The sequence below is a fragment of the Spirulina sp. CS-785/01 genome, assembly GCF_028330525.1.
Taxonomy (GTDB): domain Bacteria; phylum Cyanobacteriota; class Cyanobacteriia; order Cyanobacteriales; family Spirulinaceae; genus JAQMSD01.
In genome coordinates, this window is the sequence record NZ_JAQMSD010000053.1 from 1 (window position 1) to 51,928 (window position 51,928).

Consider the following 51,928-nt stretch of genomic DNA (forward strand, 5'->3'; position numbering starts at 1 on the left):
CAAATGGTCTATGCGTAGCCTAAGAGATTGTGAGTCTCAACCGCATCGTTCGCGCAGCGTCTCCGCAGGAGAAGCGGTATCGACTCACCCGCTTTCCTCCCCCACCTGTTCCGAGGTGGGGGAGTCCCGCGGCTCTTTTGCTGAAGTCCCTTCCTGTGCTTTGCCGTTGACAGGGTGTTCTCGCTGGGTTTGTTTTCAAGGAGTTTTCCCCCTGTCTCACGCCGATGAGCTTGTGATGAGCAAGCTAGTCCATTATCAAAGGTGATTTTATGATGCTCCCTATTTTCCCCCTCCTCCTTCTGGTCTTTGCGTTAGGAAACCTGTTCCTATATCAACGGTCTTCTCATGATGTTTATCGGGTTTTAACCGCCGCCATTGCAGTCGTCTGTTTGATCTGGGGGTTTGCCTTAGCCCATTGGTCTATACATTTATTGAGTCTGGTTCTCCTCTTAAAGTTCCGGGATCTTCCCTTAGAACGACTAGAACGACACGCGGATAGTTAGAGTCTGGGATCATGTGCTGTTTTTCATCTATACGGACTGTTTCTAGGGGGTTGGGTTGCGCGATCGCGTGATCTACCCCCATTCACAACACCAATCGCTTCAAACGCCCACCCTTGCCCGCTTTACGCCCTATTTCAAAAAAAAATCGCAAGTTGCTTGACACTCAAAAATAGGTGTGATTATAATGGTAACTGCGTCAAAACAAGGGACTGTAGTTCAACTGGTTAGAGCACTGCCCTGTCACGGCAGAAGTTGCGGGTTCGAATCCCGTCAGTCCCGTCTCTTGTTCGATGAACAATTCATAATCATCAACTCATAATCGTGGCTGAGTGATTTAAGCATTCAGCTATTTTTGCTTGGTTCGTTGTTGCTTTTTTCGTACTAAGCTCGCTTACGAGCTTCTTTAAATCCCTTAACCCGTTCTTATGGGTTAAAACCCAAGGTAACTCAGCACAAAGCCAAGAGGTATCCTATGAACAGGATACCTCTCTTACTCGTCAATTCACCTGTTAATTAACGTCAATGAATTAACCAATTACCTTAGTAGAGTTCTTCTTCTTGGTGAGTAATGATGGTGCAATCAGAAGTCGGGTAAGCGACACAAGTTAACACATAACCTGCTTCGATTTGATCATCATCTAAGAAGGATTGGTCAGATTGGTCAATGCTGCCAGATTCCAGTTTACCAGCACAGGTAGAGCAAGCCCCTGCCCGGCAGGAATAAGGAAGGTCGATCCCTTGCTCCTCAGCATAGTCAAGAATGTACTCATCATCAGGGACTTCGAGAGTGGTGTTCAGACCTTCAGCATCATTCTTTAACGTAACTTTATAACTAGCCATAAGCGTCTCCTCTTTGTTAAATGCTTTAATCTGCTTTCCAGAACAGTGTTCTGAGCAAGGCACACTTTTGATACTACGGGAAAAAAACGACAAGTCTAGTCCGCATTAGTAATGAAATTATGAATTCTTTTTAACATAAGAAAACTTTATCGAGCCTTTCTGAAAATCAACCCACATTCAGATGCACCTTGTAGTTTCTGTAATACCGTTGTGTACAGAGTTTTTCTGCCTAGCGAAGGACAGCAAACCGTCTAAAATTACTTTATTCTTATAATAAATATATTTTATATAAAGAAATACTATAAATAGGCATCAAGAACAGCCAGTTCAACCATTCCCTCGAAAGACACTCTGAGCTACAATAGAAAGCCCCCATCTCCAGCACGAAAAGTGAGTTTAACCCATGAAATCCTTGCAAGCCCCCGTTAATATTGGCATTGTTGGCACGGGATACGCCGCCCAACGCCGTGCTGAAGCCTTCAGTGAGAATCCCAGAGCGCGAGTGCTGGCGATCGCAGGTCATACCCCCAGCACCACCCAAACCCTCGCCCAACAACACAACGCCCAAGCCGAGGAAAGCTGGGAAAAATTAGTCCGTAACCCCGACCTAGACTTAGTGGTCATTTGTACCATTAACCGAGATCATGGCAAAATTGCCCGAGCCGCCCTAGAAGCCGGAAAGCACGTCCTCTGCGAATATCCCCTCTCCCTCGACTCCGCAGAAGGCAACGCCCTCCTGCAATTTGCCCAAAGCCAACAAAAACTCCTCCACGTCGAACATATAGAAATCCTCGGCAGTCTCCACCAAACCCTCAGAGACTATCTCCCCAAAATCGGCGAAGTCACCTACGCCCGCTACACCACCATCACCCCCCAAACCCCAGTAGCAGGACGCTGGACCTATCACTACGACTATTTTGGCTTTCCTTTTGCGGCAGCCTTATCCCGCATCCATCGCTTTACCCATTTATTCGGCGAAGTGTCCGCCGTCAGCGGCCAAGCCCGCTTTTGGGATAGTCCGGCCCCCCACTACTACACCGCCTGTCTGTGTACCGCCCAACTCCGCTTTTCCCAAGGGTTAGTCGCGGACATCACCTACGGCAAAGGGGAACAATTTACCCACGGAGGGCGCACCTTCGAGGTCTATGGGACAGAAGGAACATTAATTTTTGACACCGAAGGAGGCCGCTTAATTCGTCATAAAGAAGAAACCCCCATTCAACTGGGCAGTCGTCGCGGTTTATTTAATGCCGATAGTCAACAAGTCTTAGACCACCTCCTCGACGGCAAACCCCTCTATATTGAACCCACATCGAGTTTATATGCCCTTTCCGTCGCCCATGCTGTGCAACAGTCTGCCCGTAGTGGGGAAACTATACGGTTATAGGGGGAGTTCACGGATTGACTTCCTGTACCTCCCAGACTTCCTCCCCCGTTAACCTGTAAATGGTGCGGTTTTGGGGATTTCCCCGCAACGTTAAATAATCTACCACCTGGGGATTAAGTAAAACTAAAATAAAAGTATCTAAAGGCATTGTAGGATCAGGAGTAGGTGAAGAAAATGGCTCAGTATCCTCCACTCTCGCTGTTTTGGGAGTCGGCCACGCAAACTGCATTCTGGCCGCATCTGAGATATTTTGCCACGTCTGGAGACGTGCTTTTTGTAAGTCTTCATCGGGATAAGACGCACCCACTAGGGTTAACTCACCCCCCATGCGAAACTGTTCCCTTGTTTTTGAGAAATACCAACAAATCTCACCCCAGTTTTTAGCTTCAATTTGCTCTATTTTCTCACTGCGACTATCAGTAATAATTTTAATTTGGTTACTCTGCTCTAAAAAATCCCGAAAGACCACGGTGCGGTTTTTCGGGTAGCCTTCCGGTGTCACTGTTGCTAACTGAAAATAACGGGATTCCCGTAAATTTCGACTTTTATAAAGAGAGCGAGCAAGAATAGACCGCCACGGTGCTAAATTCATTTACCCATTTAAAAATTCTTGCACAGCCTGATCATAAGTTTCTCGATCTTCTAACATCGGGAAATGGGCCGTATTCGGTATCTCTACATACTGCACAGTCTCCGGATTTAAACTAACAGCACGCTTGGCCAATTTAGTGGGAATAATAATATCCTCTTTTCCCGCAACAAGTAGGGTTGGCACATCTAAACTCGCAAACGCCTCTGGCATTTCTTGCGCCGCTTGTTGACTCACTGCCGTATAAATAGTCCCCACGGCAGCCTCATAATCCGCTTCTAAATAATCCTCTAAAAATTCCCGATTAATCTGATCTTCTAAAGCACGATGCACAAACCGCGCCATAAATAAACGCCCCGCTAAGGGAACTTTTAAAAACCAATTATAGCGGAGTTTAACCACCACCGTCCCCGCTTTATGAAAGGCTGGAAAGGTAATGGGATTATAGGCAAAAACCCCACTACAAGTTAAAATTAATTTCTCCACGCGCTGGGGATAACGACTGGTAAAGAGGGTAGCAATGGAAGCCCCCACGGAATGACCATTGAGATAGACTGTTTCTAAGCCCAATTGGTCTAAAAAGATGGCCAAATCCTCCACATATTCGCCCATTTCGTAGCTTGTCGTGGGTAGGCTATCGGGCAAGCGAGAGCGACCAAACCCCCGTAAATCGTACAATAAACAGTCAAATTGGGGGGCAAATGCTTGGGCGGTGGTTTCCCAATAGCGGGATGATCCCCCCCAGCCGTGGACAAAGACTAAGACGGGTTTATGGGTGTCACCCTCTCCTTGGCGTATCCATCGGTAATAATGATCAACGCCTCGAATATTGACGGTTTGCTGGGTTTTCTGTTCGGTAAACTGCATCTTACGCCGATTCAGGTTTGGGCATGGAGGAGGGATGGAGTAATAACTCAGCCGTGGAGCGTTGTTCCACCATTTCCGGGGTGACAATACAGTGATGAACGTCTTTACGGGAGGGCAATTCGTACATCACTTCCAACATGAGTTCCTCGACAATGCCTCGTAATGCTCTTGCTCCGGTTTTGCGTCGGTAGGCTTCCCGGGCAATGGCTTCCACGGCTTCTGGTTGAAACTCCAGTTGTACGTTATCCATCCGTAACAGCTTCTGATACTGTTTCACCAGTGCATTGCGCGGTTGAGTGAGGATTTCCATTAAGGCTTCCTCGTCTAAGGGGTTTAAGACGGCGGCCACGGGCATCCGGCCAATAAATTCGGGAATTAAGCCAAATTTAACTAAATCTTCCGGTTCTAAACTTTGGAGGACATCGGCGGTTCGTTGTTCTTTCGAGGGGGTTTCCCCGGGCCGAACAAACCCCATGGATTTTTTCCCGGTGCGTTTTTCGACGACTTTATCTAGGCCCACAAATGCCCCGCCGCAGATAAAGAGAATGTTTCCGGTGTCGATTTGAATACAGTCTTGATAGGGGTGTTTGCGTCCGCCTTGGGGGGGAACGTTGGCTACTGTGCCTTCGAGCATTTTCAAGAGGGCTTGTTGTACCCCTTCTCCGGACACATCTCGCGTAATGGAGGGGTTTTCGCTCTTGCGGGCGACTTTATCAATTTCGTCGATGTAGATAATGCCCCGTTGGGCTTCTTCTACGTCTAAGTCCGCCATCTGTAGCAGCCGGAGTAAGATGTTTTCCACATCTTCCCCCACATACCCAGCTTCGGTGAGGGTGGTGGCATCGGCTACCGCAAAGGGAACTTCTAAGATATGGGCGAGGGTTTGTGCTAAGAGGGTTTTCCCCGAACCTGTGGGCCCGATGAGCAGAATGTTGGATTTTTGCAATTCTACGGCATCTGACTCATAGTTTCCCTTACTGTTTTTCGAGTGAGTGACGCTCAACCGCTTATAGTGGTTATAAACGGCAACAGATAAGACTTTTTTCGCTTCGTCTTGGCCGATCACGTGTTCGTCTAAATATTTTTTGATTTCCGTGGGTTTGGGAATCTGACTCAGTTTTAAGGGTTCTGAGGGCGATCGCCGCTTGGCCACGGGTTCTTCTGAACGGGAGACGGGTTGCGGGGCTGGACTTGCCGAGTCGATTAGTTCCTCATCTAAAATCTCGTTACAAAGCTCAACACATTCGTCACAGATGTAAACTCCAGGCCCGGCAATGAGTTTACGGACTTGCTCTTGAGATTTCCCGCAAAAGGAGCATTTTAGATGGGAGTCGTATTTCGGCATATTAACCTCTTTTGTTAATTAGTTAATTAAGTGAGTGCAGTAGCAGGAATTTCTACAAGGGGCATATTGGGTTGGGTTATTACTTTGTCGATCAATCCATAATTCGCTGCCTCTTTGGCCGACATAAAGAAATCTCGCTCGGTATCTTCGGCGATTTTGTCATAGGGTTGCCCGGTGTGATCAGCGAGGATGTTATTAATTTGTTCTTTGATATAAAGAATTTCTTTGGCTTGAATTTCAATGTCCACGGCTTGCCCTTGCGCTCCGCCGAGGGGTTGGTGGATCATAATTCTTGAACTGGGTAAGGCCATGCGCTTTCCAGGTGCGCCGCCAGTCAGTAAAAATGCTCCCATACTGGCTGCAATGCCGTAACAGATGGTGACGACATCGGGGCGAATTTGCTGCATGGTGTCGTAGATGGCCATCCCGGCATAGACTGATCCCCCAGGGGAGTTAATGTAGAGTTGAATGTCTTTTTCCGGGTTTTCGGCTTCGAGAAAGAGGAGTTGCGCTACGACCGTATCAGCCACTTTATCATCGATCGCGCTACCGAGGAAAACAATATTTTCTCGCAACAGACGAGAATAAATATCAAAGGCTCGCTCTCCCATTCCCGACTGTTCCACTACCATGGGGACAACGGCTTGGGAGCGGGTTGGAGATTGGGGGGAAGACCCTTGATAATTCCCCCCCGGATTCCCCATCCTGTCCGGGTTTTGTTGGCTTTCCATAACTTGGCTTTCCATAACTTGGCTTTCCATAACTTGGCTTTCCATAACAGGGTCTCCTCTCTCTGGGTCGAGGGAAGACAAGTTGTAAGGGTTATGACTCCAAGGGGTGGAGTTTTGCGATCGCGATTCTATCATTCGCTTTTTTTTACTTAACCAGTCGTTAGGTTGACTTCTCTTAATCACTATTATGCCCTATGTCCCCGGAACAATGGAGAAGAATCCCAAAAAAAAGATTTAGTTCTTGGGACTCATCAGGAAGGGTGAAGATATTTTATTCTTCTTCAACGACTTCCACCTCTGCTTCCACCGCTTCCCCTTCGGGTTCGGATGCTTCGGCTTCGCCTTCTTCGTCCCCTGCTTCTTGGCTCAATGTGCCTTCGGGAACTAACTCTACAGTAATATTTTCCCGTAACCAGTTGAGGGCGGTTTCTTCTTTTAGTTCATCGTTGACAAATTCGCGCACCCGGTCCATATCAAGCTGGCGATCGCGCATTTGCTCAACAATTTCCCCCACTCGTTTTTCCACGGCCTCCGAGTCCACCTCTAAAGACTCCGTTTCCGCAATTTTTTGCAAGGCCAACGAGGCTTTTAACCGCTTCTCCGCTTCCGGACGCGCATTTTCCTTGAGTTGCGGCATAATCTCGGAGGACATCATCTGCTGAATATCCAAACCATACTGCTGCATCTGCATCGCCGTCTGCTGCACCAAAACATCCGTTTCCCGGTCCACCATCGTATCCGGAAGCTCCACCTGGACAATTTTGAGTAAAGCATCCGTAATGGCCGCCTCAACATTGCCTTTAGTCGCTTCTTCCGCCTGTTCTTGGTACTGCTTCTCTAAATGCTCCCGCAATTCGGCCATGGTTTCAAACTCACTGGCCTCCTCGGCAAACTCATCATCGAGTTCCGGCAATTCCTTCTCTTTCACCTCATGGAGAGTCACAGTAAAAATTGCCTCTACTCCCGCTAAATCCTCTCTGGCGTAGTCTTCCGGGAACTGCACCGGAATCTCCTTCATCTCCTCCGGTTTCATCCCCACAATCCCTTCAATCAAATCTTCAAGGAATTTCCCAGACTCTAACTCTAACTGAAAATCCGTCGCCTCAGCCCCCGAAATGACTTCACCTTTACCACCATTTTCATCTTTAAGCTGTCCCTGATAGTCCACCATCACCACATCTCCCCGTTGGGCCCGACGATCTTCAACCGGGACCAAAGTGGCCATCTGACTCCGTTGACTATCTAAAAATTCATCCACCTGACTGGGATCATATTCTTTCTTCTCCGCCGTCACAGACAATCCCTTATAATCTCCCACTTGCGGTTGGGGTGGCACATCCATCGACGCAGAAAACGTCAGGGGTTCACCCGGTTTAAAGGTTTGGATCAATTCATTGATATCTGAGATTAACTGATAATTGCCCAGAACATTAATCTTTTCTTGTTCCACAGCCTGTTCTAAGCCATCTTGAATCAGTTTTTCTAGGGCTTCCGCTTTCACCCGATCAGGCCCAATCCGTTGCAGTAAGATATGACGGGGGACTTTGCCTTGGCGAAACCCAGGCAACCGAACCGAACGAGAAAGCTCCTTAATCACTTTCTCATACACTTGTTTCGACTTGTCGGCAGGGATTTCAATTTCGAGGCCAATTTTGCTGGCGGGTAATGTTTCCTGGGTAACTTTCATGGACGCTTCAATCTTCCAATTTATAGATCAACGTGCAACTGTTGTGCAAATTCTGATTGTACGGGTCGAAGGGGGTTTTTGAAGACCCTCTTTGGGGTATCCCCTTTTCTGTTCTCTGCTCTCAATACACGCTAACCGCCAATCATCTCGAATGACGGGAGAGAGAGTCAACCCTTTCTCACCCGTTTTCAACGGAACAGGACAGACTCTAGCCACAACTGGACTGAGGATGACAAGCATCCAGGCTGGAGTCGTGAGAGCAATCCCCCCAACTATCCTATCAACTCTGCTCTGATTCGAGGGATTCTCGTTAAACTTAATTGAGAGCATCGGTTCTCAACTATCCACCATCAACTCCTCCATCTCCCGACTAGGGAACTCCGGAACTGAGAACAGGGCAGTGGTTCAACTATCCACTATCAACTCCCCCATCTCCTCCATCTTCCTAGAGAGGGAGGTTTGTGCTATATTGCTCAATCAATGGAATAGAGTTAATATAAATTAACAGTCAGCGAAATCAAGACTTGATCGTGACATTCTTTAGCAATTTTGCTATAAACTATAAATATTAAAATTTATTAATGAATAATCTCTATTCTTAATTAATTTTTAAAGACTAGATGTTAAAGATTAAAATACTTAACGTTGAACTCAATTCAGTTCCAGTCAACCAAGCCCACACAAAATTCTCGCAAAATTCTCTCAATCTCCCATTAAAGGGAGGGTTATTAATCCTGAGTATGATATAATTGATCAATTGTTAGCAAGTAAAATAAAAAACGCAAAATTAGATAAACCATCAAGACTCGCTATCTAGATTAAAAACTTAAAAAGTAAAAATCTAGAACTTAACTTAATAGAGAAGAACAGATAATCTCAAATTGAAAAGCAATGTAAGCAAATACAATAGATTTAAGGTAAAATAGAATCAGGAAAAGCGCGTTAGCTTTTTTGGATATTGATAACATTTTCATTCGTTTAATTATTTCCGTCAACTAGAATCGGAATTACTGTTGAAACCATTATTTTATTAGATAACGTTTATTTAAACCCGTTTAATCAAACAACCCTATGATTGATAAAAATTATTTATAGAACAGATCAAACCCCAAAGCCAGTAAATTTCAAGTGATCAAGTCCAGTGATAAAGTCAAGTAATAAAACCTAAACTTTAAACTTAAACTCGTAAAACCTCAAAACCCTTAATCCAACTCTAATCTGAAATAGAGTTAATGTCGCAAATTGTCACCATTCAACTTGGAGGAAAACAGCTTGTCTAAACCCACTCGTGTCGCCATTTTAGGAGTAACCGGAGCAGTCGGAAGCGAACTTCTACAACTGTTAGAGGAGCGTAACTTTCCCCTTTCTTCCTTAAAATTGCTTGCCTCTCCTCGTTCTGCGGGGCGAACCTTAGACTTTAAAGGAGAAAGCCTCACCGTAGAAGCAGTTAATGAAAACGCCTTTCAAGACGTTGATCTCGTCTTAGCCTCTGCGGGGGGAGCAACCTCAAAAACTTGGGCCAAAAAAGCCGTGGACGCTGGAGCAGTCGTCGTTGATAATTCCAGTGCCTTTCGGATGGATAAAAATGTTCCCTTAGTTGTTCCAGAAATTAACCCAGAAGCAGCCGCCAAGCATCAGGGAATCATTGCCAACCCGAACTGTACCACGATTTTAATGGGGGTAGCCATTTATCCCCTGCATAAAATCCAAACCATTGAGCGCATTATCGTCGCCACCTATCAGTCGGCCAGTGGTGCAGGGGCCAGAGCCATGGAAGAATTGCGCGTCCAGTCTCAAGCCATTTTAAACGGAGAAACGCCCCAAGCAGAAATCTTACCCTATCCCATTGCCTTTAACTTATTTCCTCATAACTCGCCATTAAGTGAACAGGGGTATTGTGAGGAAGAACTGAAAATGCTCAAAGAAACCCGTAAAATATTTAGTGAACCGGACTTGCGGGTAAGTGCCACTTGTGTGCGTGTTCCGGTGTTACGCGCTCACTCGGAAACCATTAACTTAGAATTTGCCCAACCGCTTACCATTGAACAGGCCAAAGAAGCCATTTCACAAGCCCCAGGAGTGAAACTCGTCGAAGACTGGCAGAAAAACTATTTCCCCATGCCCATGGAAGCGAGTGGCCAAGATGATGTCCTCGTAGGCCGCATTCGTCAGGACTTATCCCACCCCAACTGTTTAGAACTCTGGCTGAGTGGGGATCAAATTCGCAAAGGGGCCGCCTTAAATGCGGTACAAATTGCAGAATTATTAGTCGAGAAAAACTGGTTAACCCCGCAACAACAGCGAGTTTCTGTGTAAGCGAGGCGAACATTTTTAAGGCCATCGTGAGGTTTTGCCAGTGCTAATTCGCCAAGAATATTGCGCCCAAGGCGAACCCCATCATTCAAGTCGAGAATGGTATGACGACCCATCCAACAACAAATATCCACCAACAACAAGGAGTGAACAATTAGTGTGAGTGACTTTGGTAACGTTATAACCGCAATGATCACGCCGTTTACGGCAGATGGTCAAGTCAACTATCCCGTTGTAGAAAAACTGGCCGCCCATTTAGTGGCCAACGGCTCAGACACCGTGTTAGTCTGTGGTACAACCGGAGAATCCCCCACCCTCACTTGGGAAGAAGAACACGACCTCTTTCAAGTCGTCCAAAAGGCCGTGGGGTCCAAGGGGAAAGTTATTGCCGGGACTGGATCAAACTCCACCGCAGAAGCGATTGAGGCCACCGAAAAAGCCGCTAAACTGGGATTAGATGGCACATTACAAGTCGTTCCCTACTACAACAAACCTCCCCAAGAGGGCTTATATCAGCATTTTAGTGCCATTGCCAAAGCCGCCCCAGACTGTCCTGTGATGCTCTATAACATCCCTGGGCGGACGGGGACTCGCCTCAGCCCTGAAACCGTTGCTAAACTCGCGGAAATTGACAATATTGTTGCTCTCAAGGAAGCCAGTGGCAGCGTTGATATTACCAGTCAAATGCGCCTTGTCACTCCTCCCGACTTTAGTATTTACTCTGGGGATGACTCTCTCACTCTGCCTATGTTATCCGTCGGGGGTAAAGGGGTTGTCAGCGTCGCCAGTCACTTTGTCGGAAATAGTCTGCGGGAAATGATCCAAGCCTACCAAAACGGCGACCCCCAAACCGCGCAAAAACGGCATATTCAACTATTTCCCCTCTTTAAAGCTCTATTCTGCACCACTAACCCTATTCCGACTAAAACGGGTTTAAAACTGCAAGGGTGGCAAGTGGGGCCCCTGCGTCTGCCTCTGTGTGATCCCACCCCAGAACAAGAACAGCACATTAAAGAAGTTTTACAGAAACTTAATTTGCTCTAACTCTGCATGACTCAAGAATTTGCGGTGTGTTCAGCTTAAAAATTGCTCTCAACCCTTGTTCTCTAAGACATGAACAAGGAATGAACCTCCTTGCCCTGTTAACAAATGTCAAAACCTGTGAACCAAGTGAACGTGACTTCTAAACCCACGAAAAAACCAATCAAAAAAAACAGCCAAAATAACATGAGTAATAACGGTAGTAAAAACGGTAAACAGCCCACCCTGAGAATTATTCCTTTGGGAGGACTCCACGAAATCGGGAAAAATACCTGTATTTTCGAGTATGGGGATGAGATGGTTCTCTTAGATGCGGGAATTGGTTTCCCGACGGACGGAATGCACGGCATTAATGTGGTCATTCCTGATATGAGTTATGTCCTCGAAAACCGTCATAAAATTAAAGGGATGATTGTCACCCACGGTCACGAAGACCATATTGGGGGTATTGTCTATCATCTCAAACAATTTGATATTCCGGCGATTTATGGTCCTCATTTAGCGTTAAATTTACTCAAAGATAAGTTAGCTGAAGCGGGACTGGAGCAACGCACGGAACTGCATAAAGTGAAACCCCGTGATGTGGTGCGGATTAGTCCGTCTTTTGTGGTGGAATATATCCGAAATACCCACTCTATCGCTGATAGTTGTACGGTGGCGATTAATACTCCTTTGGGGGTGGTGATTCATACCGGAGATTTCAAAGTTGATCATACTCCTGTGGATGGGGAACATTTTGATCTGCAACGGTTAGCGGAACACGGGGATCAAGGGGTGCTGTGTTTGTTGAGTGACTCCACTAATGCGGAAGTGCCGGGTCATACTCCGTCGGAATATTCGGTTTATCCTAATTTGGACCGGGTGTTTTATCAAACCCCTGGACGGTTATTTGTGACTACCTTTGCGTCCTCGGTGCATCGGGTGAATATTATTTTGCAATTGGCTGAGAAGCACAATCGGAAAGTGTTTGTGGTGGGTCGGTCGATGTTGAATGTGATTGCCCATGCGCGGGAGTTGGGGTATATCAAATGTCGGGATGATTTGTTTGAACCGTTGAAAGGGTTGCGGAGTATTCCCGATGAGAAAGCGTTAATTTTGACTACGGGGTCCCAGGGGGAAACCTTGGCGGCCATGACGCGCATTGCGAAGGGGGAACACCGTCATATTGATATTAAGAAAGGGGATACGGTGGTGTTTTCGGCGAATCCTATTCCGGGGAATACGTTGGCGGTGTGTGATACCATTGACCGCTTGATGATGAAAGGGGCCGAGGTGATTTATGGCCGTCATCATGGGATTCACGTTTCGGGCCACGGGTCTCAAGAGGATCATAAGTTGATGTTAGGGTTGACGAAACCTAAGTTTTTTGTCCCGGTTCATGGTCAGTATCGGATGTTGGTGAAACACGCTCGTATGGCTCATAAGATGGGGATTCCCGAAGAGAATACGGTGATTATTGATAATGGGGATATTGTGGAGTTAACGCGCGATCGCATCCAAATCGCAGGCCAAGTTCCGTCGGGGATTCAATTTGTGGATAATGCCGGGGTGATCCATGATGGGGTCATGGAAGAACGGCAACAACTGGCGGAGGATGGTGCTGTGACGGTGGCCGTTGCGGTGGACGGTCATTTACAGATGTTGGCTAATCCGGAAGTGCATTTGCGCGGGGTGGCGAGTATGATGGAGCGATCGCTGTTTCAACAACTGGTGGTTCGCACCGTTGAACGCATTTTAAGCGAACAGGGACAAAATTTTGTCAACCATCCTAAAGGTAAAACCGTTCAAGTGGACTGGGATGGCTTAAAAGACGAACTGCAAAGCAGTATCGAACGCTTGGCCCGACGCGAATTGCGGTGTCGTCCTCTGGTGGTTTTCCTGTTACAAACCCCAGAAGATCAAGCACAGGATACTTCCCCTGTAAAACCGACTTCTCCCAAGTCTAAACCCAAGAAAACGGCAGCTAAAGCGGAGAGTACCCCAACTAAAGCGGGAAGTACCACAACGGTTAGCACTCCCCGACGACGGAGACGTTCTGCGGCTTCTGCTGCTTCATAATTAATTGGGTTGTTGGTTGTTGGTTCTTTGTGACAAAGGAAACAGGGAGTTATCAACCAATGACCAATGACTAATTACTAATTACCAATGACTCTAAATTAAAACCGCCTGAATGCGGGCTTTTGTGAGTTCTCTGACTAGGCGTTGGCCTTGGTGTTCATAAAAGGGAGAGGGCCAAGTAGCGGGTAACTGTGTCATAAAATTTCGGGCTTCTCCGAGGGGACATCCTGACACCCTCGCCAAAATATTTGCCCCTTCAAAGGCCGCCGTTGTGGAGTTGACTTTCTTAATTTGAACGTGCCACCGTTTAAGGAACATACTGCCAATTTCGACCCGGCGTAACCCTTCTATGGTGGCTAAAACTACCAAGCGATCGCCGATTTCCACCCGGACATCATCCCAAGGCATAAAACGGGGTGAGGCCGGGGGTTTTTGGTGTAACAGAGGCACGACCCCGTAACCATAGGCAATATCTCCCAGTAATAACCCATGTAAGGTGTCAATAGCTTCAATTTGATATTCCGTCACCAAAATAGTTTGTTGATCAAAGCGAAATAAACTGAGAATCTTTTCCCCAAAGGCCGCCCCAGCAAAGGCTTCCGCCATCACAGCATAGGTACATAAAACCTGCGCTTGGGGCAAAATGGTGGAGAGGTGGCGACTCAACCGTTGGCCATAAGTCCGAATCGCTAAACGAGTATTGGGGTTTACCTCATAGGCCATTAAAGCCACCTCTAAATTAACAATTTCATCATCCGTAGCCACGACAACGCTTTTCGCCGTGGCAATATTACTTTGGGGGAGAGCGTGTTGGAGGTTGCCCTTAATTAAGGGAATGTGCGGTAAGAGGTTCAGGTCAAAATGAGTATTGAGGGTAATACCCACCAAGGGCTGTTTAAAGGTTTGCAGTAACCGGGCCACCCGTTGTCCCACTCGGCCTAGGCCAATAATCACTACATGATCTTGACTGGGAATGGGAGGGCGTTTTTTGGTGAATTGAAATTGAGAGGAGAGGAGGGCCTCGGTGAGTAACGCATAGAGGACTCCCACAAAAGCAGTCCCCGCAATGGTTAAACTCAGGGCAAAAAGCTGTAATTGCCAAGGAATATCCGGTTGAGCGAAGTTAGAAAACAGATCGCCATATCCCCCTAATAATAAAATAGCTGTGTAATAAAAGGCAGTCACTAGGGACGTTTCGGGGGTATAGAGATGAAACAAAATTGTGCCAAGGCCGAGTAAACAGAGGATAATGAAGCCGGAAAAGAGGGAAACCCGGCGTAATTGTTGCTGAAAACTGAGTTGCCAAAATTGGCTGAGTTGTTGCTGGACATTGCGCCAAGTGAATTGTTGCCACAGATGTTGCCAGCGTTGGCGTTTCTTGGCTTGACTGGCGAGGACTTCTTTTTCTTGTTGATGGATGAGAAATTGATCGGCGGTTTCAACATAAACGAGGGTATCTGCCGAATGAAGATAGGTGTCGGGATGCCAATTATAAAAGGATGGGTAGGTGGGTTGATAGGCGGGGAAATAGAGGAGGAGGCGACGGTGACGGTGGTTGAGGTCCCCTAGTTGGCGGGTGTTCACCCAGGGATGATGGGAGGGGAGGGTTTGTTTTACCACGCGCAACCATTGGCCATCGAGGTTGAAAAAACCGAGGGTATCTGTTCCTAGGGCAGCAATGGCAAAGGCCGCGGCTGGCAGTTGTGTGGGTTCAAAGGCGGTAAAGTTGCCGAGTTGCTGGCTGAGGAGTTGATTGAGGTTATGTTTCCCGGAGCGAATGACAAGACGGGTGTGGGGGTTGAGTTGACGAATTGCGATCGCAGTTTCAGCGTTCACTCGTTCATTACTGGTGACAATTAAAGCAGCCCGACAGCGTTCAATTTGAGCTTGTTCCAAGATTGTATCTTGGCAACAATCCCCAATAATTAATTGTTTGAGTAACTTGTGACAATTGGGAATTTCCCACTCTTGGGGCAAGGTTTGTTCAATGGCAATTACCGGAACACCAAACTCTTTGAGGGCAACAATACAATGTTGTCCTAAACTGCCTAATCCCAACACAAGAAAGTGATCTAGGGGGTTAGATGAGGGGGGCTGTGTGTCCATACCTTACTGGGTAATGGGTAATAGGTAATAGGTACTAGGTAATAGGTACTAGGTAATGGGTAATAGGTACTAGGTAATAAGTGATAGGTAATAGGTACTAGGGAATAGGGAATAGGGAATAGATAATTGGTGATTAGCATCCGAAGGTCGAAGGTAGTAGGCAGAGGGAAGTCAAGCTAAAAAGAAGGTCAGGAACTAATCACAGCAAAGCTTTTAGCCAACTTTCAGCAATTTTTAGTTTCTGGAAAGTCATTGTTTGGTTTGAACCGACAATCTAGAATCGGCAACCCAATATTAAGCCCTAAAACGAAATATTAAGCCCTAAAACGAACTTTAACGGGAATTTTTCCGTTTCTTAACCTGTTGATAATATAGTACGCTTACCTTGAACGGTGTTTGCCTATGTAAAACGATTAAGCTGCAATTCTACTCTCGGTAGATTGAGTAGAACCCAGTAGAACATAGAACAAAACAAATAAGATTTCAAAAATAAAGATTCTTTATGGGAATGAAACGCCGTAATTTTCTCCTTTTCTTGGGTGCAAGTGCGGGCAGTGTGGCCTTAAACTCACTGGCCTCTCCCCCCCGTCCGGGGACTTCCATGGCTTTTTCCGGAGAGGCCCTAGCTGCAACTCCGAACGGAATGAGCTTTTCTCCGGTTAAATTGCCAATTCCATTAGGGATTGAGAATTTATCCAAAGACCAACAAATTAGTGATTATAGTCGCTTCACCGTCCAAGATGACATGGTATTACCGGACGGTTTTACCTATGATGTCATTGCCGCTTGGGGCGACTCCGTAGGCAATTCTCGCTTTGGGTACAATAACGACTATCTTTCCTTTGTCGAGACGGGGCCCAATGAAGGCTTTTTAACCGTTAATTTCGAGTATATTAGCGGGGCAACCTGGGCGCAAACTTACCCCCAAGTCATTGGCAAAGACCTCCCCTTAGAAGAAATTAAAGGGAAAGGGGAGATTGATGTTTTTGCCCTAGAGGAGGGGGATGAGTTAAAAGAGAAATGTGTTGCGATCGCTAAAGAAATGATGACCGACCTCGGCATTGGGATTATTTCCCTCCGTCGAAACAACAACGGTCAATGGGTTCGCACCAACAGCAACGCAGACCGCCGCATTAACGGCATTTCCGGCTTAGAAGACGGGAATTATGTCTCCGCCACTGGCCCGGCCATTGCCGTCTTCACCAAGGAGAATAAACTGGGTTATGATGACGGCCTTGGGAGTCGTATTATTGGCACATTTGACAACTGTGCCGGAGGGACTTCCCCTTGGGGAACGGTTTTTAGTGCCGAAGAAAACTACCAAAACCACCTCTACGAACCCGTCATGGCCGACGGTTCATCTTATAGTCCCAGTAAAATGCCCTTTAAACTGGCCGATGACAGCGAACATGGGGGAGGGAATGCCCTAGGGTATGCCAGCAACAAATATGGCTGGATGGTTGAAGTTGATCCCGCTAACCCCAACGACTACGGCACTAAACACAGTTGGTTGGGCCGTTATCGTCACGAAGCCGTCGGGTTTAATGTACAAGCCGGGAAACGATTGGCCATTTATTCAGGGTGCGATCGCAGGGGCGGACACCTCTATAAATTCGTCTCCGACAACACCGTCCGCACCCCCCAAGACAAAGCCAACTCCCGTCTTCTAGAAAACGGAATGCTCTACGGGGCGAAATTTTATCCCAACGGCACAGGAAAATGGGTCGCCCTCACCCCCGACACCCCCGTTGATCCCATCCTTCCCTCCCAAGTGGCCGGCGGGATGATCACCCTCCCCAACCCCAACCGGGAAGAAGGCGGCATCATCAAAGTCACCGATGACGCAGAAGCCAAAACCTTCCAACGTCAATTCCGCACCCTCGGTGACATTTACCAAGGCAACAACACCGAAAAACAAGGGGCCATCCTCATTGATGCCCACTTCGCCGCCACCGCAGCCGGAATCACCACCACAGCCCGTCCTGAAGATACCATTATCGGCCCCGATGGCACACTCTTTATCGCCTTCACCTCCGGTTCTCCTGGGGGTGACGGTGGCCCCGATACCGATATCTTTCAAGGGCCAAACGGAGAAACCCCCTATGAATATGGTTGGATTGTCAAATTAATCGAAGACGAAAACGAACCCGCCGCCATGAGCTTCCGGTGGGAAAGCCTCGCATTGGGGGGAGAACCCGCAGAAGGGGGCGCAGGGTTTGCCAACCCCGACAACCTCGAAGTTGATCAAGGGGGGAATGTTTGGATGGTGACAGATATTTCTACCAGTAAACAAAACAACGCCATCCCCTCCCGCATAGAAGGCAGCAACGACAACAAAACCCCAGTGAGTCAGAGTGCCTTACGGGGTTTATTTGGGAATAACTCCATTTGGTTCATTTCCACCTCTGGAGACAATGCAGGAGAGGCGTATCCCTTCGGCATTGGACCGATGGAAACCGAATGCACTGGGCCCTTTTTCACCCAAGATCAACAAACCCTCTTTCTTGCCGTCCAACACCCCGGAGAAGTCCACGGCATTCGGCAAAACGGGGCTAGCGAAAGCCGTAAATTTGCGGTTAAAACCACGGATGGGGAGGAGTTCATGCAAACGCGGACTGTGCCGTTAGGGTCCAATTGGCCCGGAAAAGGACGCAATGATCCCCCAAAACCCGCCGTTGTGGCTATTCGTCGTTTAGATAATCAGTCGATAAGCGTATAGGCTGATGTTTGGTTGTCTGTGAGAGTCATTAACAGGCAACCAAGCTATGATAATTGATGAACCACAAAGACACAAAGGACACAAAGCAGTAAGTCGAATCGCCACAAACAACAAACAACAAACAACAATTACCAAAAAATTTTGGGTCTAAAGCCTCGCCCTTTTAGGGCGACTTTTACCCGTTGAATTCACGCTCTAAGAATTTATGCTATAGTATTTTAATGATTGGTTAGTCGAGCTATGTTAGTCAGAGAAGCCAAGCTCAAAGACGGTACGCCAGAACAGTATCAAGCACTTGATGAAGCCATCCGCACAGGACAATTCATCAGAAATAAGTGCTTGCGCTTGTGGATGGATGCTGAGAAGGTTTCTAGAGCTAAGATGCAAGCTCTCTGCAAAGACTTAGCTCAAGAATTTCCTTTTGCTAAGAGACTGAATAGTATGGCTCGACAAGCTCACGCGGCTCGTGCTTGGACTTCGGTTCAACGCTTCTATGAAAACTGTCGTAACGGCGTAAAGCCTGTAGGTTATCCTAAGTTTAAGAAGCATAGTCGCTCCGTTGAATACAAAACCAGTGGCTGGAAACTATCAAAAGACGGTTTCCATTTAACTTTCACTGATGGATTTAAAGCAGGAACTTTTTCTCTCTATTGCAACAGCAAAGCCAGAGAGGATATTCTCACAAGCAAAATTAATCGGGTGAGGGTCATTCGCCGTGCTGATGGGTATTATGCTCAATTTTGCTTAGATGTAGAAAGAGTTGAAGAGGGAACATATACAGGAGAAGTAGTTGGCATCGATCTAGGTCTAAAGTATTTCATCAAAGACCAAAACGATAACCAAGTCATTTATCCTCAGTTCCTCAGAAAGTCCGAACACAGACTCAAAAAACTCCAACGTCGTCTGAGCAGGAGACATCGACAAGGCAAGAAGCAGTCAGCTAACTACTACAAAGCACGCCAGCAACTCGGAAAACAGCACCTTAAAGTTCAACGCCAACGTAGAGACTGGGCGATTAAGCAAGCTCAGGCGTTAGTGGCATCTAACGATGTCGTGGTGTATGAAGATTTGAAGGTGGCTAACTTAGTTAAGAATCATAATTTAGCCAAATCCATTTCTGATGCAGCATGGAGTCAATTCACAGACTTTCTCGACTACTATGGAAAGGTTTGGGATAAGGCAGTCGTAGCTGTTAACCCTGCTTTCACTAGCCAAGACTGTCATAACTGTAGACACCGAGTTAAGAAGTCTTTAAGCACTCGAACTCATAAGTGTCCTCATTGTGGAATTGAACTCTGTCGGGATACCAACGCTGCGCTCAATATTCTTAGGCGTGGGATGGAAATCCTCGGAATAGAATGGAATCAAGGTACGGGAGGGCATCCCGAAACCTCCGAGAAATCGGGAACGACTGGGGAGACTCCCACCTCTGTTGATTCAGGGAAACTTGAATCAGTAAGTGGTGTCGCTGAACCAGTAATTTCGGAATCTGTGAAGACCGAAGAATCACCGTCCTTCTAGGACGGTGAGTATGTCAACGCATACTTCCTTGGGATAAACACCACAATAACCGAGGACATTGATCGACCAAGACATCTAACTTACGGGGGGAAAGAGTTAAGAGACTACAATCGGTTTTGGCAATAGCGGTAAAGGGAGTGACTTGATTTTCAATAAAGGCTAATCCGCCAAAATCTTGTCCGACTCCTACTTCCACTAAAAGGGGATCATCACTGGGTTTTAATAAGACTGTTCCCCGATAAATGACGTGCAGGAGTTCTAATCCCCGTTTTCCGGAACAAATTATCTCTCCGGCATGGATGTCTTTTTGATTAAAAACTCCGTTAATGACTTCTAACTCATCTAAGGATAAATGTTGAAATAAGGCGGTTGTTTTTAAGAAAAATAATTGGGAAATAAACCAATCTTGCTCTGGGAATTCTTCTTGTTGTCCGGTGGAGAGGGACACCGCCACCCGTTGGACTAAGGGATCAAAATCATTGAGCAGAAATTCTGGGACTGCTTGTTGGCGGTGAGAGAGGACACATAAGGCCGCCAAGCGAATCCAGCGATTTTTGGTTTTGAGGAGGGTTAAGAGTAAATTCTCTTGGGAGATACTGGGGGGGACTTCTGTTGGGGGGTCTCGGTCTGGGTTTTCTAAGAGAGGGAGTAAGGGTAAGACAAACCGCCGATGTTCAAAGGTGGATAAGAGTTCTAAGGCATTGGCCCGTAAACGGCGATCTGGGGATTTTCCCCGCACTCCGGTCTGTAAAATAGGCCGGATTTCTCGGAATGTTCCTTCTTGGTCAATGACAGAGAGAATGTAAAAAATGCGGTGAATGAGGGTTTGGTGGAAGTCGTTGAGAATTAAGCGCACAAACCGCCATTCGGAGGGGTAGGGGGGCAGTTGTTCGAGCCATTGCTGGGTTTGGGGTAAGAGTTGTAAGTCGGGTTTGACGAAGTTGTAGAGGATATCGACGGCCCGTTTTGTGCCGACTTTGGCAATGGCTGCAATGGCCATATCTACGACTTCAAAGCGTCGAGAGGCTAGATAAATTTTGGCGACGGATAGCCCTTGTTCGCCATAGTTGGCTAAGGCACTGGCAGCCCACAGTCGGACGGCTAAGTTACGATGTTCTAATCCGACGGCCACATCGAGTAAGAATTGGGGACTACGGACAGTTCCGACCAGTTTTAGGGCGACGGCCCGCACGAGGGGGTCAAAACTGCTTAATTTGCTGACGGCCATTTGTGCTAAAGGGCTTTCTCCAGGTCGGGCTAATAAGGCTAAGGTGTCTAACCCCTCTCGCATGACTTGTATGGAGGCGTTGGCGACGATTTGTTGTAGGAGGGGAATAAAGCGGCGGTTGCGGGTGGTGCGAATGGCGCGAATGACGGCTAATTCTAGGTCGGGTTCGAGGTCTTCTTCCCAAAAGAGGGTACAGCTTTCTTGGATGTTGGGGTCTTCGCTTTCGACGGCGGTGGCTGCTACACAAGTGAGCGATCGCAGTTGTCGATTAGAGGTATCTAATAAACGCCGCAGTTGCTGATCGGTAAAGGAATATTGAGTCGCAATCAAGACTTCTAAGGCGACGCATTGCCGGGGGGTATCGGGAATTTTTAATTGTTGGAGGAGATAATTTTGTAGGTCGGAATGATGACATTTGCGGAAAAAATGAATGATCCCCTGATGAATTTGGCTATCGGCAGAGATAAATAGGGGATCAAGATAGGGCAAAATGGCTTTGGGGTTGTCTAACCGGGAGGCTAAGGCTAATCCTAAAATTTGCTGATCCCGATCTTGACTGATTAATAAGTCTTGGACATTGCCAGTGTAAGGGGTGGGGAGGTGGCGTAGTCCTTCGCTGACATCTTCCCATTGTACTGAACCTGTCCGTAATAAGGAGAGTAGCGAGGCTAAGTAACTTTTGCTCATGCCATACCGCACTAGCAAAAATAAGCCACTCAAGACTACCCCAACGAGGGCAATTTCTACGGGAGTTAGCCATTGTCGCACAACTCCCAACAAGATTCCGGCTAAGGCTAACCCTAACGCATAAAAAAGACCATTGGCGATCGCGCGAACTTGTCCCACTAACCGATAAGGAACGGCATTAAAATTCAAGTTATGAATGGGCTGATTGGTACTATCATCTAAGCCATCGTTATTTAAATTGGCCAATACCCCCATCACTAAGTTAAACTGCAACGCCAACCCCACAAAACTCAGTAAGGTGGTGAAGGGGTAAACCAAGTTCATCCGCGTTACCCCAAACCGCTTTAAAAGGGGTCTGGTGACGCAGTAGAGGACAAAAAGGGGTAACAGGTTGTTAACCACCCGCATCAGCCCTAAAAAGCGCGTTAAACTGCGATCATCGGTAAAGGCTTCGGCATAGATGCGTAGGTAGAGAAATTCTGACGTAATATAGAGCAGAATAAACAGACTGGTACTCCCGGCTAAAAAGAAAATAACCGGATATTGTTTCAGCAGTTGGGGTAAATTCCGCCAACTGAGTTGGGTTTTCGTCTTTTCCTCACTATAACCTGGTGCAATGGGGGTAATTGTCCGTTCTAGATAACAAAGTTGCAAAAAGGTGATCCCATACAATAGGGGCAATCCCAATAACATTTGTTCATTGGTAAGCGGTTGAGCTAAAATGCTGGCCAGTCCTCCCCCCAAGAGTCCTCCAATGGCCATGGCCATGCGTAACCAGTGGGTGTAGCGTTTCCAGTCGAGGGTGGTGAAATAATCGGTGACAAGACTCGGTAAGAGGACTTCTAGGGTTAAAATCCATTGAATATAAGCCCCAATATGCAGGACAAAGTAAATGGGGAGGGTATCTAGAAATAAGAGTCTTTGCAGGATTAAAACTAACAGGGTGGCCCCAATGAGTAAGTAGCGAAATAAGCGGGGACGACTGGTATTATCAACGATACGAGAAATGCCAGTATAAATGGGAAATGCGGCAACTCCCATCATGAGGTAAGACAAGGGCAAGTATTCTACTCCGGCATGGGAGAGAAAGAGGGATGTGCCGAGGGTGAGGGAAAAGATGCTAAAGGTGGTGGCAGAAACCGCTAATAACAGCAAATTGATCAGTTTGCTGTTTTTTCTTTTTGGGTTAAGTTCCTGCTCTGGCATGGTTTGTTGTTTGTTTTTGATTATTTGTTATTGGTTATTTGTTATTTGTTATTTGTTGCCATTCGACTTACTGCTTTGTGTCCTTTGTGTCTTTGTGGTTTATCAATTATCAACTATCAGACGAGCGCAAATGAAAAAGCGATCGCTGCCTTGATAAAGGCCAAAGCCTTTACTCTGAACGGTGCGATCGCTCCTTTTCTTGATCACCCTTCCTTCTCTATACTCCCTAAACCGGAAGCATAGGAGAAAATCCTCTATTATTGCTCCTCGCTGGGAAGTTCCTCTTCTAACAGTTGGCGAATACTAATCGGTTCGGGTTCGCTGGGAATACTTTCTCCTAACACCCGACTTTCTAGGACATTGAGAGCTTGGCGATATTGGGGGTCTTGTCCAGTCCCGAAGGCACTAGGGTTAGACCGTAATAAGCGTTGTTGTTCGTGGGTTAAGTTTAGTTCAATATCAGGGGCGATCCCTTGTCCATTAATATTAACTCCACTGGGTGGATAGTAGCGAGAAATCGTGACGGCCAAGCCGGACTCGTCGGAAAGGGAGTGAACAGATTGCACTGTGCCTTTCCCATAGGTTCTGGTCCCCACAATGGTGGCCCGACTGTTATCTTTTAATGCTCCGGCCAGAATTTCGCTGGCACTGGCGGAGTTCCCATCTACGAGAACTACTAAGGGGAGGTCGCTGAGGGCGGTGTTATTGGCGGAATATTCTTGGTTTCCTCCCAGGCGGTCCACGGTGCGGACAATTGTGCCTTGGGACATCCACATTCGCGCAATGTCCACGCTGGCAAAGAGAAGGCCGCCGGGGTTGCCTCGCAGGTCCAGGACGAATCCTTGGACATCTTGGGATTGTAACCTTGCGATCGCTTTCTCCATTTGTTCGGCAGCGTGGGAACTAAATTCATCAAGTTTTAAGTACCCTACGCGCACTCCGTCTTCTTCTTTAATGGAGGCATGGAGGACGGGGACTTCGACTTGGGCCCGGGTGAGGGTGACTTCGTAGAGTCCTTGGTTGGGCCGGGTGAGTTGGAGGGTGACTTCTGTTCCTTCTTCTCCTTGTAGTAGTTCGGCGGCCTGTTCGACGGTCATCAGGGAGGTGTGTTGGCCGTTGATTTTTAAAATGCGATCGCCTCGTTCAATTCCGGCACTTTTGGCCGGGGATTCGTCTAAGGCTTCCACGACGGTTAAAACACTGTTGCTTTCATCCACCACCAAACGAAGACCAATGCCGGAGAGTTCTCCGGTGGTTTGACTGGTGAGATCAGCAAATTGTTCGGGGTTGAGAAAGCGGGTATAGGGATCACCGAGATCACGGAGGGCTTCTCGAATGGCACTGTAGGCATCTTTATGGCTGCTATACTCCTCACTGAGGAGTTCTTGCCGTTTCACTTGCCAGTCTTCTTGGTCAAAGTCACGACCGACAAATTCGTTATTCACGATTTGCCAGACTTCATCCACAATGATTTTGGGGCTATCTTCTAGGGCGACTGCTTCGGGGGTGGGAGTCCCCAATAATGCTAGTCCGGTGGCGGCTAGGGTTGCGATCGCGCAGCGTCTCCCTAGGAGAAGCGCACTTTGGCCCAGTAACTTCAAAATCGCTGAATCAAACTGGGGATGTGACTTGGCTGAATGACACTGTATTGGATGGCATGGGATGAAACGTTTAGCAAAAAAGGGTCGGGGTTGAGACGTATTGTTCATGGAACAGTGGGCTAACAAATGATATGAACCAAGGCAATTTGCTTTATATTCTATGGGGTTGGTCTGGATGAAAAAACTAAAGTTTTTCCAAACTCTCTCCGGGTTAGGGATGAGAGGTTCATCTAAACTACCCCCCAAAACGGAATACGGTGAATTGACTAAACTGGTGATACACCCCCTGCGTTTTGAGGTTAACCAACCTACGGAAAGATGACCGATGCTGTCGTGCCAGTTTTACCATTGTCTCCCGTGACTGGATTGTTCACAGGGATTAGGTTTTGTTGCCAGTTTAAATCCTTTTTTTGACGAGAGACTAGACAATGGAGTTTAACCGTGTTATAATGAAAGTTTGCAATTTTTTTTAGTATTTTCCCTTTCATCTCCAACAATTGCTGAAACTGCAATTGTTAGTTATATGTCCCCTGACAGCAAAACCCTTCCCCCTTCGCTAAGGAAAATAGCCAAGGAAACCGGATTTTTTGGACGCTGGACCGAAAGCGCGAGTTGGCCATAAATTAGCATTGCCAATCAACGAGATTACTCTCTATTAAATCTAGCAAAAATTTCCGATGAGCGAAGCCCAACGGTCGAATTTGTCTGGCTTTGTGGGAGTAAAATTCTCCTTTGACGATATCTTCGGGACAGAGCAAGGCCATATCCCATCCTTCATTTAACTGTAACTCATGGAGGGGAACAAGTAACGGAACAGCGAAAACATGACGTAAGGACTGATGTTCCTCATTGGGAAACTCACCCAGTTTAATGGGGGGTTTGCGTATCGTATAGTTAATTTCCTCTTGTAATTCCCGTTGCAGTCCTTCTTCGGGGGTTTCCCCAGGTTCGAGGTGTCCCCCAAAGAACCCCCAACACCCGGCTGCGGGGATGTGGGGGAGGTTATCTCGTAACTGCATTAAAAAACGACCTTTTTGATAGAGAATTGCGATCGCCACCTGTCGTTCATAACTCATACCGTTCACTCTCCAGAATATAAATATCCCGTAACTGCTGACCATCCACCTCAATCATCTCCTCTCGCACCTCTCCTGTCACCTGAACCCTATCCCCCACCCCAGGCAACGTCCTCTCCGTCATCACCCAAACCATTCCCTCCTCATCGGCCAACTGATACCCCCCTCCCTGTCCAAACGGGGCCTGTTTCACCACCTCCCCGCTAATTGTAATCGGTTGGCCCACCTGTTCCGTCACCTGTTCCGTTGTCACCTCACCCAGTCCCCCCGAACACCCCCAGAGACTGCCCAAAAGTAAAAGTAGTATAAGAAGATTCGCGCTGCGCATGATTTTCCTTGTAGAATCCAAAAGCTACGATTTCAATCGGCACGTTTTATGACAACCCTTCTCGATGGTAAAGGTCTTTCCCAAAAGATTCAGCAAGAACTCAAGACTAACATTGAAACCCTAAAATCGGAAAAAGGCAGACCTCCTGGTTTAGCCGTTTTGATGGTCGGCGAAGACCCGGCCAGTTCAGCTTACGTCCGCAATAAAGAACGGGCCTGTACTAGAGTCGGCATTTCCTCCTTTGGTCGCCATTTTCCCACAGAAATCACCCAAGACGAACTCATCAAAGCCATTCACCAACTGAACCACGATGAACGAGTCGATGGAATTCTAGTCCAACTTCCCCTCCCCGAGCATCTAGATGGGGTTGCCCTCCTCCACGAAATTGATCCCAACAAGGATGTTGATGGACTGCATCCCCTCAACTTAGGGCATTTAGTCCGAGAAGAACCCGGACTCCGCAGTTGTACCCCGGCAGGGGTAATGAAGCTCCTCAAACACTATAATATCCCCCTTCTCGGTCAACATTCGGTCATTGTGGGGCGTAGTATTTTAGTGGGTAAACCCCTGTCATTGATGTTTGAGGAACAGAATAGCACGGTGGTTGTCACCCACTCTTATACACGGGACTTAGGCAGTTTAACCAAAGAGGCAGATATTTTAGTGGTCGCTGCGGGACAACCGGATTTAATCACAGCAGACATGGTAAAACCAGAGGCAGTGGTGATTGATGTAGGAATTAACCGTGTCACCAACCCAGAAACCGGAAAAGGTCGTCTGGTGGGTGATGTCGATTTCCCCAACGTTCAGGATAAAACCAGTTATATCACCCCAGTCCCCGGTGGAGTCGGACCGATGACGGTGGCCATGTTGTTAAGGAATACTGTGTTGCGGTATCAAGGGGAGTTTATGGAATAAGTGAGAGATAGATAGACGGGTAGGTTGGGTGAAATGCAGTGTAACCCAACTTCCCCCTGATCCTTGGGTCATAAGTTTTTTAGGGCTTATAATAAATGGATTTAATACCAATCAAGCAGATTGAATATCAATTCATTAGCGGTGTCTATAATAGCGGTTTAACACTGGGAGTAAACTGTACCACTGATCGTCCTTGTCTAAAAAACCCCGTCTGCTGAGGGATTGTAGTGCATTGATTAAATCTGACGTGGCTAAGGAAGAATTTTCTTTTAATGTTGACAAACTGATTGGTTTATCAGTTTGAGATAATAAAGATAGGACTGCTTTTTCACTCTTGGAGATGCGATCGCACTGTTGCTGTACTATATCCTGTAAATCTTCCGGTAAAGGTTGAGTATCATCAATTAATAATTCAATCACACTCTCTCCCAATTCGTGAATGAGATTAGCAATAATCTTCAACCATAATGGACTTCCTCCACAAGAGCAAATCAAATTTTTCCATTGTTTACTTTCTGTTAAACCATAATCTTGTAAGATTTTACAACTGGTTTCAAAATCTAATCCGGTTAATTGTAAACTATAATTAGGCAGAAAATGATTATGCTTATTTTGATTTAACTCTTTGGGAACTTGCCAACCAATTAAAATAAAACAACTTTGAGAGTTTAATCTTTCAATTTTTTTAAAGAATGCACGATACTCTTGATAATTAACTTTATATTTACCAGCCAATTTACCACTTTCAAAAAGATTCTGAAGATCGTCAAACACCACCAAACAGCGATGAGCTTGTAAAGACTTGGTAAAAGACTGATAAGGTAAATGTCTTGAAGAAGTGGGCGAAAAAAAAGCCGTTTTCCAGTAAGATTTAAACTCACTCACAGAAGTTAAGGGATCGAGACTATACCACATAACATATTCAAACTGATCCTTAATCTCCTCAATCAATTTAACCGTTAACGCTGTTTTCCCCACCCCACTCATCCCAGTCAGTTTAACAAGACGACTTTGGTGTTGTAATATCCAAGTTTTTAGCTTATTAAGTTCCGAGGTGCGATTATAGAACACCCCCAAGTCTGGCATCTGACTTAAATCATAGTAAACGGGTTTAGGTTCACTTAGACTAACTTCTTCCTCATGGGATAAAGGCCAATGGGGTGTATCGAGTGGGGGGGTCTTATCTCCACAGGTATTCAAACTACCGTTAGCGGCAATATCTTGATCCAGGTTTAGACTATTAGCATTCTGCAATCTTTCCATCGCAGTACGAAAATTCTTTTTACTAATATTTTCACCGACTTTCTCAGAAATAACGCGCCATAACTCCGACCCCATATTCCGCACACTGCTCTCAGAACAGTTAAATTCCTTAGCGATTTGCTTATATGCCTTATGTTCCAACGTCCCCCGCAAAATCGCTTCTTGCAAATCATTCAGATGCTGATCAGTCTGAGCATACACCAGTTTATCCGCCAGATTTAATATTTCTTTAAGATTCATACCGAATAGACACTACAGGATTTTTCCAAATTTTAACGTACTTTTTTAGATTCTTCCAGACTATTTTGTATATTTTTGTATAAAACTGTAACCCAAGGTGTAGAAATTTGGACAATGCAAAGGACAAAGTTGTACTTTTTGGGACTGGACAAACCTGTTGTATCTACGAGAGACTGAGATAGAAAGAAGAAAAATCATCATTAATCGGGTTTAAATTTTCTGGCTTAGAGCTTGGTGATACTACGTAAATTTTCAGAAAATACGAGAATGCACTTAAATTTCATCCTGCCAAGGATAACAATAACTACTAAAATCACGAAAGTATGAGGATAAGTTAGATGGGTAATGTAGTGGGAATTGATCTAGGTACAACTAACTCGGTAACAGCATTTAAATGGAGTGATGAAGCGGAAGTTGTTACAGCAGAAGACAATTCTCCCCCAGATCGTAAATTAACACGCTCGGTAGTGACTTTAGAAAATGACAAATTTTTAGTAGGTGACAAAGCATATAATCAACAGCGTCAGCATCCAGAAAAAGTGATTGTTTCTATCAAGCGCTTGATGGGACGAGGTTTTAGTGAACCTGTTGTTCAAGAACAATTATCTCGTTTTGAATACAAAATTAGTCAATTAACGAAGGGGACTGATAATAGTCTTGCCGTTTGGTTAGATGGTTCAGAATACCAGCCTGAAGATATTTCGGCGGAAATTTTAAAAAAGGTAGTCCACAACGCTCAAGTTTATCAAAAAAAGAATGGGAAAAAAGAGAAGATTACTCACGGTGTTGTGACGATTCCAGCTTATTTTAATGATAAACAACGGGAAGCAACACAAACGGCAGTAACTAGAGCCGGTTTAGGATTATTAGAATTGCTGCCAGAACCAACAGCAGCAGCCATTTCTTATGGATTTAAACCCAACACTGATGATGTTCAAACAATTTTATTATATGATTTCGGTGGAGGAACGTTTGACTCGTCTTTAATTACAGCATCAGGGAATCAATTCATTGAGTCGGGGAAGGCTGGTGATTTGTGGTTAGGAGGCGATGATATTGATCAAAAGCTCTTTGAATTGGTAAAACAAAAAGTGATGCAGGAAGAAGGGCTGGAGAATATTGATGCGCTAATTGAGCAAATGCCCCATTATCATCGAGTTCGCTTTTTAGCCGATGTAAAAACTACGGTAGAGCAAGCTAAAATTGATTTAAGTCGTCAAAATAAAGCTCGAATTTTACCTTCAACACCTTTATTAGATGATCTAGGAATGACGATTCCTATCGAGTTGGAGATTACGCGCCAAGAGTTTGAAGCAATTATTTTGCCTTTAGTTGAACGGACGATCGCAATTTGTAAAGACACTCTCAAATATTCTGAATATCCTGCCGATATGGTGGATATTGTCTTGCTAGTAGGTGGGTCTTCTCAAATCCCCTTAGTCCAGCAAAAAGTCCGCGAAGCATTTGGGGCTGATAAAGTAGTGGTTCATCCTCGTCCTATGTATGCAGTTGCAGAAGGTGCAGCTATGGTGGCCGCAGGATTAACTGAAAAAGTTTCTACCGTATCTCGTGATTATTTTATCGAATTGGTGGATGAACCGCGCTATAAATTCATTAGTCAAGGGGATATTCTTCCGGTCACTATCTCTCATACTTTCCGTACAGAGGCTGATGGACAAGGATTAATTCATTTTAAATTTTATAGTCCGGATCGCGTCAGAGAAAATATTGATAAGCAGAATCAGGATGAACGGATTGGAGAAATGTGGTTGGCTTTAGACCACCCTTATCCACGGGGTACAGAGGTTTCCGTCACCGCAGAATTAGATGAAAAAAATGGTTCTCTACAAATTACTGCGGCTCTCAAAAATAATCCGGCAGTCCGAGTCAGTTGTTCTTTCTCTCGTGGTGGAGAAGATGAAGAACTGGCTAAGGAGGTTGAGCAGACTATTCAACAACTTAATGAAGAGGGGGATTTAACTGAACACGGGGTACAACGGGCTTACGAAATTGCAGGAGCAGCGATCGCAGCAACGAACCAAATTCGGGGGCAGGATAATAAACCACAAACGGATCGTATTGCTGCGGCTCAAGAGAAGCTACAAGAATTAAAAACGTTTGCTTCAGAAGATTACGATAAAGCCAATTTATTCGTGCGTGAATTTGAGTTTTTACTAGAAGCGTGTTTCTTTCTTCTTCCTGATGCTCAAGGCACTCGAATAGAAAAGTTAACTCAACAACTCAAGGAGGCGATCGCTAACCATAATTTATCGGCTATTCAAAAACTGAACGAAGACGCAGAAAAAGAAGTCGAGAATTTGCCCGAAGAAGCAGTGATGCTCTTGGCTGCTAAAGATGCGATCGCTACTGCTCATACCGTGAACCCTACTCACGCCAATGTCATGGTTGATAAATTCTCCCGTGTAGTTGCGGCCATGAAAGCGCAGAATGGTTCTGAAGCTAATCGACTTTGGAAAGAACTTGTCCCCGATGTTCTCAAATATAGCAATCAAGAAGTCTCGACTGGAAGTATTGCTACAGGAATCACACGATGAAAACCTCTCTCACTTGTCCAGTTTGCGATCGTCCGCAAATCGAAGGTAATACTTGCCCCAACTGCGAAACGGATTTATCTCTCATCCGTCAACTCATGGAGTTGCCCGTTGTATCTACTCCGTCCAAACCTCCCAAACTTACCTCTTGGGTACTAATTGCTGTTGCTCTCATCCTCCTCTTATTCGGAGTTGGCGTAGGTGCAGTGGGAAATGCAGTTTATGTACAGCAACAAGACACCTCCATTGCCACCAATTCTCCGACTCAACCCTCTCTAGTCTCTCCACCCAACCCAGTTTCACCCTTACCAACCATTACCCCAAACGATGAACAATCCTCCCCCACCTGTGGTGGCTTTTATTACCAAGTAAGACGGGGTGATTCTATATCGCGCATTGCTTTAAAGCTATATGGCAATGGAACTTTATGGCCACGCATTGTCAATGCAAATCCTCAATTACAAGGTCGAGAAAATACGTTAAAAATTGGTGAACTATTATTCGTCCCAAACTTGGAGAAAAATTGCTCATGATGTTAAACTTTTTGAATGGTTTAAGCAAACTTTTATTAGGAGTTGAGCTTTTAGAACTCTCTCGTCAAGCCTCTTACTCAAAATCCCAATTCCAGCACGCCCAACAGCTTGCCCAGCAAAAAAGATTTAATGAAGCGATTGCGATAGGAGAAGAGATTCTAAGTTTTTGGTCTCCTTGTCACTCTATTTTTCAACATTTTCTTTATCGGGTTTGGGGAGGTAATTTATTACAAAAAGTCCAATATTACTTGGGTGAGTGGCACAAGAAACGTCTGGAAGTCGAACAGTTAATCCAGTCTGCGAATTCAATTTTAGAGACAGAAACTGAATATTTACCCAATCCACAAGCACTCTCTAATGCTTTAAAATTGTACCAAACTGCCTATTCTAAGCACGAAGATAGGCAAATTCAGCAAGCAATGAAAAGATGTCACAATCTTTTCCAGTGGCGGCAGCAGTATCAGTCTCTTGTCACGGAAGCGAAACAGCTCGCTCAAGATAAATTCTTCCAGCAAGCCTATTCCTACTACCAAGAAGCTGAAAGGATTTTTGCAACTGATGAGGTACAGACTGGTCTTATTCATGTTGCTACTCAACTAGAGCGAGAAAAGAGTTTTGAATCTTCATTAAGTGAAGTCTATCAGCTATCTCAGGAAGGCAACTTTACAAAAGCGATCACTGTATTAGAAGCAGCGTTATCTCAATTTCCGCGTTCTGATGGACAGAAACTATTAGCCCACTTAAAAGCAGTTGCACAAGGAATTGCACTTTTTCAAGCTGGAATTAATGCAGAAAAACAAGGTGATTTCAACACAGCATTTTATAAGTATCTAGAAGTTCAAAAATTATTACCTGATATTAAAGAATCTTGCCTTGCTAAAGGGAGTGCTGCCATTCAAATGAAACGGTGGAATCAGGCCATTTCTTGTATCAAAGAAGTAAATGGAGAAAAAGGAAACTATATTCGGGGATTTGCTTATGCCAAACAAGGTGATTGGCAACAGGCGAAGCGGGAATGGCAATCACTGACTCACCCTCAAGTTAAACCACAACGGGAGCTTTTGGGGCGTTTCGTGGAACGAGAACGCTTACTCATGTTACAAGAAATTGAGCAATTGGTTGATAATGAATGCTTAATCAAGGCTCAATATGTGAGTTCTGACTATCTTCGGAAATTTGGTAGTGATGAACAGGTTGAAAGGAATCTCTCAAAACATATTCAACCTCGTCTAGATAGAGCAGTTTGGAAAAGTGGTGACTGGGGTGAAATTGCTAAATTTGCTGAAAATCAATGGCTACCAAATCGGGATATTGTGTCTCTGCATAATTGGGCGATCGCAGCTTACTATCATGCTCAAATCGATTGGACTCAATTAGAGGGGTTTATTGTTTCTTGGTCAACCGCGATCGTTAATCTCAACAAAGACCCTTCTTTAAAAAGTTTACCTTGGCGAAACTTTATCAACACAGAATCAGAAACCGTTGCATCACATCTCCAAAAAATATTAGAAGATAGTATTGATGCTTTGAAAGATACCCCCTTAAAAAATTATTTACATTTCCGGGATATTTATCGTCGAGAAATGGCTGCTCTTCGCTTTCTGAAAGCCAACCCAATTTCTGCACCACAATTTAACAACTTATCTTTAACTCCGGGGTGTTGGAAACGTAGCTCTATTTCTACCCAAATTAACATAAACATCCCTGATAAAACGGTAGCATCCCTCTATACTAATTGGGGATTAGCCGTTGCTGCTTGTCTAGAAGAAGACACAGAGCGTGCGATGCAAATTAAACCTAAAACGCTACCTAATCATAGCACCGAAAAATTTGCCCAAGCATTGGTTTCTTACTATGAAGGTCGGCATTATCTTCAACACCAACAATGGCGAGATGCCATATCACCACTTAAACAAGCTCGTCAAGAAATTCAAAAAAACACGGATTGGAAACAAGAAATAGACCAACTTTGCCAAAAACAACGTTACGCAATTTCTGATTTTAAAGAACATTTAGCATTTGCGGAATTTTGGTATTACTTTTTAGGGAGTCCATCAGCTAGAAGTTATCTTGCAGAATATAAAGCTGAAAAGATTCGAGAAGAATTGGTCGCAAATGACATTAGTGAAGCTCAAGCATCACGCGAACTAGACAAACTGCGGAAAATAGATGCTGAAAATCCTGTGGTTTTAGATCTCGCTGAACGAATTGAAGTAGCTCAAGAACTTCAGAAGATTGAAAAACTGATGAAAGGAAATAACTTTGAAAAAGTCGTTCAACAAGCTAAAAAATCTCATCATCAGCAAGTTCGCACTTCGGTTGCTGAAATTGTACTTAAAATTTTTGTAGAAGGTTTTAGCAAGCGAGATTTTAGCCTTGAAGAAGTCATTAAATTAGGGGACTGGGCTTACGAGCTTTGCCCTGATAGTAAAGATGTGCAAGATATTTACAACATCAGTCAAGAATTCAAACCTGTCCAGAATTTAATGAAGCAAGAACGCTTTGAAGACGCAGTGCGTTATGCCAAGTTGTCTAGCTGTGAATATCTTAGAGATTATTTAGCAGATTTTTTAATGCTTAATCTCATTGATGGCTTAAAAACTAAGAGAATTCCACCAGAAGTTATTTATCAGATCGGGAAATTCATTTATGACTTGTGTCCTCATCATCCCGAATACCAAAAAATTTATTATGATTTAGGACTGATTAATTACTTTTAGGAGGTTATTTGTGAACAATCAACCAGTGGCTCTGAATCCTTATGATATTCTTGGGGTATCTCAAGGAGCATCGAAAGCGGAAATTACTAAAGCAGTGGCTATAGCCATGAAGCGCAAAGAGTATCCGCTTAAAGATATTGCCGAAGCCCAGAAAGTCTTAATGGACTCGGAAAAAAGAATTATTGCCGATTATTTACGACCGCTTTTACCTCCTATTCAAAGATTTAAGCGGCAGGATTTTTCTGCTCTTAATAGTCCCACACCTGAATTATCTTTTCTTAGTTCTTTTGGGGCTAATGAAGAAGTATTCCAAGCAGAAATCTCAACTTGGCTACAAGATGCTTATCAAAACATAGACTCATCTTTAGCCGAAGACTCAATTCAGTCAGAATATCTAACGCAAGAATTACCATCCGAGCAAGAGTTATCCGTCTCATTCATCTTATCAGTTTTTAAAGGGCAAACAAACAATCAGCAAGAATCATCCTTCATCCCACATCAAAAACCAGAATTAAAAGTCAGTAGTTTAAATTTATTGGTTGATGCAATTCGCGTATTATTCTGGGTAGGTTTAGTGGGTAGTATTTTATTTTTACTCATCAAAATGCCCAATAGTGAACCTCAGCTACCCAAAGAGCCAACTTCAGAAAACGTTTCACCGTCTCAATTCTTTCTAGCAATGCCTACTCAAAAAAAGTAAAACTCTTTTGAGAGCAATAAAGATTAAACTGTCAGTAATAACCTAAAAATAATGGTCAATAATGAACCCAATTCCCAATTAAAGTTGAATAGTGAATTGCGAGATCAACTCGCCCATAAATTAGGCGTTCTCGAAAAGGAAAAAATGGCACTTCAACGAGAGTTGCGCGAACAAAAAGCACAAGCCACAGCCGCTAATGAAGACTTATTTTTAGAGTTATTAGATGTTTTTGATGCTATAGAATTTTTACTCAATTATATGAGAGAGCGTTCTGAACTCCCTCCACAGTTTATTGAGCGTTTACCGAAATCTCTCTCAATTGTAGAAAAAAAGTTATTAGGGGTACTTCATCGGCGGAAAGTTGAACCGATAGAGCTTAATGGGTCTGAACCCGATTTTCAATTATGCCGTGTTATTGAACGTGAAGAGCGTTCTGATCTAGATGATCAAACAATTACTAAAGTTGTCCGTCAAGGCTTTTGTTATGAAGATAAAGTTCTGCGTCCCATGGAAGTGATTACATCTAAAAAGGAATCAGAATAGAAATTAGGTTTTAGCATACACCAGTTTATCAGCAAAGTTTAATAGTTTTTTAGAAAAATATTACAACAGAACCCATGAGATACAGTTCATCGCCCGAACAAATTAAACCAATTTCAGTAAATTTTCATTTGTGGAAACATTGCAATTATAATTGCATATTTTGTTATGAAACGATGCCAGATATCAAAAGCAATTTATCTTTAGATGAGTCACTTCAATTGCTCAAATTGCTTCGTCAAGCAGGGTGTCAAAAAATCAACTTTGCTGGAGGTGAACCCACGCTTTGTCCATATTTAGGTGAACTTCTAGTGGCCGCTCGACATTTAGGACTGGTTACAAGTATTGTGACCAATGGTGCAAAACTGTCCCAGTTAATTCAAAAATACGCTTCTTACATTGATTGGGTTGCCTTATCAATTGATTCAGGTAGTGAAATAACATCTCAACATTTAGGGAGAGGAAAAGGGAATCATGTCAAAAAATCTCTAAATTTAGCTGCTCTCCTTCATGAATATAAAATTCGAGTTAAGCTAAATACTGTTATTACTCGCTTAAACTACCAAGAAGATATGTCAGACTTGGTTCAACAAGTAAATCCTGAAAGATGGAAAATATTTCAGGTATTAGCAGTCCAAGGTCAGACCGATAAAAGGATAGATGATCTTTTAATCTCTAGTAAGGAATTTAATTTGTTTGTTGAACAACATCAATTTTTACTCAGAGAAGGAATCAAAATCGTTGCAGAAGATAATCAAATGATGCAAGGCTCATATATTATGGTTGATCCTATTGGACGTTTTTTTAGTGATGCGAAAGGCTATCATGAATATAGTCAACCTATTTTACAAGTCGGTGTTGAAACAGCATTTGCTCAAGTACAGTGGAATAGAGACAAGTTTATTGAGCGAGGTGGAATTTATAATTGGAGAAAACCTTTTTAAATATCAAATTGTACCTATTAATTAAATTTTCTTTTTACATTATTTTAATTTTATCAATTTTAAAAAAAATATCTCCAAAAAAAAATAGTAAATAATGAAAGACACAATTACATCCCTAATAAACCCATCTCTGCAACAGCTAGTCAAAGAAATTCATGCAGTCAATCATGCTTGGAAAATAGCTTCAGAGTGTGGGGAAATTTACGCTATATCCAAATCCTTACAACAGATGAAAACTCGGTTACAAATGCGCTTACTTCGTAGCTATGCACCCCACCAAGTTTATCTCATCTTAGATCAAGACACAGAAAGTGAAGAACCCTTATATGGCTTACGTTTGAGAGAGGCAGTAAATGGTTGTAAGGATGCAGCGCATTTGCCTGTACGAGTAGCTAATAAAATCCTCACCACTGAACAAATTGAACAGTTTAAAAGTTTAAAATAGAGGACAAAGAAATGATTGATCCAGAAATAATTAACCAAGTCGCTATTAACATAATTATTGGAGGCACAGTCATAGGAGTAGTCTTTGAAGTAATTTCACTCTATCGCTATTGGAACATTAAGTGCGGCTCAACAGCTAAGGGAATTCAATATCTTAAAAAATATCAACAATCTGGTGGGACAAACCTAAACCAAAATGAACAGATTACTCGATGGTTAGTCCGTCATTTTGACGGTGAAATGAACGATTCTGCTTTTATTCCCAAACAAGAGGGAGGGAGTTTTGTCATGCTCTACTCTCCAAGTATATTAGGGAAATCAGTGCCACGGAGTCCCGTATATTTTGCTCCCACATTCCTCACTGCATTAGGAGTTTTAGGAACATTCGCTGGCATTTATTTTGGTTTACAAGGCGTTAATCTCAAAGAGATTCAAGAAGCCGATACACTCTTGAAAAGTAGCACTCAACTCCTAGAAGGTATGAAATTAGCCTTTACCACCTCATTATGGGGGTTGGGAGCATCAAGTCTATTTATGCTACTCCTCGCAGTGTTAGCAAGAATACGACAACTCCATCGGGATGGCCTACGGAAGGATTTAAGTAAAATCGCCTTGCTTCAAACACCCGGACGCATTCTTTCGCGGATGGATACCAGTTCAACTCGTGATGCTGCTGAGCAACTGGGAAATGTGGCGGATAGTTTGGCCGGATTAAAGCAACTCAATGCTCAAGAGATTGGCCAAGCTGTGGCAACCTCCCTAGAAACGACATTTATTCCCACCCTCAATTCCCTACAAACTGAAGTCTCTAGTCTGCGAGAATCCCAACAAGAGCAAGGACAAACCGTAGATCGTCTCGTGACGCGACTCAAGGAAGAATTAATCGAACCTGTTGTGCAACGTCTCGATGAAAGTGCGCGTCTTACCCAAGAAACCTCAGAAGCGGTTAAAGAACTGAAAGTCGCTCTGGGAGAGATTACAACCAGTTTATCCGATGCGATCGCCACTATCCAACGTTTCCAAGGCGACACCCTCAACGAATTAAAAGAATTTGCCCAGAGTTTAAAGGGAATTCTCGAACAATTCCGGAGTGACACCGAAGGAGTATTAGGAACAGTTTCTACCGAAATTCAACGGGCCGTTGCCGAAAGTACACAAGGCATGGAAGCCCAGCGAGAAGCCTTCGCAGCTAGTGCCGATCAAGCATCTACCACCTTCCGAGGTATCCGTGAAGAATTAGAAAAATCTCTCACCACTCAAGCACAACAGCAACAAGAGATGTTGACTGGTGTTGAAACTCGTACCCAGCAAATTCTTGAACAAGCCAACCAAGCCTTTATCAGTCAATCCCAAACCCTCGAAACCTTGGGAACAGAAGCCTCACAACTGATGAACCAATCCAAAGAAAACTTGTTAGAGACTCTAACCAATATTGACGGGATGTTGCAAGCCACTCGCACCACCGTTCAAGAAGAACTCGAAAAATTCCGTCTTGAATATCAAGACTCTCTCAAAAAATTCTTTGAGGATCAAAATAATTTACTCGAAGAAACCCTTCGCAAACAACGAGAGGAGTTAGAGCAAGTCATTACGAAACTTAAAGAAGTCTTCCTAGAAGATGCACAAGCGATGAGTCATTCTATCAAAGAGAGTATGACGAGCATTCAGGATGCAACTCAAAAGGTTCATAATTTAGCTAACCAAACAGGCTTAACTTCCGGTGAACGATTACAACAATTACAAGAAATTATCCGTGAAATCGGCAGTGAAGCGCAAAAAATTGATCATTCTTATCAACATCTAGCTAATCAATTTGATCAGGCTCTACAAAAAGGCAATGAGCAATTAATGGAATATTTAGAAAAAGCCAATGAAGCCTACCTGACGAACTTAAAAGACGCTGATCTAGCTGCGGCTAATATTTGTAATCAACTGAACCAAACCTCTCACGGATTAATGGATGTGTCCCATTATCTGGTGGCTTCAGCAAAAGAGTTAAAAATGTCTAACGGGAATCGAGCATCATGAGTGATTGGTCTGATGTAGAACTACAGGATGAAATTCTAGAAGAGCAAGATTCTGGCATTTGGTTATCCATTGGAGATTTAATGTCGGGGTTATTGATGTTTTTTGCTCTCCTTTTTATCACTGTGATGGTACAACTCAAACAGTACCAAGAAGCCTTTGATAATTTACCTCTTGTAATTCTTAATACCTTGCGTGAAGAAGTTCCCGGTGGTGATCAGTTAAAGGTTGATACTAAAACTGGAGATGTAAGTATTGCCGATGCTATCTTATTTGACGAGGGAAGTGCAGAACTTAAACCCCAAGGAAAAAAATTTCTACGGAATTTTATTCCCGTTTATAGTCAAGTCATTTTTTCTAATGAGAAATTTGAAAATAGTATTACTCGTGTCATTATCGAAGGTCATACTAGCTCAAAAGGTACAGAAAAAAATAATATGGAACTCAGTTTAAGACGTTCTGTATCGGTTGCGGACTATATTTCATCTATTGATTTTGCAACTCAAGATAAATTTAACAAGAAACTTCTAGCGGCAGGTCGTGGCGAAATAGACGCAGATCAAACAAGCGATCAGCCTTCAGATCGAAAAGTTGTTTTTCGATTTCAGTTAAAACAGCAAAATTTATGGGAATCCATTAAGAAGCAAGCTGAAAATTAAACATCTGCATCAGAGTAAGAATAATGACTTTAACATTTCGCTCAATTTATTTGCCTTTAACGCCTGAGCCAAACTGTCAAGAGCTCATTAACTTAGCTACATCTTACGGTCAAAATAATTCATTTTCAACCCCTGAGCTTCCTAGAGATGTTCCTAAAAATGAAACGAATTTACCGCGTAAAATTGAAGATATTATAGCAGATATTGAACAAGGAAAACCCGAAAATATTACCATTTTAGAGTGGGTGTACTGTTTTTATGGCAAAGCACAATGGGACACTCAACAAAGTGATGAACGCAAAATTACAACGGCTCGCTCAATTTGGACAATTGCTCAATCTAATGAGGTTCTTAAATTCCAATTATTTTGGCGTTTAGCAGTTTATTTGGATGATCACGACAACGAACCCGACATTCTTGCTCCTTCAATTGTTGATTGTTTTCAAGAATTTGCAGATCACTTTGCAAAAACGACTCCTTTGATTATCCAAATACTCTTGATCCTTAAAAAATTTTCTGATAAACCTGAAGCTATTCAAGAAATGGCTCGACTCAGTTGGAAAAATTTACAACTTCCCAAGACTTTATTAAAATCGGCTAAACTGCCTCAAACCCTTCAAATTGCAGAAGCCACTTTAACAGAAATTATTCATCAGTTTACCCAGTTGTCTAACCCCACTCAATCAAAGGTCAATTTATTGTTAGATTGCTTCACAGAAATATCAGATGAGGCACAAGTGAAAGAGGTAGAATACCTACTTCTTCATTACCCTAAAGAGAAAGCTGTACGTTTTTCCCAGTTAATTAAATGGTTGCAAAAATACTATGGGAGTGCAACTAGAGGTTCTCGGTGGGAGCAACTTTCTGTATCAGCACAAACAGCGTTAAATAATTGGATGGGAGCATTACAGTATGGCTATTTTAGAGATTTAGTTGAACAATTATTAAGAATTCTAACACTTCAACCATGGGAAATAAATCAATTAAGAAGTCGTTCTAAGTTCTGGAGTAATTATAGCGATCGCTTTAGAAGAATCCATATATTCCTTCCTCCGTCCTCTCAAACCAAACTCGGTCGTAATTTTCAGCATCAAGATATTAGTTTGCTCCAAGAAGATGGCAGTGATATGACAGAAGTTTGTGTTTTTGATTTTGGCGAGTTATGTATTGTAGAATTCTTCCGAGGACGAGGAAGTGAAACTCGTGTTTTTAGTAGTTTTAATAATCCTCAATATTTGCAGCTAAAACAAGTCCTTTTTGAAGGAAATAAATTATCAATTAAAAAAATTCGTTCTTTAGGAGGCGAGGTTCACGATCATCAATACGTTTGGCAATATTTTTGTGAAAAATTCCTGAGAGAAAGAGGGATTTACCCAAATGAAGAAGTTACCCAGTTTATAGGTATTCCTGCTCCTCATAACCAATATGATCGTAATACTGGTCTTCAAAAACCATCACCACAACAATTACAAGATCGGGAGGAAAAATTACACAGATGGAATAAAACCATGAAAGCCATAGAAAGAGAACTTAATAGTTAGAAAACTTGCTAAACTTTTTGAAGTGTGTTTTTTAGCTGTTGGCTATTCTTATCAAACCAATCAGGTAGTTGAAATTCTGGGTAATGACCAATGGGAAATTTTAAGTTTGTTATTGTACCTCACGATTTTGAGTAAGCCAGTCTAGCACCTGCTAGACTGGTTAATGATCTATTTAGCTTTGGCGGTAAAGATATTTCCAGAAGACGACGGTTTCAAGATTCGGGAACTTTTCTTGAAAATCCTCTAAGGTGCGATCGCACCCAGTACACATTTCCCGTTCTGTATAAAGATAGAGTGTTCCTTCTATATCTAACGCATACCCATTCGTTTCTAAGTCTTCCGCAAGTGCATTCAAGAGCTTATACTCCGCATTTACTCTGTATCCTCTGTGTCTCTGTGGTTCAATAACTCAAAAACAAACTGGGAAGAGAACTTAATCCCTTCCCAGCTTAAAATGACATTGAACAGAACCTTACAGTCCTACTCAAATTAGTTTTTCTCTAACAAGATTTGGTCTTCTTTCTTCGGAACAACGATCACCTTGTTCTCCTCATCAATATCAACCGTTGCCTTGTCTCCTTCGGCAATGCGGCCAGAGAGGATTTCCTCAGCCAATACGTCTTCGAGTAAACGCATGATCGCACGACGTAACGGACGCGCCCCGTAACTGGGGTTATATCCCTCCTCAACCAACCGTTCTTTGAACTTGTCGGTAACTTCGAGGGCGATCTCTTGTTCCGTGAGTCGAGTAAAGACTTCGCGTAACAGAATCTCGGAAATTTCCTTGACTTCCTCTTTGGTTAACTGACGGAAGACAATGATTTCGTCGAGACGGTTGAGGAATTCTGGACGGAAGTAGTTTTTCAACTCCTCGTTCACCAAGGAACGAATGCGGTTGTACTGCGCTTCGGTCTTGTCGTCCTCTAACTCGAAACCTAAACCGCCGCCACCTTTTTCGATGACTTTGGACCCGATATTCGAGGTCATAATCAATAAGGTGTTCTTGAAGTCCACCGTGCGACCTTTGGCATCGGTTAAACGCCCGTCTTCTAGGATTTGCAGCAGCATATTGAAGACATCCGGGTGGGCTTTTTCGATCTCGTCGAATAACACCACCGTGTAAGGCCGACGACGAACCGCTTCGGTGAGTTGTCCACCTTCGTTATACCCCACGTATCCTGGAGGAGAACCGATTAATTTGGAAACCGTGTGCCGTTCCATGAATTCCGACATATCCAGACGGATCATAGCTTCTTCTGACCCGAAGAAGTAGGTGGCGAGGGCTTTGGTTAACTCAGTTTTCCCAACCCCAGTGGGTCCGGAGAAGATGAAGCTGGCAATGGGACGGTTGGGGTTCTTGAGTCCTACCCGGGCCCGGCGAATGGCGCGAGATACCGATTTGACGGCTTCTTCTTGGCCGATGAGTCGCTGGTGCAGGGTGTCTTCCATGTTGAGCAGTTTCTCGGACTCGGTTTCGGTGAGTTTGTTCACTGGAACACCAGTCCAAGAGGCGACGATGTGGGCGATTTCTTCGGCATCCACGTTGGGGCCTTCGGTTTCGCTGTCGCCTTCGTTTTGTTTGGCGGAGGCGATCGCGCGAATTTCCGACTTGATTTCCATTTCCCGATCGCGCAATTCCCCAGCCTTATCAAAGTCCTGAGAACGAACCGCGTCATCCTTCTGCTTGAGAATTTGCCGCAGTTCCTTATCTAACTCCTTCGCCGCCGGAGGCAATTGAGAATTAATCAAGCGCACCCGTGAACCCGCCTCGTCAATGAGGTCAATGGCCTTATCCGGCAAATAGCGATCCGAAATATAGCGATCCGATAACTTCGCCGCCGCTTCCAACGCCTCATCCACAATTTTCAGTTTGTGGTGCTGTTCGTACCGTTCCCGTAAACCGTAGAGAATCTCAATCGTTTCTTCTACACTGGGTTCACCCACCATCACGGGCTGAAAACGTCGTTCTAACGCCGCATCCCGTTCAATGTGCTTACGGTACTCATCGAGGGTTGTCGCCCCAATACACTGAAGTTCACCCCGGGCCAAAGCGGGTTTTAGGATATTCGCTGCATCGATCGCGCCTTCAGCAGCACCCGCCCCAATCAGCGTGTGAACCTCGTCAATGACCAAGATCACATTCCCCGCCGAACGGATTTCATCCATAATCTTCTTGAGCCGTTCCTCGAATTCACCCCGGTATTTTGTACCAGCCACCAATAAGCCAATATCGAGCGTCACCACCCGTTTTTCTTCGAGGATATCCGGCACATCCTCATTAGCAATGCGTTGAGCGAGTCCTTCAGCAATAGCTGTTTTCCCCACCCCAGGCTCACCAATGAGAACCGGATTATTCTTAGTCCGACGACCGAGAATTTGAATCACCCGTTCAATTTCGGTGACTCGTCCCACAACGGGATCAAGTTTCGATTCACTGGCCAAGGCCGTTAAATTCGAGCCAAATTCGTCCAACGTCGGGGTTTTGGTGCGGCCTTGATTGCCGCTTCCGGCAGTCACTTCCGCCGTTTCGCCGAGCATCCGGATCACCTGCGTTCTGACTTTCGATAAGTCAACCCCCAGATTTTCCAAGACGCGGGCGGCCACCCCTTCGCCTTCTCGAATCAAGCCCAGAAGTAAATGTTCTGTACCAATATAATTATGTCCGAGTTGTCGGGCTTCCTCTAGGGATAACTCCAGAACCCGTTTGGCTCTGGGAGTAAAAGGAATTTCTACCGCGACAAAACCAGAACCGCGACCGATAATTTTTTCGACCTCAATTCTGGCATCTTTAAGATTCACACCCATTGACTTGAGAACTTTGGCCGCAACCCCAGTTCCCTCGCCAATTAGGCCCAGAAGAATTTGCTCGGTCCCCACAAAATTGTGACCCAAGCGGCGTGCCTCCTCCTGAGCGAGCATGATCACTTTAATAGCTTTTTCTGTGAAGCGTTCAAACATGACCTAATTCATCACCTGTTGCTTGCCCGTTGTCTGCTCATTCTAGCACAGGCTAAAAATTCCCTACGGGTTCTGTAGGGATCGGGGATCAACTCTTGGCAGGGTACGGGGGAGGACGATTAAGGGGAAAGCGGGGAATTCTGGGGGTTTTCTGGGAGTTTCCACGGAAGGCGATCGCGCCCTTTTTGTTGCCAAATTTTTAAATTTTGTAGAAATTTTGGGTCTTGTAGTCCTCCTAACCAGAGAATCAAAGCATCTTCTTGGGTCTTTTGGTAATAGCCTTTGCGACGACCAGCTATCCGGAAGCCCAATTTTTGATAAAGCGCGATCGCCGCCTCATTGGACACCCGCACCTCCAACGTCGCCCGTTCTAAGCCGCGCTGTACCGCCTTTTCCAGCAACGCCAGCAGTAAAAATTGCCCCAATCCTTGACGGTGATAATCCGGATGAATAGCCAATAACGTGATGTGAGCCTCCTCTACAATCGCCCAAAAACAGCCCAATCCCAACAACGGAGGACTTTGCCCTTTTTGGCTCGAACCCGCCTCATTGGCCGCCGCAGAAGGGACAGAAAGCACCAATAACTCACTATTGGGACTCTCCAATTCGCGCTGATATCCCTCTAAAGTCCATAATCCCCCAAGACAAACCCGGTCAAGCTCGACAACGGCCTCTAGTTGTGCTTGAGTCAAAGGTTGAAGTTGCAGTTCTGAGACAGTCACAAGCTCTCATTGTACACTAGATCGAGTGCGGAGGTAATCCCCTCGCTCCTCAAACTCAATTGCTAGATCAAATCACTCATGTTAACCACCGAAACACAAAGTTCCCAAACCGGACGGCAATATTTACCCACCGAAACAACCGCCCCCAATCAATCTTTACTCCCCCTTACCGCCCAAGTCAACCCATACGACCGTTTAGAGGTTGGGGGGTGTGATGTCCAAGACTTAGTAAACCAATGGGGATCACCCCTTTATATTTTAGACGAGGAAACCCTCCGAACCGCTTGCCGCCAATATCGGGATACCCTCTATAGCACATATCCCGGCGAAAGTCAAGTCATTTATGCCTCTAAAGCCTGGAGTTGTTTGGCCGTTTGTGCCATGGTAGGCAGTGAAGGACTAGGATTTGATGTAGTCTCAGGAGGAGAAGTCTATACCACCCTGCAAGCAGGTATCTCCCCAGAGGACATCTACTTACACGGCAATAATAAATCCGCCGAAGAATTAAAATACGCCTACGAGCAAGGGTGTACGATTATTATTGACAATTGGCTGGAACTCCACTTACTCAGCGAAGTGGCCACAGAGAATAATCCAGCCCAAATCATGTTGCGGTTAACCCCCGGCATTGAATGCCATACCCACGAGTATATCCGCACCGGACATATTGACAGTAAATTTGGCTTTGATCCCTCCCAACTCCCCGAAGTCTTCACCTTCTTACAGAAGCATCCCCAATTGAATCTAATTGGCCTTCATGCCCATATTGGCTCACAAATTTTTGAACGTCAGCCCCACCAAGACTTAGGGGGAGTCCTCGTCAACTGGCTACAAACTGCCCTAGACTATGGATTTAAGCCGCAAATTCTCAACGTTGGGGGAGGGTTAGGAATGCGCTACACCGAACAAGATGATCCCCCTAGTATTAAAGAATGGACTCAGACTGTAGCCCAGTCTGTAGCGAAAGCGTGCGAGGATCAGGGGTTAGACTATCCTAAACTAATTTGTGAACCCGGACGGTCTTTAATTGGGACCGCTTGCATTACCGCCTATACTGTAGGCAGTCGGAAAGTTGTCCCCGATATTCGCACTTATATTGCCGTTGATGGGGGAATGTCAGACAATCCCCGTCCCATTACCTACGAGTCAGTGTATCGTGCCGTCATTGCCAATAAAATGTCGGCTGCGGCCAATGAAACCGTGACTGTAGCGGGAAAACATTGTGAGTCCGGGGATGTGGTCATTCCTGATGCGCGTTTACCGCAGACGGAAGCAGGAGATATTTTAGTGGTGATGGGAACAGGGGCCTATAACTACAGTATGGCCTCCAACTATAACCGCATTGGTCGTCCGGCTGCCGTAGTGGTGAACCAAGGGGAGTCTTATTTAATTATTGAACGGGAAAATTACCAAGACTTACTCCGTAAAGACCGTTTACCCGACCGATTGGTTCGGAAAAGTCAATGAAACCGCTAAGGTATTAGTGGAGATGGCGATCGCGGTTTCAGAGTGAAAACTCAATGGTAAGGTTGAGTAGTCCCCCCCACGGGGAATCGCCCTTCACTGCCCACCCTCACTGTTACTCACACTCCCCATGTTATCCTTGGGTTCATTTCTAGAGGCCAGTTTAGTCCCCCCTTGGTTCGTCGAGGGGATCGATATTGGCCTAGTCCTCCTTCTGACTTATGCTGTTTTGCTGGCCATTGGCGAACAGCGAACCCTGTTAATGGTACGCGGTTTAATTGTTTTAATGTTAGCCGCAGTATTCACCGACCGTTTGGGGTTAGTTCATCTCAGTTTTGTTTTAGAACGTCTCGTTTTGGGGTCTGCGGTGGCCATGGCCGTGGTATTCCAAGCGGAATTTCGGCAATTTCTCGAACGTCTCGGTCGGGGAGACCTTCGCCATATGTTTACTACGTCCCGACGGTCTTTCCCGAAACCCGACAGTACCATTGATGAAATTGTCGATGCGGTGAAGGAATTATCCCAAAACCGGACAGGGGCATTAATTGTCATGGAAACAGGCGACCCCATCGACGAACGCTTTTTCTCTGTACCAGGTGTGGTATTGAATGCAGAAGTCTCTAAGGAGTTACTGCAAACGATTTTTCAGACCAGTACCCTATTACATGATGGGGCCTTATTAATTCGCGGGTCACGGGTGATGGCCGCAGGGATTATTTTGCCGTTGTCGGAACGGGTGGCCTCCCGTCAGTTGGGGACAAGACACCGGGCCGCGATGGGAATTACAGAACGGGTTGAAGGGTGTATTTGTATTGTGGTATCGGAGGAAACGGGATCTATTTCTCTGGCAGAACGACGCACGTTGAATCGACCGTTAACCAGTAGTAAACTCAAGGAAATTCTGGAGACGAAGTTTTCTCCGGTTATCGAACGGGAGTCGGTGGCCCCGACTATTGGCCGTTTAGGTCGTCAGTTGGGTTCAACGGGATGGGGGTTGTTTCAGCGTGCCATACAAGCGGGGTCTTCTGACTCTAAACAAGACAAGTCTTAGTTAATCTAGGAAAGGGGGAAAGTTGTCCGTCAGGGACGGAAATCAGGTTACAGTGAACACAACCAAGGTCTTAGGGATCAGTGTTCCCTGCTTTCTGGGTCTTGATCCAACCCGATGTCTGAGTCGGCCCTCTTAGGCAAGCTATAATACAATGCGTTGAATTGTGAAGAATTGTTGTTGAGATGTGACTTTTCTCCCAAACTAGACATCTCCTGTCTGAACGTAGATTGATGAATCGCAAGGCTGGGTCTTCAGTAATAGTAGCTAATGATAGTTAAACCGAGTTTGTCCCTGAAAACTTTACCACCGGATTTAGACCGCGATCGCCTCCCGCAGCACGTTGCTGTTATCATGGACGGCAATGGCCGCTGGGCGAAGCGCAAAGGGATGCCGCGCATTATGGGGCATCAACAAGGCGTGAATGTGCTGAAAGACTTGTTACGCTGTTGTAAGGATTGGGGTATTCCGGCGTTGACGGTGTATGCTTTTTCGACGGAAAATTGGGGACGACCGACGCAGGAGGTGGAGTTTCTGATGATGCTGTTTGAGCAGGTGTTGCGTCGGGAGTTGGCGGAGATGATGACGGAGAATGTCCGCATTCGGTTTGTGGGGAATTTGGCGGCCTTACCGGAGTCGTTACAGGGGCAAATTGCTCAGTCGATGGAGGATACACGGGATAATCAAGATGTGGCGTTTACGGTGGCCACGAATTATGGGGGTCGTCAGGAGATTTTACAGGCTTGTCGCGCGATCGCGCAAAAGGTCCAAGCCGGAGAAATTGAGGCAGAAAATATTGACGAGTCGGTGTTTGAGAGTCATCTCTACACCCACGAATTGGCCAACCCAGATTTATTAATTCGCACCAGTGGAGAAATGCGCATTAGTAATTTTCTTTTATGGCAATTGGCCTATGCAGAAATTTACGTCACCCAAACCCCTTGGCCGGAATTTGATCGGGAAGAATTCCACCAAGCCTTAATTAACTATCAAAACCGAGAAAGACGCTTCGGTAAGGTGGGGAAACGGTTGTAATCATGAATGATGAATAATTAATAATTAAAAAGAATAGTAGGGGCATGGCATAAAGAGGAGACAAAACCCCAATAAAAATTGCCATGCCCCAACCCCAATAGCTGTCAAATAAACAACCAATGACCAATGACAAATGATCAATGACAAATTAAAAACCTTTCAAGAAATCAGGCAAACCGCAGGAATAGGGGCGGCTATTAACTTTTTTCGTCACCGCCTTGTCCAGAAAATTAGAGGACGAATTAACTATCAAAACTGGTGGCAAAAGAACCGAATAAAACCCCAAGAGATCGAAGCAGCGAGAAGCGCGATCGCTACCTGGCAATATCACCCCACCTTCTCCATCTTACTCCCCGTTTATAACGTCAAACCCCAATGGTTAGAAGCCGCCATAAAATCTGTTGAACAGCAAATTTATCCCCATTGGGAACTTTGCATCGCGGACGATAATTCTACCTTACCCGAAATCAAAAAAATTATACAACAAAATCAAGCAAAAGACAAGAGAATAAAAAGCATTTTTCGAGAAAAAAACGGCAACATTTCCGCCGCCAGTAACACCGCTTTAACCCTAGCCACCGGAGACTATATCGCCCTCCTCGACCACGACGATGAATTAGCCATCAACGCCTTATTTGAAGTCGCTAAACTGCTGCAAACCCACCCAGAAGCAGACTTCATTTACACCGACGAAGATCATATCAATCTTAACAACAAACACATCGAGCCTGCCTTCAAACCTGCTTGGTCGCCAGAATACTTTGAAAGCCAAATGTACACCTGTCACTTAGGCATTTATCGAACCGAACTCATTAAAAAAATCGGCGGATTTCGCAGTGAATACGATGGCGCACAGGACTACGATCTCGTCTTGAGACTAACCGAAAAAACACAAAAAATATACTATATCCCCAAAATTCTCTACCATTGGCGAACCCTCAAAACCTCCTCCGCTTCAGGATTACAGGGAAAACCTTGGGCATTTCAACAAGGAAAAAAAGCTCTCACCGCCATGTTAGAACGCAGTGACGATTCAGGAACAGTTGAAGAACATCCTAAATTTCCTGGAGTCTTTCGCGTGCGACGACACATAAAACACCCCTTTAAAATCAGTATTATTATTCCCAGTGCCGGAAAACAAATCAGCCACGAAACCGGAGAATTTTGTCTATTAGAAGCCTGTATTGAAAGTATCTTAGACCAAAGCACCTATCGTTATTTAGAAATCATTATCGTCGATGGATACGACATCCCAGAACCCGTTTTAGCACGTTTAGAAAGCAAAATAAAATTAGTCCGCGATACGAACCCCTTTAACTTCTCCCACCGCATCAACCTAGGGGCTGCCGCAGCAAGCGGAGAAATGCTACTCTTACTCAATGATGACACCACCGTCTTAACCCCCGACTGGCTAGAATCCCTCCTCCAATTTGCCCAACAACCCGAAATTGGCGCAGTGGGAGCAAAATTACTCTTTCCGGACGGTAAAATTCAACATACTGGCATCGTTATTTTAGACTCCGTTCATCCCATGCACGTCTTTTACGGGTACGATAGCCTCCATTCTGGGTATTGTTTATCTAACATCGTTAATCGTAACTATTTAGCTGTCACTGGAGCGTGTTTAATGATGCGAAACGCCCTCTTTCAGCAATTAGGAGGCTTAGACGAAACCTTTCCCCTCAATTATAACGATGTCGATCTCTGCCTCAAAGCCCATCAAGCCGGATATCGTAACCTCGTCACCCCCTATGCCCAACTTAATCATTATGGATCAGCTAGTCGCTGTCACCAGCGAGTTAACCCCGCAGAACGACAAAAATTTGCCCAAAAATGGGCCCCATACCTAGAACAACTTGGAGGTGATCCCTACTATAACCCCAACTTCGACCAAACCAACCCCAACTTTGAACTCTGATCCCCCAACTCCACCTAACCCTCACAGATAAGCAATAATAGAAAAATAACGATAACCTTGAACAAGTTGCGACATCTGCGAGAAAACCATTATGCAAACTGTCGATCCAAACGCGACCCCCACACCGTCCATGAATGCCCCCAAACAAGGGCTACCTGTCACCATCATCACCGGATTCCTAGGGAGTGGGAAAACTACCCTCCTCAACCACATCCTCAGCAACCAATCTGGCCTAAAAACCGCCGTCCTCGTCAACGAGTTTGGCGAAATTGGCATTGATAACGAACTCATCGTCACCACCGACGACGACATGGTGGAACTGAACAATGGCTGTATTTGCTGCACCATTAACGAAGATTTAGTCAATGCTGTGTATCGGGTTCTCGAACGGGACGATAAAGTGGATTATCTTGTCGTAGAAACCACCGGATTAGCTGATCCCCTCCCCGTTGCCTTAACCTTCCTAGGGACAGAATTACGGGATATGACCCGTTTAGACTCCATCGTGACACTTGTGGACTGTGCCAACTTTAGCCTTGATCTATTCAACAGTGAGGCCGCAGGGAGTCAAATTGCTTATGGGGACATCATCCTATTAAACAAAGTTGATTTAGTGGATGAAGCTGATGTGGATAATTTAGAAGTCCGCATCCGAGAGATTAAACAAGATGCGCGGATTATTCGCACGAATAATTCTCAAGTTTCTCTCCCCTTAATTTTAAGCGTGGGTCTGTTTGAATCTGACCGTTATTTCGATCAAGCGGAATCAAAAGAGCATGACCATGATCACGACCATCACCACCATCATGATCATGACCACGAACATCATCACCATCATGATCATGACCATCACCATGATCACGATCATGATCACCATTCCCACCATTTAGACAATGATGGATTTTCCTCGATTTCCTTTCAAAGTGACAAACCTTTTTCGATTCGGAAATTCCAGTATTTCCTAGACAATCAACTCACTGCCAATATTTTCCGTGCCAAAGGAATTCTCTGGTTTGAAGAAAGTCCCAGTCGCCATATTTTCCACCTCAGTGGGAAACGCTTCTCGATTGAGGATGATGAGTGGAAAGATAGAACAAAAGGGAATCAATTAGTTTTAATTGGTCAAGATTTAGATCACGAGAAACTCAAGCAACAGTTAAATCATTGTTTAGCCGATGGATAGTTGTAGAATCGGTTAAAGTCTCTTTTCTGAGTCATAGGGAATCCGGTATCAACAGACCCTAAAACATCATGAAACGCGCTCTGGGTGGGCAATGCCCACCCTACTCAAATCTCTATCCCTGTTCCCTTTGGAATGTAAGTTTTTGACACAACTTATTTAGGAGGTGATTGTAATTGATTGTAGGTTGGGTGAAGCGTAGCGTAACCCAACATCCCAAAGCATCTTATATCCCCTAGAAAATGCGTTGGATGGATTTTTATTTTTCTTTATTTCTAGCAGGTTATCCTCCACCCAACACACCCTACCCTTAAACTGTTGTTTATGGAAAAGTCTCTAAAATATCAGTCAAGGCAAATTAAACGATGCAAGCACTGTTGTTCAGTCGAGAAGAAGTGGCCAAGCGTGCAAGACAATGGTATGACGGCCACATTCGTCAGCAAGTTGAGGTGGATGAGAACATCGGTAAAATGGTGATCATTGATATTGAATCAGGGGATTATAAAGTGGATAAAACCGGATTAAAATCCGCCCAGCAACTCCGCACTAAACACCCCAATGCCTGTCTGTTCGGTAGCCGCATTGGCTATAATGTCGCCACGTCGTTTGGTGGTGTAATGGAGCGTGTGTCAACGTGATTTCTGGTAGGGATAGGAATTAACTGATTATCATGCAAGCTATTTTTTGGACA

40 protein-coding genes and 1 tRNA gene are annotated in these 51,928 nt (G+C 44.8%); 26 read left to right on the top strand and 15 right to left on the bottom strand.

The features are described from left to right. The 3 genes from PN462_RS02705 to PN462_RS02715 all read left to right on the top strand — a co-directional run. Positions 1 to 265, top strand: a 265-nt coding sequence (locus tag PN462_RS02705; protein WP_272126380.1) for a hypothetical protein, incomplete at its 5' end; no start/stop codon positions are given. 4 nt (positions 266 to 269) lie between these two features. Continuing rightward, positions 270 to 503: a hypothetical protein gene (locus PN462_RS02710; protein ID WP_272126382.1), complete on the top strand. Its 234-nt coding sequence runs from the start codon at positions 270 to 272 to the stop codon at positions 501 to 503. 205 nt (positions 504 to 708) lie between these two features. After that, a tRNA-Asp gene (locus PN462_RS02715) sits at positions 709 to 782 on the top strand. A gap of 261 nt (positions 783 to 1,043) precedes the next feature. On the opposite strand, the gene PN462_RS02720 is transcribed toward PN462_RS02715, so the two are convergent. Continuing rightward, complete coding sequence (locus tag PN462_RS02720) at positions 1,044 to 1,343, bottom strand: ferredoxin (RefSeq protein ID WP_272126383.1); 300 nt, start codon at positions 1,341 to 1,343, stop codon at positions 1,044 to 1,046. Between the two features lie 403 nt (positions 1,344 to 1,746). Here PN462_RS02720 and PN462_RS02725 point away from each other — a divergent pair, with 403 nt between their 5' ends. After that, complete coding sequence (locus tag PN462_RS02725; protein ID WP_272126385.1) at positions 1,747 to 2,730, top strand: Gfo/Idh/MocA family protein; 984 nt, start codon at positions 1,747 to 1,749, stop codon at positions 2,728 to 2,730. 7 nt (positions 2,731 to 2,737) lie between these two features. Here the strand turns inward: PN462_RS02725 and PN462_RS02730 are convergent, their stop codons facing one another. From PN462_RS02730 to tig, 5 genes are all read right to left on the bottom strand, one after another. After that, positions 2,738 to 3,322, bottom strand: coding sequence for an Npun_F5749 family FMN-dependent PPOX-type flavoprotein (locus PN462_RS02730; protein WP_272126386.1), 585 nt, complete (start codon positions 3,320 to 3,322; stop codon positions 2,738 to 2,740). Next, positions 3,323 to 4,186 (bottom strand): alpha/beta fold hydrolase, encoded by an 864-nt coding sequence (locus PN462_RS02735; protein WP_272126387.1) that lies wholly within the window; start codon positions 4,184 to 4,186, stop codon positions 3,323 to 3,325. Between the two features lies 1 nt (position 4,187). Then, positions 4,188 to 5,531, bottom strand: coding sequence for an ATP-dependent protease ATP-binding subunit ClpX (clpX, locus tag PN462_RS02740; RefSeq protein ID WP_272126389.1), 1,344 nt, complete (start codon positions 5,529 to 5,531; stop codon positions 4,188 to 4,190). A 26-nt stretch (positions 5,532 to 5,557) separates the two neighbouring features. Then, positions 5,558 to 6,235: an ATP-dependent Clp endopeptidase proteolytic subunit ClpP gene (clpP, locus tag PN462_RS02745; protein WP_272126431.1), complete on the bottom strand. Its 678-nt coding sequence runs from the start codon at positions 6,233 to 6,235 to the stop codon at positions 5,558 to 5,560. A 298-nt stretch (positions 6,236 to 6,533) separates the two neighbouring features. Then, a complete protein-coding gene (gene tig, locus PN462_RS02750; RefSeq protein ID WP_272126391.1) occupies positions 6,534 to 7,949 on the bottom strand; it encodes a trigger factor in 1,416 nt (471 codons plus the stop codon). A gap of 1,272 nt (positions 7,950 to 9,221) precedes the next feature. On the opposite strand from tig, the gene PN462_RS02755 reads away from it, so the two are divergent. From PN462_RS02755 to PN462_RS02765, 3 genes are all read left to right on the top strand, one after another. Then, positions 9,222 to 10,265, top strand: coding sequence for an aspartate-semialdehyde dehydrogenase (locus tag PN462_RS02755; RefSeq protein WP_272126392.1), 1,044 nt, complete (start codon positions 9,222 to 9,224; stop codon positions 10,263 to 10,265). 156 nt (positions 10,266 to 10,421) lie between these two features. Continuing rightward, a complete protein-coding gene (dapA, locus tag PN462_RS02760) occupies positions 10,422 to 11,306 on the top strand; it encodes a 4-hydroxy-tetrahydrodipicolinate synthase (RefSeq protein ID WP_272126393.1) in 885 nt (294 codons plus the stop codon). 183 nt (positions 11,307 to 11,489) lie between these two features. After that, positions 11,490 to 13,361 (top strand): ribonuclease J, encoded by a 1,872-nt coding sequence (locus PN462_RS02765; protein ID WP_272126394.1) that lies wholly within the window; start codon positions 11,490 to 11,492, stop codon positions 13,359 to 13,361. A gap of 93 nt (positions 13,362 to 13,454) precedes the next feature. On the opposite strand, the gene PN462_RS02770 is transcribed toward PN462_RS02765, so the two are convergent. Next, entirely contained in the window at positions 13,455 to 15,467 is a 2,013-nt protein-coding gene (locus tag PN462_RS02770) for a potassium channel family protein (RefSeq protein WP_272126396.1), read from the bottom strand. A gap of 502 nt (positions 15,468 to 15,969) precedes the next feature. Here PN462_RS02770 and PN462_RS02775 point away from each other — a divergent pair. Beyond that, positions 15,970 to 18,186: a PhoX family protein gene (locus tag PN462_RS02775; RefSeq protein WP_443029045.1), complete on the top strand. Its 2,217-nt coding sequence runs from the start codon at positions 15,970 to 15,972 to the stop codon at positions 18,184 to 18,186. Positions 18,187 to 18,426: 240 nt separating this feature from the next. Then, positions 18,427 to 19,707 carry an RNA-guided endonuclease InsQ/TnpB family protein gene (locus PN462_RS02780; RefSeq protein ID WP_272126399.1) on the top strand — a complete coding sequence of 427 codons (1,281 nt, stop codon included), beginning with the start codon at positions 18,427 to 18,429 and terminating at the stop codon, positions 19,705 to 19,707. A gap of 13 nt (positions 19,708 to 19,720) precedes the next feature. Here the strand turns inward: PN462_RS02780 and PN462_RS02785 are convergent, their stop codons facing one another. From PN462_RS02785 to PN462_RS02800, 4 genes are all read right to left on the bottom strand, one after another. After that, a complete protein-coding gene (locus PN462_RS02785) occupies positions 19,721 to 22,828 on the bottom strand; it encodes a hypothetical protein (RefSeq protein WP_272126401.1) in 3,108 nt (1,035 codons plus the stop codon). Positions 22,829 to 23,085: 257 nt separating this feature from the next. Further along, positions 23,086 to 24,429 carry a carboxyl-terminal processing protease CtpB gene (gene ctpB, locus PN462_RS02790; protein WP_272126403.1) on the bottom strand — a complete coding sequence of 448 codons (1,344 nt, stop codon included), beginning with the start codon at positions 24,427 to 24,429 and terminating at the stop codon, positions 23,086 to 23,088. 623 nt (positions 24,430 to 25,052) lie between these two features. Next, on the bottom strand, positions 25,053 to 25,505 hold the full coding sequence (locus PN462_RS02795) for an NUDIX hydrolase (RefSeq protein WP_272126405.1): 453 nt from the start codon (positions 25,503 to 25,505) through the stop codon (positions 25,053 to 25,055). Beyond that, a complete protein-coding gene (locus PN462_RS02800) occupies positions 25,495 to 25,833 on the bottom strand; it encodes a hypothetical protein (protein ID WP_272126406.1) in 339 nt (112 codons plus the stop codon). Before PN462_RS02800 ends, PN462_RS02795 begins: the two co-directional genes overlap by 11 nt. 48 nt (positions 25,834 to 25,881) lie before the next feature. Here PN462_RS02800 and folD point away from each other — a divergent pair, with 48 nt between their 5' ends. Beyond that, entirely contained in the window at positions 25,882 to 26,751 is an 870-nt protein-coding gene (folD, locus tag PN462_RS02805; protein WP_272126408.1) for a bifunctional methylenetetrahydrofolate dehydrogenase/methenyltetrahydrofolate cyclohydrolase FolD, read from the top strand. Positions 26,752 to 26,886: 135 nt separating this feature from the next. On the opposite strand, the gene PN462_RS02810 is transcribed toward folD, so the two are convergent. Next, positions 26,887 to 28,254, bottom strand: coding sequence for an NB-ARC domain-containing protein (locus tag PN462_RS02810; RefSeq protein WP_272126410.1), 1,368 nt, complete (start codon positions 28,252 to 28,254; stop codon positions 26,887 to 26,889). Positions 28,255 to 28,592: 338 nt separating this feature from the next. Here PN462_RS02810 and PN462_RS02815 point away from each other — a divergent pair, with 338 nt between their 5' ends. The 10 genes from PN462_RS02815 (at position 28,593) to PN462_RS02860 (ending at position 40,912) form a co-directional block, all read left to right on the top strand. Continuing rightward, complete coding sequence (locus PN462_RS02815) at positions 28,593 to 30,809, top strand: Hsp70 family protein (protein ID WP_272126411.1); 2,217 nt, start codon at positions 28,593 to 28,595, stop codon at positions 30,807 to 30,809. Then, complete coding sequence (locus PN462_RS02820) at positions 30,806 to 31,339, top strand: LysM peptidoglycan-binding domain-containing protein (RefSeq protein WP_272126412.1); 534 nt, start codon at positions 30,806 to 30,808, stop codon at positions 31,337 to 31,339. Before PN462_RS02815 ends, PN462_RS02820 begins: the two co-directional genes overlap by 4 nt. Next, positions 31,336 to 34,059 (top strand): hypothetical protein, encoded by a 2,724-nt coding sequence (locus tag PN462_RS02825; protein ID WP_272126413.1) that lies wholly within the window; start codon positions 31,336 to 31,338, stop codon positions 34,057 to 34,059. The genes PN462_RS02820 and PN462_RS02825 overlap by 4 nt, the downstream gene beginning before the upstream one ends. Positions 34,060 to 34,069: 10 nt before the next feature. Beyond that, a complete protein-coding gene (locus PN462_RS02830; protein ID WP_272126414.1) occupies positions 34,070 to 34,759 on the top strand; it encodes a hypothetical protein in 690 nt (229 codons plus the stop codon). A 51-nt stretch (positions 34,760 to 34,810) separates the two neighbouring features. Beyond that, the gene (locus PN462_RS02835; RefSeq protein WP_272126415.1) at positions 34,811 to 35,302 is read left to right on the top strand and encodes a nucleotide exchange factor GrpE; all 492 of its coding nucleotides are present in this window, start codon (positions 34,811 to 34,813) and stop codon (positions 35,300 to 35,302) included. 74 nt (positions 35,303 to 35,376) lie between these two features. Then, positions 35,377 to 36,243: a viperin family antiviral radical SAM protein gene (locus PN462_RS02840; protein ID WP_272126416.1), complete on the top strand. Its 867-nt coding sequence runs from the start codon at positions 35,377 to 35,379 to the stop codon at positions 36,241 to 36,243. A gap of 94 nt (positions 36,244 to 36,337) precedes the next feature. Then, positions 36,338 to 36,688, top strand: a complete 351-nt coding sequence (locus PN462_RS02845) for a hypothetical protein (protein ID WP_272126417.1) — start codon at positions 36,338 to 36,340, stop codon at positions 36,686 to 36,688. A gap of 11 nt (positions 36,689 to 36,699) precedes the next feature. After that, a complete protein-coding gene (locus tag PN462_RS02850) occupies positions 36,700 to 38,715 on the top strand; it encodes a hypothetical protein (RefSeq protein WP_272126418.1) in 2,016 nt (671 codons plus the stop codon). Next, on the top strand, positions 38,712 to 39,371 hold the full coding sequence (locus tag PN462_RS02855) for an OmpA/MotB family protein (RefSeq protein ID WP_272126419.1): 660 nt from the start codon (positions 38,712 to 38,714) through the stop codon (positions 39,369 to 39,371). Before PN462_RS02850 ends, PN462_RS02855 begins: the two co-directional genes overlap by 4 nt. 23 nt (positions 39,372 to 39,394) lie before the next feature. Beyond that, positions 39,395 to 40,912 (top strand): EH signature domain-containing protein, encoded by a 1,518-nt coding sequence (locus PN462_RS02860; RefSeq protein WP_272126420.1) that lies wholly within the window; start codon positions 39,395 to 39,397, stop codon positions 40,910 to 40,912. Between the two features lie 172 nt (positions 40,913 to 41,084). Here PN462_RS02860 and PN462_RS02865 read toward each other — a convergent pair whose 3' ends face one another. The 3 genes from PN462_RS02865 to rimI all read right to left on the bottom strand — a co-directional run bounded on the left by PN462_RS02865 (position 41,085) and on the right by rimI (position 44,592). Beyond that, positions 41,085 to 41,318, bottom strand: a complete 234-nt coding sequence (locus tag PN462_RS02865) for a deaminase domain-containing protein (protein ID WP_272126432.1) — start codon at positions 41,316 to 41,318, stop codon at positions 41,085 to 41,087. 83 nt (positions 41,319 to 41,401) lie between these two features. Beyond that, entirely contained in the window at positions 41,402 to 43,870 is a 2,469-nt protein-coding gene (locus PN462_RS02870; RefSeq protein WP_272126422.1) for an ATP-dependent Clp protease ATP-binding subunit, read from the bottom strand. A gap of 119 nt (positions 43,871 to 43,989) precedes the next feature. Further along, positions 43,990 to 44,592 carry a ribosomal protein S18-alanine N-acetyltransferase gene (gene rimI / locus PN462_RS02875; protein WP_272126424.1) on the bottom strand — a complete coding sequence of 201 codons (603 nt, stop codon included), beginning with the start codon at positions 44,590 to 44,592 and terminating at the stop codon, positions 43,990 to 43,992. A 78-nt stretch (positions 44,593 to 44,670) separates the two neighbouring features. On the opposite strand from rimI, the gene lysA reads away from it, so the two are divergent. From lysA to PN462_RS02905, 6 genes are all read left to right on the top strand, one after another. Then, complete coding sequence (gene lysA / locus PN462_RS02880; RefSeq protein ID WP_272126425.1) at positions 44,671 to 46,059, top strand: diaminopimelate decarboxylase; 1,389 nt, start codon at positions 44,671 to 44,673, stop codon at positions 46,057 to 46,059. Positions 46,060 to 46,186: 127 nt separating this feature from the next. Further along, positions 46,187 to 47,107, top strand: coding sequence for a diadenylate cyclase CdaA (gene cdaA / locus PN462_RS02885; protein WP_272126426.1), 921 nt, complete (start codon positions 46,187 to 46,189; stop codon positions 47,105 to 47,107). Positions 47,108 to 47,374: 267 nt separating this feature from the next. Further along, positions 47,375 to 48,139, top strand: a complete 765-nt coding sequence (uppS, locus tag PN462_RS02890) for a polyprenyl diphosphate synthase (RefSeq protein WP_272126427.1) — start codon at positions 47,375 to 47,377, stop codon at positions 48,137 to 48,139. Positions 48,140 to 48,272: 133 nt separating this feature from the next. Next, a complete protein-coding gene (locus tag PN462_RS02895; protein WP_272126428.1) occupies positions 48,273 to 50,057 on the top strand; it encodes a glycosyltransferase family 2 protein in 1,785 nt (594 codons plus the stop codon). A 91-nt stretch (positions 50,058 to 50,148) separates the two neighbouring features. Next, positions 50,149 to 51,240 (top strand): CobW family GTP-binding protein, encoded by a 1,092-nt coding sequence (locus PN462_RS02900; protein WP_272126429.1) that lies wholly within the window; start codon positions 50,149 to 50,151, stop codon positions 51,238 to 51,240. Positions 51,241 to 51,602: 362 nt separating this feature from the next. Continuing rightward, a complete protein-coding gene (locus PN462_RS02905; protein ID WP_272126430.1) occupies positions 51,603 to 51,875 on the top strand; it encodes a hypothetical protein in 273 nt (90 codons plus the stop codon). Positions 51,876 to 51,928: the final 53 nt, after the last annotated feature.

Coding starts and splice junctions, on each gene's coding strand:
- PN462_RS02815 (WP_272126411.1), top strand. CDS start 28,593: ATGGGTAATGTAGTGGGAATTGATCTAGGTACAACTAACTCGGTAACA.
- PN462_RS02855 (WP_272126419.1), top strand. CDS start 38,712: ATGAGTGATTGGTCTGATGTAGAACTACAGGATGAAATTCTAGAAGAG.
- cdaA (WP_272126426.1), top strand. CDS start 46,187: ATGTTATCCTTGGGTTCATTTCTAGAGGCCAGTTTAGTCCCCCCTTGG.
- PN462_RS02730 (WP_272126386.1), bottom strand. CDS start 3,322: ATGAATTTAGCACCGTGGCGGTCTATTCTTGCTCGCTCTCTTTATAAA.
- PN462_RS02845 (WP_272126417.1), top strand. CDS start 36,338: ATGAAAGACACAATTACATCCCTAATAAACCCATCTCTGCAACAGCTA.
- PN462_RS02780 (WP_272126399.1), top strand. CDS start 18,427: ATGTTAGTCAGAGAAGCCAAGCTCAAAGACGGTACGCCAGAACAGTAT.
- PN462_RS02850 (WP_272126418.1), top strand. CDS start 36,700: ATGATTGATCCAGAAATAATTAACCAAGTCGCTATTAACATAATTATT.
- PN462_RS02900 (WP_272126429.1), top strand. CDS start 50,149: ATGCAAACTGTCGATCCAAACGCGACCCCCACACCGTCCATGAATGCC.
- PN462_RS02800 (WP_272126406.1), bottom strand. CDS start 25,833: ATGCGCAGCGCGAATCTTCTTATACTACTTTTACTTTTGGGCAGTCTC.
- PN462_RS02770 (WP_272126396.1), bottom strand. CDS start 15,467: ATGGACACACAGCCCCCCTCATCTAACCCCCTAGATCACTTTCTTGTG.
- PN462_RS02810 (WP_272126410.1), bottom strand. CDS start 28,254: ATGAATCTTAAAGAAATATTAAATCTGGCGGATAAACTGGTGTATGCT.
- PN462_RS02895 (WP_272126428.1), top strand. CDS start 48,273: ATGATCAATGACAAATTAAAAACCTTTCAAGAAATCAGGCAAACCGCA.
- PN462_RS02710 (WP_272126382.1), top strand. CDS start 270: ATGATGCTCCCTATTTTCCCCCTCCTCCTTCTGGTCTTTGCGTTAGGA.
- lysA (WP_272126425.1), top strand. CDS start 44,671: ATGTTAACCACCGAAACACAAAGTTCCCAAACCGGACGGCAATATTTA.
- PN462_RS02765 (WP_272126394.1), top strand. CDS start 11,490: ATGAGTAATAACGGTAGTAAAAACGGTAAACAGCCCACCCTGAGAATT.
- uppS (WP_272126427.1), top strand. CDS start 47,375: ATGATAGTTAAACCGAGTTTGTCCCTGAAAACTTTACCACCGGATTTA.
- PN462_RS02860 (WP_272126420.1), top strand. CDS start 39,395: ATGACTTTAACATTTCGCTCAATTTATTTGCCTTTAACGCCTGAGCCA.
- PN462_RS02825 (WP_272126413.1), top strand. CDS start 31,336: ATGATGTTAAACTTTTTGAATGGTTTAAGCAAACTTTTATTAGGAGTT.
- clpP (WP_272126431.1), bottom strand. CDS start 6,235: ATGGGGAATCCGGGGGGGAATTATCAAGGGTCTTCCCCCCAATCTCCA.
- PN462_RS02795 (WP_272126405.1), bottom strand. CDS start 25,505: ATGAGTTATGAACGACAGGTGGCGATCGCAATTCTCTATCAAAAAGGT.
- PN462_RS02835 (WP_272126415.1), top strand. CDS start 34,811: ATGGTCAATAATGAACCCAATTCCCAATTAAAGTTGAATAGTGAATTG.
- PN462_RS02870 (WP_272126422.1), bottom strand. CDS start 43,870: ATGTTTGAACGCTTCACAGAAAAAGCTATTAAAGTGATCATGCTCGCT.
- clpX (WP_272126389.1), bottom strand. CDS start 5,531: ATGCCGAAATACGACTCCCATCTAAAATGCTCCTTTTGCGGGAAATCT.
- PN462_RS02720 (WP_272126383.1), bottom strand. CDS start 1,343: ATGGCTAGTTATAAAGTTACGTTAAAGAATGATGCTGAAGGTCTGAAC.
- PN462_RS02905 (WP_272126430.1), top strand. CDS start 51,603: ATGCAAGCACTGTTGTTCAGTCGAGAAGAAGTGGCCAAGCGTGCAAGA.
- PN462_RS02735 (WP_272126387.1), bottom strand. CDS start 4,186: ATGCAGTTTACCGAACAGAAAACCCAGCAAACCGTCAATATTCGAGGC.
- PN462_RS02785 (WP_272126401.1), bottom strand. CDS start 22,828: ATGCCAGAGCAGGAACTTAACCCAAAAAGAAAAAACAGCAAACTGATC.
- folD (WP_272126408.1), top strand. CDS start 25,882: ATGACAACCCTTCTCGATGGTAAAGGTCTTTCCCAAAAGATTCAGCAA.
- PN462_RS02820 (WP_272126412.1), top strand. CDS start 30,806: ATGAAAACCTCTCTCACTTGTCCAGTTTGCGATCGTCCGCAAATCGAA.
- tig (WP_272126391.1), bottom strand. CDS start 7,949: ATGAAAGTTACCCAGGAAACATTACCCGCCAGCAAAATTGGCCTCGAA.
- PN462_RS02775 (WP_443029045.1), top strand. CDS start 15,970: ATGGGAATGAAACGCCGTAATTTTCTCCTTTTCTTGGGTGCAAGTGCG.
- PN462_RS02725 (WP_272126385.1), top strand. CDS start 1,747: ATGAAATCCTTGCAAGCCCCCGTTAATATTGGCATTGTTGGCACGGGA.
- PN462_RS02840 (WP_272126416.1), top strand. CDS start 35,377: ATGAGATACAGTTCATCGCCCGAACAAATTAAACCAATTTCAGTAAAT.